The organism is Streptococcus dysgalactiae subsp. dysgalactiae (assembly GCF_900459225.1).
Lineage (GTDB): Bacteria > Bacillota > Bacilli > Lactobacillales > Streptococcaceae > Streptococcus > Streptococcus dysgalactiae.
On the sequence record NZ_UHFH01000003.1, the window covers coordinates 1,890,686 to 1,948,160 of the forward strand.

Below are 57,475 nucleotides of genomic sequence, written 5' to 3' on the forward strand. Positions count from 1 at the left end.
AAATCAGGAATGACCTTAGTTGATCATTTAGTCAGTCAAGGCCTCTTGCCGATGGATAACCAGTACCACTATTTCAATGGTAAATCTCTGGCAACTTTTAATACCAATGACTTGATCCGGGAAGTCGTCTATGTCGAAACCCCTGTTGATACTGATGAGGATGGCAAACTAGACTTAATCAAGGTCAATATTATCCGCCCTAAAACCAGCCAGCCATTGCCAACTGTTATGACAGCCAGTCCTTATCATGAGGGGGTGAACGAAGTTGCCAATGATAAGAGATTATATCAGATGGAAGCTGAGTTGAAGGTGAAAGAACCTCACACCATTTCTGTTTCACGCGTCGATTTCATGCCTTTTAAAACACAACCAGCTGATGTCCCTGTAACAGAGAGCCAAGAGAGTTTTAGCTATATTAGTTCCTATACCCTCAACGACTACTTCCTTGCCCGTGGATTTGCTAATATCTACGTTTCGGGTATTGGAACAGCTGGATCAGCCGGCTTTATGACCAGTGGGGATTACAATCAAATTGCGAGTTTCAAAGCTGTTATTGACTGGTTGAATGGCAGAGCAAATGGGTTCACAAACCACAAGAGAGAGGCCCAAGTTAAGGCTGATTGGGCGAATGGACTTGCTGCTACAACTGGAAAATCTTATCTTGGAACCATGTCAACAGGTCTTGCCACAACAGGTGTTGATGGTCTAGCCGTTATTATTGCTGAAGCAGCCATCTCTTCTTGGTATGACTATTACCGTGAAAATGGCTTGGTTTGCAGCCCTGGCGGTTATCCTGGCGAAGACTTAGACGTTCTGACTGAATTAACCTATTCTCGTAACTTGCTAGCAGGTGATTATCTCAATCATAATAGTTATTATGAAATTTTATTACGAAACCAAACACGGGCCCTCAAACGTGAGTCTGGAGACTACAATCAATTCTGGCACGATCGCAATTACCTTCAGAAAGCAAAACACATTAACTGTGAAGTGGTTTATACCCATGGCCTTCAAGACTGGAATGTCAAACCAAGGCAAGTCTATAACATTTTCAACCAGCTTCCTGAAGCTGTTGGCAAACACCTATTCTTGCACCATGGACAGCACGTCTATATGCACAATTGGCAATCTATTGATTTCCGCGAAAGCATGAATGCCTTGCTTTGTCAAAAAATGTTAGGCCTTGACAATCATTTCCACCTAGGGGAGATCCTTTGGCAAGACAATCAAACAGAGCAAAACTGGAAAGCGCTCAAACAATTCGGAAGTTCAAAGAAACAAGAGCTTCCACTTGGTAACGATCGTGTTCTCATTGATAACCATTATTGCGAGGACGACTTCACTCGCTATGGTAAGTCTTTCCAAACCTTCAAAGAAGATCTCTTTGAAGTCAAGGCAAATCAAGCTCATGTGGATATTATTTTAGAAGATGATCTCCCGCTTAATGGAGAGATGACCTTACAACTAAGGCTTAAATCCAGTGAAAATAAAGGCATCCTCTCTGCTCAGGTACTTGATTATGGCAAGAAAAAACGCTTCGGCGATACCCCACAATATATGGACCTCACTAGCATCGACAATGGGCAAAATTTCTCTCGAGAAGGACTCAAAGAACTCCCGTTTAAAGAGAGCCCTTATCGCGTCATCACCAAAGGGGTAATGAACTTGCAAAACCGTAATGAACTGCTCACCGTCGAAGCCATCCCTAATGATGAATGGATGACGGTTACTTTCCCACTTCAACCAAGTATCTACCACTTAGAAAAAGGAGATACTCTCAGAATCCTTCTTTACACCACAGATTTTGAACACACGATTCGTGACAATAGCAATTACGCTCTGACCGTTGACCTCAGCCAGTCTCAACTCCTTGTTCCAGTTGATGAAGGCTAACTAACAAAAAGTGCTCACCTGATAGGCACTGAATCCCTAAAATGAGACAAAAGAAAAACACTCCTGTTGAAATCTAGTAAACTAGAAACAGGAGTGTTTTATTATGGTTAAAAAAGCATATTCATGGGAAACTAAGCTGGCTTGCATCGAGAAGAAGAAAGCAGGCAAGTCTAACAGAGTGATTATGGAGACTTTAGGTATCAAAAATGATAGTCAAATCTATACTTGGATGAAATGGCACGAAAACGAGGAGCTTTATCGTTCTCATCAAGGTGTTGGCAAGCAATATACCTATGGTAAAGGCTTGGAACATCTGTCTGAAGTGGAACAATTACCATTATAGGTTGACCTCTTAAAAAAGTATCGAGGCTTGATAAGGAAATCGATAAAGTAAGTCTTATCAAGCTTGTGGAAGACTATAAAAACAACTACCCGATAGCTTTCATTCTAGACTGTTTCAAGGTCAAACGGTCAACCTATTACCGTTGGAAACAGGAGTATGAGAAGCCGTAAAAAAAAGATGACGTCATTGAATTAATTGAACAGCTCTGCATGGAGAATCACTTTATTTATGGCTATCATACCATTACACGATTGCTCAAAAAGATCCACGGATTGACTGTTAATACAAAGAAAGTCTATCGTATCATGAAAAATAATGGCTAGCTTTGTCGGACACGCAACAAGAAAGTTCCCAATTTGGGTAAAGCTTATGATTTAACAGATAACAAATTGAGTCGGGATTTCCATTCCGATAAGCCTATGGAAAAGCTTGTAACAGATATTACCTACCTATATTATTTCGGTAACTGTAAATTGTATCTCTCATCAATTATGGATCTCTATAACCGAGAAATGATAGCTTACACTATTTCAGAGTGTCAGGACACGGATTTTTTACTAGACACCCTTAATCAGTTAAAATTGCCTAAAGGAGCACTCTTACACAGTGGCCAAGGCTCAGTGTATACTTCTATGGCTTACTACCAGGCTTACACGGAAAAAGGCATTATCTGCTCAATGTCTCGAAAAGGAACACCTGCAGATAATGCCTGTATTGAATGGTTTCACTCCGTCCTAAAGACTGAAACCTTTTATCTCCATAACTGGAGACACTTAGCCAAAGATAGTGTAACAGATATTGTTAAAAATGACCTTACATTTTATAATGAAACTAGACTTAAACAGAGATTAAACGACCAGTCGCCTGTACAGCACAGAAAACTGATCGCCTAAAAGTGTTTTTCTTACGTCCCACCATTAGGGTGCAGTGTCATTATCCGGTGAGCATTTTTTGAATGTCAAACTAGTCATTACTACAACAAGCTTATTGACTAACCTTTTGACCTGCTTCTTTTCCTGAATGTAAACTATAAATGGTATCAATATGGATCACACCAGCTGCCTTTGGCACTCCCATTTTACCTTCCGCCCAAGCTTTAGCCTCGTCATAAAGAGGACCTTGGTCTACCATCTCTGCTTGTCCACAAAAACGATAGCCTCGTAAACAATCACGATTCACATAAGCCACCTCAATCTTACCATTATCCTGAATATTAGCTTGCGTTTGACCGCCTGTATTTTCATTAAAAATGAGGGTGTGATCATCTAGCAAACGCATGGAACGTTTAGGTCCAATATTGGGATTCCCCTCGTTATCGACCGTTGCCACCATCGCTAATTGAGTAGCGATCATTTCTTTCATTTCTTCTGTAAACATATTCTAACTCCTTTTATCAAATACTTTAGTCAACTGACCACTCTTTGATTATAACACGATAAAAGGATAAAATGCAAAATAAAGTAACTATGCTTAATAAAACAATTAACCATATTTAATTTTTGTGGTTAACACAATTATAAATAAACCAGTAAGACTCTTTTAATTCATAAAATCCGAATCAAGTTCTAAAAAAATATCATCAACAGAAACTGCTAATGCTAAAGCAATACTCTTTAACGTTTCATATTTTGCTCGTCTTAACATATGAACATCTTTTTCGTATCTAGCTAATGTCCTGATAGAAATTCCAGTTAAAGTTGCCAATTCTTGCTGGGTCATTTTTTGGGCTATTCTTAATTCTTTCAAGGTCGACTTAGTCACAACTTTCCCTCCACGCTAAAATAAGATTAGTTACTTATGTTAAGTTTATTATAAACTTCGGTTTTTATGAAGTCAAGTTTTAAAATGAATTTTACCTTCTTTTAGTAAATCTTTTTCTTTATCTTCTTTTGTGGTATCATATTTTATATAAGAAAAAGGAGGCTACTATGTCCGTAAAGAAAACTTTTTTTGCAAGTAATTTAAAATACCTTAGATTAAAAAAGAACATGGAACAATTAGAACTTGCGAACCTCTTAGGACGAAAAAGTTCTTCTTCGATTAGTGAGTGGGAAAAGGGCAAGTACACTCCAAAGTCTGGTCTACTAAGCGATATTGCTGCTATTTTTGACGTTACCTTAACAGATTTAATGGAAAAAGATTTGTCCCTAGAAGAAAAAGGAGTAGCTTATCATCTTCCTCAACGTGATTTGGTTCTCATCTCTGAGCAATTATCTGAAAATAACTATAATAAATGGCTCAATTTTGCCCAAGATCTTTTGAAACAACAGGCTAAAGAAGACAAGGAACCTGATAGCCACTGATAGATTATCTTAATAACTTTTATTGCGCTATAAGCTGTAAAGCTAAACTTGACATACTCAAACAGGCACCAGTTTAGAGAAAATCCTAAAGAAGGAGTAATGACTCCTCCCGATTAGGGTAATATATCAGAAAATATTTTCAATAATTGCTTAAAAATGAAGAAATACCAGTCTAACAAGAGTGTAAAAGACAATCTAAACGTTCACACTGTTTTAGTGATTATTACAAAATATTTTTTAAAAAAAGAGCTTGTCAACGATACTGACCCAGTAATCATTGAACAAGCTCAAGCACTATCTATCAATTTTTTCTTTTCTAATGACGGCTAGGCTGGTAAAAGCAAGGTGAAGGAGCTTCCTTTACCAACTTGACTCTCAACTACAATATCCCCACTCAGTTGATGTGCTAACTGTTTGGCAATATAGAGTCCTAGACCATGACCACCCGTTTTCATGTTCCGAGACGCTTCAACTCGGTAGAGACGTTTAAAAATCAGAGGTAAATCCTCTTTTTTTATGCCTTGCCCTTTGTCCCTAACATCAATGCAAATGGACTGGTCTTGTCGATACGCATGAATAGTTAAAGGCGTGCTGGCTTCTGAATACTTGAGGGCATTGCTCACAAGGTTCAGAATAATTCGAGACAAAGCATCGTACTGACTATTGATTTTAACCACTTCTGGAGCTACTTTGATATCAACAGAGCGGTTTTCCTGTTCAAGGGTCAGTTGAAATTCGGATAAAATATCAATCAGCAACTTTTCAAGGTAAATGACTTGACGATGCTGTTTCTCTTTTTGTTTTTGGTCATTCAAACTCACCACATGAAGCTCCTCAACCAACTGATTGAGACGGTTGGTCTGACGTGAAATGGTGTTGAGGTAATGCCGTTCTTCTTCCTTTGGAATCACACCATCTAAAATCCCCTCAACTGTTGCTTGAATTGAAGTTAACGGGGTTTTGATATCATGCGATAGTTGTGCAATCATCATGGATTTCTCATGCTCACTCTCATTGAGCGATTCAAAACTAGCTTCTAAATCCAAAGACATTTGGTTAACAGCCCCTTCCAAATCTTTAAACTCTAAAGGTGAAATGATTAGTTGGTCGTGGTCAAACTGTCGTTGAGAAATAGCTTGCATTTTTTCTTTGAGTTTTCTAAGCGATGAGAAAACACTTGTTAACAGAATCATGTTCACAATCCCTCCGGCCAACGAGGCAATCAGAGCGATTAATAAAATATAAGAAATGTCTTTGGTCGCGATGAGCATTCGGTTCAAACCGACAATTAGCCCCGCAATGGTAATCACCATCGACACAAGATAGCCGATGACAATGTAGGTTCTTAGTCTCATATTACCCCTCTAATTTGTAACCTAGACCCCAAACGGTTTTAATGGTTGGTGTCTGGTCCGTACTGTATTTTGCTAAATCATTACGCAATGAATGAATATGAACGTTCAGAGTATTGGTATCGTCTAGGTACTCCTCTTCCCACACGCGTTCATAAAGTTCCGTTTTGGAAAAAACATGGTTCAAATGATTGGCTAAAATCCACAACAGGTCAAAGGCCTTATTGGTCAAATTAAGGTCTTGATTAGCAATAGTGACCACTCGCGTGCTGTAATCCATAACCAAATCACCAATAACTAAGCGATTTGTCTGTGTCGTTTTACCATAGATTCGATTAAGGATATTTTTAACCCGCAGGACCAATTCTCTTGGACTAAAGGGTTTCGAAATAAAATCGTCTGCTCCTAAGCTTAATGAATAAATTTTATCTGGTTCTGATAGTTTGGCAGTGATAAATAAAAATGGCTGCTCAGGCTTTTCAAGTAGGACTTCCCCAATAAAATCATAACCATCCATATTGGGCATCATGATGTCACTGATAATCAAGTGATAATGATCCTTACGAAAAACGTCTAAGGCTTGCGCCCCATCACTAGCAACAGTTATCTGATATCCAGCCTGTTGCAGATAACGTTTGTTGATATCTGTGATTTCCAATTCATCGTCGACTAATAAGATTTTGTAGGCCATGCTGTCTCCTTGATTAAAAAATTAGTGTTATACTTTTTCAAGTATAACACTAACTCTTACGTAAGCCAAACATCTCTTCAAATAAACCGATGCATAGATCACTGACTTTATTCCTTTAGACTATTTAATAATCCTCTGGATAAGTTACTGTGGAATGTTGATTAAGAATACCTTTGAGTGAACCACCAATATATTTTGGTAAGTCTTGTTTTTTCGCACGTTCATAAATCTCTTCGTCGGTTAAGCGCTGAGCTAACTTAGGGATTTCTGCTTCAGATTCCACCAAGCCATCTCTGTCTTCTGGATAAGTCACTGTAGAATGCTGATTAAGAATACCTTTGAGTGAACCATTAATATATTTTGGTAAGTCCAGTTTTTGAGCACGTTCGTAAATTTCTTGGTCACTTAATCCTTGAGCAGAAATGGGTGGTGCTGAAACAATGACTAGAAATGCTCCCGCTGAAACAAGTCCAAGTTTAACGTATTTAGCAACTAAAGTAGTGTTTTTGTGTGTGTTTGTCATAATGATTACCTCTTTCTTTTTTAGGTGTTTTATTTTATGAACTAAGTATAGCAAGAGGTTTTAAAGTAAGTTTAAGCTAAATATAAAATAATTCTTAAGTCATTCTTAGGAAATCATAAAATCATCACTTTTTGTAGAATTATTGACAAATACATCACTCAAAACACGACGTAATTCACCAAAATAGGGACTCTAGTTTATTCCAAAAGCCTTATCATACCTCATAACGCCATGAATAGGCGAAGTATTTTCTACTAATGGATAGGCTATGACATTTTCTCTTGGTGCATCAAACGGAATCCTAATGCCGACAGTATCTGCTAGTACATAACCATGCCGTGGATAGTAAGTGTCACTTCCCAAAACAATAGCATAAGGATAACCCAACTGTCTAGCAATATGATGACCTTCACTGATTAGTGCTGCTCCAACACCTCGCCTTTGATATTCTGGAAGAACAGAAAGTGGGGCCAATGCTAAAACCTCTGTCGTCCCCACTTTAGCTTTGGTAAACATAATATGACCTATAATATCGCCGTCTTCTTCAGCTAACAGAGATAATTCAGGAATAAAGGACCGACTAGCTGTCAGAGCCATTACCAAGTCTGCTTCATTACCATCTGTATGTTCAACACCTGCAAAAGCAGCCGTTACAACTGCATAAATAGCCTTAGCATCCTGGACTTCTGCTTTTCTGATTTTCATAAGAGTCTCTCGTTCCCCTTTCATCTTCCTCACTTATATATGGTTTAGGTTTTCCCTGTCATTTTTCGTTACTAGTTTACCGTATCTCACTCCCCTGGCCAAGTAGAGAATAACTTTCTCTAACTCTTTTTTGAAGTTTACACTTATATGTTATAATAGATAAGTAATCAAACTTAGGAGAACGTAATCTTATGATGAATATGCAAAATATGATGAAGCAGGCGCAAAAGCTTCAGAAACAAATGGAACAAAAACAAGCAGATTTAGCTGCTATGCAATTTACTGGAAAATCAGCTCAAGACCTTGTCACTGCCACTTTCACGGGTGATAAAAAATTGGTTGGGATTGACTTCAAAGAAGCTATTGTGGATCCTGAAGATATGGAAACCCTTCAAGACATGACCACACAAGCCATTAATGATGCCCTCGCGCAAATTGATGAAGCGACTAAGAAAACATTGGGCGCTTTTGCTGGTAAATTACCATTCTAAAAAACAAAAACTAGCTTGAGAAGGATCTCAGGCTAGTTTTTTTATGAGTTAGTGCTTATCCTCTTGAGACAGTGTCCTCTTTTGCCAGTTCCAAGCAATACGATTTTTGGTGGCAATGGGGGCAGGTTAACTTTCTAGTTCGTGGCGTATGACCTGCTAGGGCAAATTCTGTCCACTTTGCTTCAAATATTTGATGACAAGAAGGACAAAGATAAGAGATATTTTGATAATACCAGTATAAGGTTCCTAATAAAAATAAGAAGAAAACTGGGATTAAGAAATATTTCCAGATTGTCAATTGGAGAAGATAAGCTCCTGCCACAAAAAGTAGAGTTTCCACTGTCAAACAGACAATTAAAGTAACAAAGCGTTTTTTCCAAGCTTTTTGATTTTTCATGCTAAGCGAAACGTCCATCAGAAAATCTAGTGACTGGGGGTCTTGTTTTCGAAGTCTGTCAAGTATCTTGACAGCTATGTCAACTTGTTGCTCTTTTGCGGCCAAGTCTTCCTTGGCAGTCGCAATATGATCAACCAGAAGCAATTCCAGCACCTGGGCTGCATTTTCCTCTGCTAAGACTTTGCGAATCTGCTCAATGGAAAATCCCAAATCGCGCAGAAAGCAGATCATGCGTAATTGTTCTAAATCAGAATCTGTATAGAGTCGCCGTCCACCTTCTGTCAATGCTGTCGGAGTCAAAATCCCACGTTGGTCGTAGTATTGGACGGTTCGAATAGAAACCCCAGCTAAGTTGGCCAATTCTCCAGTCGAATAGAATTGAGACATTTCCACACCTTCTTTCTATCATTTAGTCATCAAAAACGATTCGTGTGCACCCGACTCCCTCTTGATATGCCCCTATCTTATCAAATGACCTAGCGTTACAAGCAAGGGCTAACCCTAGGGGATTTTTTTATTCTTTAGAAATAGCAGAGCCCTCAGTCAAAAAAGCCTCCCAAAGCTGCGAAAGGGTTATCGGTAATCACTTCTTCTTGGTGACTGAGATAGGCTTTGTTCGTATCTGTTTCTAAAAAAGACTCATAAATACCTGCTGTCATTCTGGCATCTTCTAAGCTATTATGACCTCGACCCTTAATGCCTAAAAAGGTTGCGACCGTTTGCAGACGTAGGTTAGCAATCCCATTTAGGTCTGCGCTACGTCTATCGTAAGCTTCATCAAAGAGGTCAATCTGGTATTGGTCCCTTAAATCTAAGCCATTTTCAGCTAGAATAGGCAAGTCAGATTTTTGAGCATTATAACCAATCAATGGTAATTCTCCGACAAAATCCTTGAAAGCAGTTATAACCTCTTCGACTTTTGGTGCCGCAGCAATCTTGTCAGACGTGATTCCTGTTAAGCCATTGATAAAGCTCTGTAAGGGAACATCTGTGTAAACATAGGTATCAAAGCTGTCAACTTCTTTATGGTTGTCATATTTAACTGCTGATAGTTGGATGAGGTGACTAATCTCGTTAACCGTGTTAAATTCTAAATCAAAAGCAATATAAGTGTCTAGGTGTTTCATGTTTTCCTCCAAAAAAAGACCCTTATCGGGCCTTAATCGTTTTTCTGATTATTTAGCAAACAAGCGGTTGAAAAAGCCTTTTTTAGAGCCAACTTCAGCTTGAACTTCTTCGACTTGTAAGCGAGCTTGGTCAGCTTCTGCTTTGGCTTCTTCTAATTCTAATTTAAGGGTTTCTTTGTCAGCCATGGCCTTAGCTGTCAATTGTTGTTGCTGATCCAATTGTTTATCTTTTTCAGCGATTTGCACGTCTTTAACACGCATTTGCTCATCTTTTGAGGCAAGTTGAGCGTCTTTGGCTTTGAGTTGTTCATAAAGTCGTGTGATTTCAGTGTTTTTCTCATCCACAAGAATTTCTAAAAGCTCACGTTGTTTGGTCTCCTCACTGATAGGCTCATCGTCAAAAATCGTTTTTTTATAGATTTCTTCCAACTTAATAAGGCCACTACGCTTAACCACAGTGACTCCCTTATCATTTTTATCAAGATCTTCCTCGGGTAAAGACTTGACACGATTATTGACCGCCTGACGGCTCACTCCCAAAATGTCAGCTAGTTCACTAACTGTCTTTTCAATTGCCATATTTTCCTCTTTATTAATCACTGAATATTCTTACTAAAAATAGTAACATAATAGGAGTATTCTGTCAATTTGACCTCATTTCAGTCGTGCTAAAGGCATCAATTATTTCTTGAAAGCATTGTTAGATGAGTAGAAAAATAGTATGACAGATTAGCTCATTTACATTACTATTAAATACCGTACCTTTATGCTAAAATAAAGCTATGACACAATACGATACGATTATTATTGGAGGGGGGCCAGCTGGTATGATGGCCGCTATCTCCAGCAGCTACTATGGCTACAAAACTCTCTTGATTGAAAAAAACCGCCGCTTAGGTAAAAAATTAGCGGGAACCGGTGGTGGACGCTGTAATGTGACCAATAGTGGCAGTCTTGACGACCTTGTGGCAGGCATTCCTGGAAATGGCCGATTTTTATATAGTGTCTTTTCCCAGTTTGACAACCATGACATCATTGCCTTTTTCGAGGAAAACGGCGTCAAACTCAAAGAAGAAGACCATGGCCGAATGTTTCCTACCACAGATAAATCTAGGACAATCATTGATGCTCTTGAAAAGAAAATTAAATCTCTTGGAGGCAAGGTACTAACTAACACTGAGGTGGTTTCCGTTAAAAAACAAGATGACCTCTTCAACCTCAAATCTGCAGATCAGACTTTTAGCTGTCATAAATTAATTGTGACCACAGGAGGCAAGTCCTATCCTTCAACTGGTTCAACAGGTTTTGGACTTGATATTGCACGACATTTTAAATTGACAGTGACTGATTTAGAAGCTGCTGAGAGTCCTCTGTTAACTGATTTTCCTCACAAAGTCTTGCAAGGTATTTCCCTAAACGACGTTACTCTTAGTTATGACAAACACGTCATCACACATGACTTACTCTTCACTCACTTTGGCCTTTCAGGACCTGCAGCTCTCCGTCTGTCTTCTTTTGTGAAAGGCGGGGAAATAGCAGAGCTAGATTTTTTACCACACTTATCAACAGATGACTTAACCGCTTATCTGAATGATCAACGTGATAAAAACATCAAAAATGCTCTTAAAAGCCTACTGCCTGAACGGGTAGCTGACTTTTTATCAGATGGCTATCCCGAAAAGGTCAAACAACTCTCTCCAAAACAAGAGCAAGAGCTAATAAGCAAACTCAAGCAGTTGCCGATTGCCATTACAGGAAAAATGTCTTTGGCTAAATCTTTTGTGACCAAAGGAGGCGTGGATTTAAAAGAAATCAATCCTAAAACTTTGGAGAGCAAGAAAGTTCCTGGGCTGTATTTTGCTGGAGAGGTCTTAGATATTAATGCTCACACCGGAGGGTTTAATATCACTTCTGCCCTTTGCTCCGGCTGGGTAGCAGGGAGTGTTCATTACGATTAAGAAGAAAAGCTTAAGATCCTTTCTTAGGCTTTTTTGGCTGACAACCACTATCAGGATGTTACAAAAAACTCATAACCAATTAAATATTTTTCTTGCATTTCTTATGAAATATTGTATAATGGACTTATATTTTCTTAACTGGTTCATTACTAGTTAAGAAAATCCAGAGTGCTGATAGGAACTCTGGGATTATTAATATTATAGAAGGAGAAAGCAATGGCAAAGAAATCAAAAATTGCTAAATACCACAAGCAGCTCCAACTGATTGAACAGTACGCTGACCTCCGTCGCGAACTTAAAGCCAATGGTGACTATGAAGCACTTCGCAAATTGCCTCGTGATTCAAACCCAAACCGCTTGAAAAACCGTGACATGATTGATGGCCGTCCACACGCTTACATGCGTAAGTTTGGTGTAAGCCGTATCAATTTCCGCAATCTAGCGCACAAAGGTCAACTACCAGGAATCACTAAAGCTAGCTGGTAAGCTTACTTCACCTAAAGCAAACGATTATTTTGCAGGTAATTGTTTGACATATTAGTAATCATAGAAGCCAATTACTTATCACCATGACAATCCGGTATGCCAAGATACCGGGTTGTTTTTTTGTGTCAATATAGAAGAAAAGCTTTCATCAACATACTTTCAACAGTCCTAGAGCTGACTTGCAGAACACAAGTCGGCTAATCATAAGATTGCTTATGTTCCAATGAGATTCTACGAAGTAATCGTCGCACTATTATCGGTTAGCACAGAAAAAGTCTGCCTCTAGGGATAGGGCAGACTATTTTCAAGATTAAACTTAAAATACCTTTATAACTAATCTTTATTGAACTGATCAAAGGTTAAGCTAGGCTTAGCATTCAAGTCCAATCTGGCAAAATGTTGCTTATCGTATTCGACAGCTGCCGCTAGGGCAATCATCCCAGCATTATCCCCACAAAGCCTTAGTGGCGGAATGACCACCTCAATGTCAGTGATTTCCTCTGCTAAGCGTTCGCGCAAGCCCTGATTAGCAGCAACACCACCTGCTACAACCAACATCTCAGCTGGGTATTTAGCCAAGGCTTTTTTAGTTTTAGCTAATAAGATATCAAGAGCGGCAGCTTGGAAAGAAGCACATAAATCTTCCAAGACCAATTCTTCTCCTTTTTGATCCGCATTGTGATGAAGGTTAATGAAAGCTGACTTAAGCCCAGAAAAGGAAAACTCCAAATGATCTTCCTTAATCATGGCACGAGGGAAATGATAAGTATCTTGCCCCTTGTGAGCCAGTTGATCAATTTCACGACCAGCAGGATAGGTCAAGCCCATGACACGTCCCACCTTATCATAAGCTTCCCCAACAGCATCATCGCGCGTTTCACCGACAATATGATAGGCACCAGGTTCTGTGACATAAACCAATTCGGTGTGGCCTCCTGATACCAATAAGGCTAACAAAGGATAAACCAAGGGTTTTTGTTCACGCGCAGCCATGAGGTGTCCTGCCATATGATTGACTGGAATCAAGGGAAGGTCATTGGCCCAAGCAAAGGCCTTGGCTGCTGCTAAACCAACTAGGAGTGCTCCAACAAGTCCAGGACCATAGGTCACGGCAACTGCTGAAAGGTCCGAGGCCTGAATACCAGCTTCTTGCAAAGCATCCTCAACGCAGGTGGTAATGACTTCTACATGGTGCCTGCTAGCTACTTCTGGCACAACACCTCCAAAGCGTTTATGGCTCTCAACCTGACTTGCAATGATGTTACTCAATAAAATGTTATCGTTTTTTAAAATAGCAACGCTGGTCTCATCACAAGAACTCTCGACTGCTAAAATATACCTATCTGTCATGTTTTCCTTCCCGTTTCATCACCAAGGCCGCTTCAATAGGATCATGGTAATACGCTTGTCTTTTGCCGACAAGCTCAAAACCAAATTTCCGATACAGGCCTTGGGCTTTACGATTTGATTCCCTCACTTCTAAAAAAATATCGCCAATAATCTCATCTAAATGTCTCATCAACTGAGAAGCTAGTCCCCGACCTTGATGACTGGATAAAACTGCGATATTAGTGATTTCTGTCTCTCCAATTAAGGATTGAATAGCTAAAAAAGCCAGTAACTTTCCTTGCTCTTCAATCAGAAAATAATCTGTTTGATCTTGTTGTATATCCGCCAAGACTTGCTCCAAAGTCCAAGGCGACTTTTCATAAGTCATTTCGAGGAGCTGGTGAATGGCTCTCGCTTTTTCCTCAAGTGTTTTCATCTTACACCCGCTTAATGTATTGGCTGTCACCACTCGCTTGATGATCCTTCAACCAATTTTCTTCAGCCTCTACCCTCTTTAGGTATTGAGGAACAAAGGCATCTACATTTTCTGGTGCCAATCTTTGCCCCAAAAGACCGCATTCGTAGGCTGAAGGGAGGGTTGGCACGATTCTGGCTTGATGTAGTTCCTCTTGAATGCGCTCAGCAAAAGGAGCCGTTTCTCCAACAAAAGTGAGATTAGCCTCTCCTTCTAATTGAGTCAAAATAGCCTCTAAAGACGAATGACTTTCTGGCAGAACTAGTTCCCCTTGTCGGTAGTAACCCACATAAGCATTTTGGCGTCTGGCATCAACTAAGGGCACTACCAAACTGTCTGGGTATTGCTGACAGGTTTGTGCTGCCAAGGCATATAAACTCGAGACGCCAACTAAATCGATGCCTAAGCTGTAAGCTAGCATCTTGGCCGTCGCAACTGCTACTCGCAACCCTGTATAAGATCCAGGTCCTTGCGCCACCACAATCCTGTCCAAATCCTTGGGTTTGAGATCTACAGAAGCCATCAAAAAATCAATAGCCGGCATAAGGCTAATGCTATGATTTTTCTTGATATTAAGTGTCATGTCCGCCAAAAGCTGTTCATTCTCTAGGATGGCAAGGGAGAGGGTTATATTTGAGGTATCAAATGCAAGTATCTTCATGTTTTGTCTTTCTAGTGCAATTTCTAGTTTCAATTATAACACAAATGAAGGGATAACATCAAAAAGGCTCTCCTAATAAGTGCTAGAGGGACTAATAAATTTGTCGAAACTTTTTACTAAAGGGTGACTTTATGGTATAATTCTAGTAATTGCACAGAATCAGGAATTAATCTACTACACAATAATGACATCATACTAAAACCGTCAAAACGATACATTCCTAGCGTTTTGACCTATTTGTTATTGTTTGGATAATTGATTCACAACGAAAGGACTATTGACTAAATGATTTATAAAATTTTCTATCAAGAAACAAAAGACCAAAGCCCACGTCGCGAGAATACCAAGGCCCTATACCTTGATATTGACGCTACTGACGAACTTGAGGGCCGTATTAAAGCACGTAAACTCGTTGAAGAACACACTGGCTACAACGTTGAGTTTATCGAGTTACTTTCTGACAAACACCTCGATTACGAAAAAGAGACTGGTGTTTTTGAATTAACGGAGTTCTAAGATGACAAATATCAGTTTAAAACCTAATGAAGTTGGGGTTTTTGCCATCGGTGGTCTCGGGGAAATCGGAAAAAACACTTACGGGATTGAATACCAAGACGAAATCATCATCGTTGATGCTGGTATTAAATTTCCAGAAGACGACTTATTGGGAATTGACTACGTTATTCCAGACTATTCTTATATTGTTGATAATTTGGATCGGGTTAAGGCCCTTGTCATCACACACGGTCACGAGGACCATATCGGTGGCATTCCTTTCCTCCTCAAACAGGCTAATATCCCTATCTATGCAGGACCTTTAACCCTCGCCCTCATCCGTGGGAAATTGGAAGAACACGGTCTCTGGCGTGATGCTACGGTTCACGAAATCAATCATAACACTGAACTAACCTTCAAAAACATGAGTGTAACCTTCTTTAGGACGACTCACTCCATCCCAGAACCCCTTGGTATTGTGATTCATACCCCACAAGGAAAAATCATCTGTACAGGGGACTTTAAGTTTGACTTTACCCCAGTAGGAGACCCAGCTGACTTGCACCGCATGGCTGCCCTTGGTGAAGAGGGCGTTCTTTGCCTACTCTCTGATTCAACCAATGCGGAGGTCCCAACCTTTACCAATTCTGAAAAAGTCGTTGGTCAATCCATCTTGAAGATTATCGAAGGCATTCATGGACGCATTATCTTTGCTTCCTTCGCTTCAAACATCTACCGTTTGCAACAGGCTGCTGAAGCTGCTGTCAAAACTGGACGTAAAATTGCTGTCTTTGGACGATCAATGGAAAAAGCGATTGTTAACGGGATTGAACTTGGCTACATCAAGGTTCCAAGAGGCACCTTTATTGAAGCAAATGAACTTAAAAACTACCATGCTAATGAAGTATTGATTATGTGTACAGGTAGTCAGGGAGAGTCAATGGCTGCGCTTGCTCGTATTGCCAACGGGACGCATCGCCAAGTTAGCTTACAACCAGGCGACACGGTTATTTTCTCATCTAGCCCAATTCCAGGAAACACCACAAGTGTCAACAAACTGATCAATACCATCCAAGAAGCCGGCGTTGAAGTTATCCACGGAAAAGTGAATAATATCCACACGTCAGGGCACGGTGGCCAGCAAGAGCAAAAACTCATGCTGCGCTTGATTAAACCAAAATATTTCATGCCTGTTCATGGGGAATACCGTATGCAAAAAGTCCACGCAGGACTCGCTATGGATACCGGTATCCCAAAGGAAAATATCTTTATCATGGAAAACGGCGACGTCCTTGCCTTGACAAGTGATAGTGCTCGTATTGCAGGTCATTTCAACGCACAAGACATTTACGTTGACGGAAATGGTATTGGTGATATTGGTACAGCTGTCTTGAGAGACCGTCGTGATTTATCAGAAGATGGTGTTGTTTTAGCTGTTGCTACTGTTGATTTTGAGACTCAAATGATTCTAGCTGGACCAGATATTCTAAGCCGTGGCTTCATTTACATGCGTGAGTCAGGCGACTTGATTCGCGAAAGCCAACGGGTGTTATTCAATGCCATCCGTATTGCCTTGAAAAACAAGGATGCCAGCATCCAATCAGTCAACGGGGCCATTGTCAACGCCCTTCGTCCGTTCCTATATGAAAAAACCGAACGTGAACCTATAATTATTCCGATGGTATTGACACCGGACAAAGACTAATATCTTAACACGAGTTTAACCACTCGTGTTTTTTGTTGTCCTCTCATCAAGCGATACACGGTCCTAACTTATTCAATGAAATCGAAATATTTTTCCCATCAAAAAAAGGATTAACGACAAAACCAAATGCAAGGTTTTTAGTAATCCTTTTTCTAATGTATTAATTATTCTGTGACTGCTTAACGATACTCCCGTCGATATTGACCTGCTTCTTCTTGGGTAGCTAAGACAAAATGGCCTGGAGTAATCTCATGCATCTGACGTTCTTGGCCGTCCAATTCTTGACTTGGATCATACACATCAGCCACCCGCTGACGTTCTTTGTCTGGATCTGGCTCAGGAATAGCTGAGAGTAGGCTCTTGGTATAAGGATGAATAGGATGATTATAGACATCATCTGAGGTCCCAATCTCCAACATTTTACCCCAGTGCATGACTCCGATACGGTCAGAAATGTATTTGACCATTGACAAGTCATGGGCAATAAAAAGATAGGTCAATCCACGTTTGTACTGAAGCTTTTGCATCAAGTTAACCACCTGGGCCTGAATCGACACATCAAGAGCTGAGATAGGTTCATCAGCAATGATAAATTTAGGTTTCACCGCCAAAGCACGGGCAATCCCAATCCGTTGACGTTGACCACCAGAAAATTCATGGGGGTAACGTGTCAAATGATCCTTATTCAACCCAACCAAATCAAGGAGTTCTTGCACGCGTTCTTCTCGTTCTGCTTTTGAAGCTGTTAGTCCATGAATATCTAGCCCTTCTGCCACAATATCTCTGATTTTCATACGGCCGTTAAGACTAGCCTGAGGATCTTGGAAAATCATCTGAGCATCCTTACGAAAGGTCCGCAAGTCTTTCCCTTTCAAATGAGAAACAGTTTCACCATTAAAAATAATTTCCCCTTCATTAATATCATAAAGCTTTAAAATGGCACGACCAACAGTTGTTTTTCCTGATCCAGATTCCCCAACCAGTCCAAACACTTCCCCTTCATAAATATCAAAGCTCACATTATCAATGGCTTTGACTTCGTTTTTCTTTCCCTTATTGAAAGTTAAGGAGACATTTTTTAACTCTACTAATTTCTTTCGATTATCATTCATTTAGCTTGCCTCCTTCTCGTTTTTGCCATTTTGCCCATCGTTTTTGAATTTGAACTGGCGGAGTGACTTTGGGCGCTCGCTCATCTAATAACCAAGTTGCCGCATAATGGGTGTCGCTGACCTTAAACATCGGCGGAGCCTCCACATGATCAATATCCAAGGCAAATTCATTGCGGGCTGCAAAAGCATCTCCCTTAGGAGGATTAAGCAAGTCAGGCGGCGTTCCTGGAATAGATTCTAAACTCCCTGAGGCGGTATCTGTAGTTGGCATAGAATTAAGCAAGCCCCATGTATAAGGGTGTTGTGGGTTATAAAAGACTTCATCCACCGTTCCATACTCAACAATTTTTCCAGCATACATTACCGCGACACGATCAGCCATACCAGCCACAACTCCAAGGTCATGGGTAATGAAAATAATAGACGATTTCGTCTGTTGTTGGATTTCTTTCATTAATTTCAAGATTTGTGCCTGAATGGTAACATCAAGCGCTGTGGTCGGTTCATCAGCAATCAGGATTTCTGGATTAGCTGCAAGAGCGATAGCAATCACAGCACGCTGACGCATCCCACCTGACCACTGATGTGGATAATCATTAATATGCTCTTCAGCATTTGGAATACCTACTTGATGCATCAATTCAAGGGCGCGACTCAAGGCTTCTTGCTTACTAATATTCTCATGAATCAAAATAGCTTCAGCAATTTGCATTCCGATTTTCATCGTTGGATCGAGACTGGTCATTGGGTCTTGGAAAATCATGGCAATTTCTTTACCACGCACCTTAACCCATTCTTCTTCCTTAAGGGTATTGAGCTTTTTTCCTTTAAAATCAATTTCCCCAGAAAGGTTAGCATTTTTAGCATTTAAGCCCATCAAGGTCCTAGTGGTCACTGATTTTCCTGATCCAGATTCCCCAACAATCGCAAGCGTTTCTCCTTTTTTGAGGTCAAAACTAATATCTCGAATAGCTTTCACATCCCCTGCATAGGTTTTGAAATCAACGTGGAGGTTTTTAACACTTAAAATGGTTTCGTTTGTCATTTGTTCTCCTCCTATTCGTTACTTGATTTTGGATCAAAGGCATCGCGTAGCCCATCTCCTAAAAGAATAAATGCCAAGGAAATAAAAACTAAAGCAAGAGCTGGAAGCAAGACCTGATAAGGGTAATATTGCAAATTTTCCTGAGCATCTGTAATCAAAGAGCCAAGTGAAGCAGTTGGTGGTTTGACACCGAGGTTGATGGCAGACAAGACTGATTCATACATAATGGCACTTGGTACTGTCATCATGATTTGCACAATGATAATCCCTGAAATATTTGGCAAGACATGTTTAAAGGCAATTTTGACATTGTTTTCGCCTAATGCCCGAGAGGCTAACACAAAGTCGCGTTCACGGTAAGATAAGGTCAAATTACGCACCTGCCTAGCCATAGAAGTCCAACCCACAATCGCAATCGAAATAATAATTGAAGTTACTCCATTTCCAAGCAAGAGTCCCAACATGGTTACAATAACTAAGTTAGGGATAGAGGAAATAATCTCAATAATCCGTTGCATGACCGTATCCACCTTACCCCCAGTAAATCCAGAGACTAACCCGTAAGTGACCCCGATAATAAGGTCAATTAAGGTTGCGACGATAGCAATCAAAAGCGAAATCCGAATCCCTACCGTAATGCGTTTGCCAAGACTACGTCCCAGATTATCCGTTCCTAATAGAAATGCTTCCCCTTCTGGGACACCTTGGTCAGCATAAGCATCATTAGCCTCCGTATTTCCAGCATAGGTAATGGTTCCGTTCCAAAATGGCAAGCTACTGCTCAATTTAGGAGGTAAATTACGGTAAACGCTAACTTCCTTACTGTTAAAACTATTGGCATCTTGCCTAGAAACCACTGCATTTGACCCTACTGAAAAGACCAGTAGCACAGCCAAAAATAGCATGGCAACAACCGCTAATTTATTATGTTTTAGACGACGCCAAGCATCCTGCAGAAAAGACAGTGCTGGCTTTTGAATTTTTTCTTGTGAATCAGAGCTTCCTGCCCCCACAAGTTGAAATGACTTTCTTTCTTCTACCATAACACTCTCCTATCCCAACCGCACACGTGGGTCTGCTATACTAATGATAATATCAGTTATCAAAATAGCTACCATCAACATGAGGGCGTACACAATCGTTGTTCCCATAATCACAGGATAATCTTTTGTTGGAATGGACGATACAAATTGTTGCCCAATACCTGGAATGGAAAAAATTTGTTCAATTAAGGCCGATCCCGTTAAAATATTAGCAGCCATAGGCCCTACCAAGGTCAATACAGGAATCATAGAATTCCGATAGGCGTGTTTTCGAGTCACTTGACGTTTGGTTAATCCCTTGGCACGCGCTAATTGAATATAGTCAGAGTTCAAGGTTTCAATCATTTCACTACGGAAAAAGCGAGTGACTTGAGCAAATACAGGAATAGCTAACGCTAACGTTGGCAAGATCGTTTGCCCAAAGGTTCCCCAGCCAGAAAGTGGTAATAAAGCCCATTTGAAACCAAAGTAGTCCAACAGCAACAAACCAATAATAAAGGCTGGCACCGAAATACCAAGAGTAGAAATCACGCTTAGAATGGCGTCAATCTTATTATTTTTATTACGTGCTGAAACCGCTCCGACAAACAACCCAGAGCTAATCCCTACCACAAGAGCTTGAATACCCAAATGAACGGAAACACCTAGCCGTTGCGAAATCAATCTAGTGACTGATTGGTTAATAGATTGGTAGCTGGTACCAAAATCACCATGTAAAATATCAAATAGGTACTTCAAGTATTGTTGCCACAAGGGTTTATCCAAGCCATATTGCTTATTCATCATGGCAATCATTTCATCAGTTAATTTAGGGTTATTGTATGGTGTCCCTGGCATCACCTGCATCAAAAAGAAAGATAAGGTCACCACAACCCACAGTGTTGCTAGCAAAATAGCCACACGTTTTAAGAGATATTTTGTCATATTTTTCCTCTAACAAAAGCAAGAACTGACCGAGGCCAATTCTTGCAATATTTCGTTACCATAGACCATTACAATGAAGTGAGATAGCGTAAGCTTCTAAGAAACCTACTAATCCCATATCGTCTCGTTAGCTTGATTGTCATCATGTCTTAGCTACTTTTCTTAGTAAGTAGTACAAGAGATGCCATTACGTCATCCTAAGCGCCAACTAAACAATGGTATGATACTATCTGAGCTCATTCTTAGTCTCTTGCAGTGTTTTCTGTCTTATTTTTTATAAGCGTATGTAAAGTCAACGTTTAATCCAGTTGAATTACGGATAAGTCCTTTGATGCTTGGGTTTTGCAAACCTTTACCACTACGGAAATAAAGTGGGTTGTAAAGGGCATTGTCATAAAGCGCTTTTTCTGCTGCCTTGTAGTCATCTGCTGCTTTGTCTGTATCAAGAGCATCTGTTGTTAAGGCTTTTTCATAAGCTGAATCGTAATCTGAATTAGTGAACTTACCATAGTTGTAAGCAGAACCTGATTTAAATAAACCGTAGAAGGTTGATCCTTCTGGGTAGTCACCTCCCCAAAGGGCTACAGCTACTTCAAAGTTTTGGTTTTTGGTGTCTTCCAAACGTTGTTTAAATGGTACAAATTTTTCTTCGACGGTTAAACCAGGAAGGGCCTTCTCCCAAGTTTCTTTGATATAATCAACAGAAGCTTTGGCAACTGGGGTATCCGCATCAGCAGTGATGGTTACTTTAAGAGAATCTTTTCCAAGCTCAGCCAAACCTTCTTTGAAGAGCTTACCAGCTTCTTTTTCATCATATTTGTAACCTGGTGCGACATGTTTTGCCAAGTCTGTTCCATCGGTTAACTTCGCTAAACCAGTTGGTGCAATGCCAGTTGCTGGTTTTGAACCCGTATCAACAGCAGCGGAAACAATACCTTCACGATCAGTTGCTAAATTCAAGGCTTGGCGAATCTTAAGATTGCTGAGGGCTTCAACAGACCCTGTTTGATTGTAAACCATGTAAGCTGTGGTTGCTTCTAACACTGGGACAACATCTTTATTCTTTTTATTGGCGTTATAGATAGCAGATGTTCCTGAAATGTTAGCAAAATCAAGTTTACCTTGTTTGTACATTTGAACGGCTGTGTCTGGTTTTTTAACGGTTTGAACTTTGACCGTTTTAGTCTTAACGTTCTTAGCATCCCAGTAGTTTTTGTTTTTCACTAACTTAAAGGTGCCACTTGTACCGTTCCAATCCTTGACCGTATATGGTCCAGAGTAAAGTTGTTTTTCTGATGTAGTACCGTAGTCTTTACCCGCTTCTTTAACAAAGGATTCTTTTTGAGGAACAAAGTTAGAAAAGGATAGCAAACTCTTGAATTGTGGAGCTGGTTCTGTCAAGGTAAAGATAACTTTATTGCCATCAGCCTTAACGCCTAAACTATCCAAATCGGTATTCTTACCAGTATTGATATCTTCAGCATTTTTTAAGTGAGATTCTGTTGCCAGATAAGCATATTCAGATGCTGTGGCAGGGTCTACCATACGTTTCCAGGTATAAACAAAATCTTCTGCAGTCAAATCACTACCATCAGACCATTTCAACCCATCACGCAAGGTTGCTGTATAGGTTAAACCATCTTCTGAAACATCCACTTTTTCAGCTAGATCCGGTTGAAGCTTCCCTTTGGCATCCACACGAAGAAGATTACTACCAGAGTTACCAATGGCTAAACTTGAATACGTGTCTGTGTTTTTGGAAATATCAAGAGTGATGATTTCGGTAGGCGTGTACCAACTGATTTCATCCTTATTATCGGTAGAAGCCGCTTTATTTCCACATGCCATTAAAATCGTAGCTGACGCAAGTGTTAATGTTCCCAGTCCAATCCGTTTCCATGGATATGATTGTAATCCTTTCATCTCTAAACCTCCTAGAAAAACTGTTGTTAAAAATTATTAAGTTAAATTATATCACAATTCTGAAAAAAGGGAACACATTTATCTGAAAATTTTTGAATTTATTTTTATAATGGATTTGTACTTATATAAGCTTATATGACAGGATTTGTTAGTTTTTAAAAGAATAAATAAACATCTGATTTGAATAATAATATAAAAATCCCACTCAACCACTGAGCGGGATTCTATTTTTCTAATAATTGTGAAGGTAGTTATCAATTTCCCATTGAGACACGAAGGTAGCATAGGAAGCCCATTCAATACGTTTTGCTTCCAAGAAATTAGTGTAAATATGATCACCAAGTGCCTCTTGAACCACTTCGTCTTTTTGCAAGGCCTTCAAAGCGTTATGAAGCGTTGATGGTAAGTCAACAATACCTGCTGCATTGCGTTCTTCGACTGTCATGGTGTAAATGTTAGCTTCCACTGGCTCTGGTGCTTCAATTTTATTAATAATACCATCTAGTCCAGCTTCAAGCAAGACTGCAAGAGCTAAGTAAGGGTTTGCCGTTGGATCCACGGAACGTAACTCTAAACGAGTCCCCATGCCACGCGATGCTGGAACCCGAATCAATGGCGAACGATTGCTTCCTGCCCAAGCCACGTACACAGGCGCTTCATAGCCTGGAACCAAACGCTTATAAGAGTTAACCGTTGGGTTGGTGATGGCAGTATAATTGTAAGCATGTTTCATCAAACCGCCTAAGAAATAGTAAGCATCTTCTGATAACTTCATGCCACGCTTATCTTTTTCATCATAAAAGGCGTTGTTGCCTTGCTTGTCAAACAAGGACATGTTACAGTGCATTCCTGATCCAGCAATCCCAAATTTAGGTTTAGCCATGAAGGTGGCATAGAGTCCATGCTCACGCGCAATTGTTTTAACCACAAGTTTAAAAATTTGGATATTGTCACAAGCTTTTAGGACATCAGCGTATTTAAAATCAATTTCATGTTGCCCAACCGCTACTTCATGGTGACTAGCTTCTACTTCAAAGCCCATTTTCGTCAAGACATTGACAATTTCACGGCGCGTATTATCTGCCAAGTCAATAGGAGCCAAATCAAAATAGCCACCATTATCGTTAACTTCAAGAGTTGGGTTCCCCTTGTCATCCATTTTAAAGAGGAAAAATTCTGGTTCTGGCCCAAGGTTGAAGGATTGATAACCAACCTCGTCCATATGTTTCAAGGCTTTTTTCAAATTGCCACGTGGGTCTCCTGCGAAAGGTTTTCCTTCAGCAGTATAAATGTCACAAATCAACCCTGCGACTGCCCCATTCTCATCTCCCCAAGGGAAAACAATCCAAGTATCTAGGTCAGGGTAAAGGTACATATCAGACTCATTGATACGCACAAATCCTTCAATAGATGAACCATCAAACATGGCTTTATTCGATAACACTTTTTCTAATTGCTCTTCAGTTGCAGGAATTTCGACATTTTTCATAATTCCCATGATATCAGTGAACATCAAGCGAAGGAAAGTTACATTTTTCTCTTTGACTTCGCGACGAATGTCAGCTGCTGTGATTGCCATTGAATAGGTCTCCTTTATATTTCATCCGAGTCGTATCTTAGATACGAAAATTACCAATATGTTGTGAAGGGGTGGAAAAACCACTTTGAGTTAGCAATTCATCATGTAAGATCCGTCTAACATCTGCATCCGTCAAAGCTTTTTGTTTTTGCAACAGTTTATCTTGACGCTCAGTATATTCACGCTTAATCGCTGCAATATTGAGTCCTTCAGCTAAAAAGTCCTTAATCTCCAACAAACGATCCATATCATTTAAAGAAAACATGCGACGGTTGCCTTCCGTTCGCTCAGGTTTGATCAATTCTTGATCCTCATAATAGCGAATCTGTCTAGCAGAGAGGTCCGTCAATTTCATGACAGTACCGATAGGGAAAACAGCCATTGATCGTCTAAGTTCTTTTTCTTTCATGACAAACTCCTTTCACACCCCCTATTATAGGCTGAAAAAAATAGGTTGTCAAGCTTATATGTCATATTATCTAACATCATTTTACAGATTTTTTCTTGAACCACCTATTTTTAATCAGTTCCACGTCAGCATTGACCAAAATAGCCACAAAAACCCCACAGAAAGTTTCAAAGACACGCGAAATCACATAAATGAATGTTTGACCTGTTGGAATCGACAAGGTAATAATCAAAAGAGCAGCTACAGCACCAATAATCCCTGATTTATTATTGAAAGCGACGTTAAACATAATGGTCAACATCGTTAAAATTGGGACCAAAATGAGTGTCACCAAAATATGTTGCTGAAAAAGGGCATTGAAAAAATAAAAGACCAAAGCTAACAGGCCGCCAATACTATTGCCTAGTATCCTTGAAAAACCAAACGATACAGTTCTATCCAAATCTTCTCTCAAACTAAACACAGCCGTCAAGCCACCAATCTGCAACCCTTCCCAATCAAAGAGAATAAAGAGCAACAGAACAAAAAAGACCGACAAGCCTGTCTTAAATGTCCTCATGCCAATTCTAAATTTTTGAGGGTCAAATCTGTATTTCATCTTACCCGCTTTCCTTACCTTACTTTCTTTTTTTAGACACAGTTTATTCTAACATGATTACCTGACAAAGAAAACTAATTTTATATTTCCACTAAAAGAAGACGTTTTCCTTTCCAGAAAATGACATGTCACCTTTTCTTCCTCCCACACAAATAATACTTGCTCCTATAAAAACAACCTCTATATTACTTACTACCCGACGAGCTACTTAATCACATAAAAAGATGATGGTTAGCTCCCTTTACGATTTCTTGCCGGTAACCTCAAATATTCCAGAAGCAAGTCAGTCGGAGTTATCATTCTTATACAGTAGCTAAGACCAGCAAAAACGTGACTTTAGTCAGGCTAATTCCCCTTACCGATTTTAAATTCTAGGAATACTACTTCATGCACTAAAAAAGAGTTGGGTGCCCAACTCTTTTCATTCTTAAATGACAGAAGCTTCGCTTCTTCTATCTCTAGCCTCAGACTGTCTTTCAGATAGCCTGAACTGATTTGTTGTTTATTTTTCAGTAAGTGCTGCTAATCCAGGTAAAACTTTACCTTCTAGAAGTTCCATAGATGCTCCACCACCAGTAGAGATCCATGAGAATTTGTCAGCACGGCCAAGGTTGATTGCTGCAGCAGCTGAGTCACCACCACCGATGATTGATTTAACGCCTGGTTGTTTCACAATAGCGTCCATCACACCGATTGTACCAGCTTGAAAGTCAGGGTTTTCAAAGACACCCATTGGACCATTCCAAACAACCGTTTTCGCACCAGTCAAGGCTTCGTCAAATTTAGCAATTGATTTAGGACCGATGTCAAGACCAAGGAAGCCTTCTGAAACTGCTTCACCTTCTGTATCACGAACAACATCGTAACCAGCAAAGGCATTTGCTTCTTTTGAGTCAACTGGCAAGATCAATTTACCATTTGATTTTTCAAGCAATTCTTTAGCCACATCAAGTTTATCTTCTTCCACAAGTGAGTTACCGATTTCGATACCTTGCGCTTTGTAGAAGGTATAAGTCATACCACCACCGATAAGGACTTTGTCAGCTTTTTCAAGAAGGTTTTCGATAACACCGATTTTATCAGATACTTTTGAACCACCAAGGATAGCTACAAAAGGACGTTCTGGTGTTTCAACAGCCTCTTGGATATAAGCAATTTCGTTTTCAAGAAGGAAACCAGCAACAGCTTTTTCCACGTTTGCTGAGATACCAACGTTTGATGCGTGGGCACGGTGAGCAGTACCAAAAGCGTCGTTTACGAAGATACCGTCACCAAGTGAAGCCCAGTATTTACCAAGTTCAGGATCGTTTTTAGATTCTTTTTTGCCATCAACATCTTCAAAACGAGTGTTTTCAACAAGAAGAACTTGTCCATCTTCCAAAGCATCAATAGCTGCTTCTAATTCAGCACCACGTGTAGCACCAGGGAAAATAACGTCTTGTCCAAGTTTAGCAGCCAAATCAGCAGCCACTGGAGCAAGTGATTTACCAGCTTTATCCGATTCTTCTTTCACACGGCCAAGGTGAGAGAAAAGAATAGCACGTCCACCTTGTTCAATGATGTATTTGATAGTTGGAAGTGCCGCAGAAATACGGTTGTCGTTAGTGATCACGCCATCTTTCAAAGGTACGTTAAAGTCAACACGAACAAGGACTTTTTTACCTTTCAAATCAACGTCTTTAACTGTTAATTTAGCCATTTGAATAGACTCCTTAATATTTTTTGTACTCTTCTATTATACCACAATTCTCTTGATAAAGTTAAAATATGAAAACAATAAAATAATAATTTCACAAAATAGAAAATCCTTTCCAAAGAAAGGATTGATTTTCAGAAAATAGCTATAGTAAAAAAGGAGAGCCGACTGAACTGCACCCCAAAAGTTAGACAACAAATCTAACTTTTGGGGTGTTTTTCTATGAAATTAAGTTATGAAGATAAAATTGAAATCTATCGCTTACGACAATCTGGTTGGACATGGCCTAAAATCAGTCAAACATTTAATATGAGTAAGTATAACCTTCAATACATGGTCCGCCTTATTGATATACACGGATTGGAAAGTGTTTGTAAAAGGAAAAATAGGTATTATTCTCCTGAACTAAAGCAGGAAATCATAAACGAAGTTCTGATGAAAGGTAGGTCTCAGCTAGAGGTTTCTCTAGATTATGGATTACCAAACAAGGGAATGCTTCCTAATTGGATAGCGCAATACAAGAAAAACGGGTATACTATTCTTGAGAAATCAAGAGGGAGACCTGTAAAGATGGGACGCAAACCAAAGAGAAAACTTGAAGAAATGACTGAATTAGAGCGTCTTCAATATGATAATGAGTACCTTAGAGCGGAGAATGCCGTACTAAAAAAGTTGAGAGAACTCCGATTGAGGGTCGAAGCAAGGCTCAAAGAGCAACAGAAATCATTCAAGGACTAATCAATGTATTTGATTTAAGAATCCTACTTAATATTTTGAAGCTGTCTCGATCAACCTACTATTATCAGGTTAAACGTCTAACTCAGGGAGATAACAACAAAGAATTAAAAGAAGCTATTCAAGATATTTATTCTGAGAACAAAGGGAGATATGGTTACCGTAGAATTCACCTCGAACTTAAAAATCGAGGCTATAAAGTTAATCATAAGAAAGTTCAACGTTTGATGACAGAACTTGGTTTGAAAGCTAGAATCCGTGCGAAACGTCGCTATAACTCTTATAAAGGTGAGGTTGGCAAGAAAGCTGATAATCTCATTAAGCGTCAATTTAAAGCTACCCAACCACTTAAGAAGTGTTATACCGATGTCACAGAGTTTTCAATTCCTGCTAGTGATCAAAAATTGTATCTATCACCAGTTCTTGATGGCTTTAACAGTGAGATTATTGCATATCATTTATCTACCTCGCCAAACTTACAACAACTTAAAACGATGCTTTCCGAGGCTTTTCCTGAACAAACTTACCAGGGCACTATTTTACATAGTGACCAAGGATGGCAATATCAACACACTTACTACCATCATTTTCTTGAGGTGCATGGAATGAGACCGTCCATGTCGCGTAAAGGAAATAGCTTAGATAACGGCATGATGGAATCTTTTTTTGGAACATTGAAGACAGAAATGTTTTATGGGTTTGAGAAGGAATTTACTTCCCTCGAAACATTAAAAACAGCTATTTCAGAATATATCAACTACTACAACACTAAACGAATCAAACTTACATTAAAAGGACTAAGTCCTGTGCAATACAGAACTCAATCCTTAACTTAAAATATAATGTCCAACTTTTGGGGGTCACTTCAGACTCTCTCCTTTATCTGACTTACTTTTCGAAACTTTCCAGAGCCTTACGACGCTCTTTTAATTGTTGAGAAGCATCAAGTTTTTCACCTTTATAAACCGCACTTTCCCATGATCCATACATTGGATTAGGGAAAATAATAAATTGACGCCCAAACTCTTCTTGTAATTCTGATAATAATGCTGTTCTATCTTCTTCAGATTTTTTGGAGAAATCAGCAAAATCAACAAGATTATCACCAAATAACATAATCAAGTTAGTGGTCTCTTTCACTTTTTGCCGGCGAGCTTCTTTTGATTTAACGCCTTCTTCTAAGAATAAGAGGTGGTCACGACCTTGAACTGGAATGCCCTCTTTTTGGAGATTTTCCATAGTAGCATCGACTTGGCTCGCTGCACGGTCTGAGATGTAATAAATTTGAACCCCATTTTGATCTGCAAATTGCAAAAATTCTTTAGCGCCTGCGACAGGTTTAGCTTCTTTCTTTTGTACCCAAACATCCCAACTTTCCGGTGTGAAGCTTGTTCCCTCTAAGATATTCTTAGCTTGGTAGGGACTATTGTCAAGGACTGTTTCATCAATGTCTAACACAATAGAATAGGGCTTGTCCGTTGCCTGTCCCAATTGATTTTTCAAACGATCAGTCGCTAGTTGATAACCTTGTAAATATAGCGCTTTAGCTTCTGCAGCTCGCTGATACCACAATACAGACATGGTATTTTCATTAGATCGTAACTGCTCATCACTATAAGTAACCTTAGTCTGCTTAACAGTTTCCTTACTATTAACATTGGCTTTATGGTCAACCTGGGCACAGCCTGTCACTAAAAAAAGGGACAGGGAAAGAGATACGACACTAGCAACTTGTTTTGTTTTCATTGAAAAACTCCTTTTTTCTCGTTAAAAAAATTTTAACCTTATTTAATTTAAAAGTCAAGTGATATTAAATATAAAACAAAACCATTATTCTATTGAAATAAAGAGCATACTTATCTGATATAGTCTCCAATTTACATCAAAAAAGAACCTAGCAAAAGCTAGGTTCTAAGCATTAATAACTAATTATTTAGCGATTTTTGCAAAATACTCAAGTGTACGAACAAGTTGAGCAGTGTAAGACATTTCATTGTCATACCATGATACAACTTTAACCAATTGTGATCCGTCAACTTCCATAACTTTAGTTTGAGTTGCGTCAAACAATGAACCGTATGACACGCCTACGATATCTGAAGAAACAATTGGATCTTCAGTGTAACCGAAACTGTCGTTTGAAGCAGCTTTCATAGCAGCGTTGATTTCGTCAACAGAAACGTTTTTATCAAGAGTTACAACCAACTCAGTTACTGATCCAGTTGGAACAGGAACACGTTGTGCAGCACCATCAAGTTTACCATTCAATTCTGGGATAACAAGACCGATAGCTTTAGCAGCACCAGTTGAGTTAGGAACAATGTTTGCAGCACCAGCACGAGCACGACGAAGGTCACCACCACGGTGTGGTCCGTCAAGGATCATTTGGTCACCAGTATAAGCGTGGATTGTAGTCATAAGACCTTTTTGGATACCAAATGCATCGTGAAGAGCTTTAGCCATAGGAGCTAAACAGTTTGTAGTACATGAAGCACCTGAGATAACTGTTTCAGTACCGTCAAGAATGTCGTGGTTAGTGTTGAAAACAACTGTTTTAACGTCGTTTCCACCAGGAGCTGTGATAACAACTTTTTTAGCACCGTTAGCATGTAAGTGTTTTTCAGCAGCTTCTTTTTTAGCAAAGAAACCAGTTGCTTCCAGAACGATTTCAACACCGTCAGTTGCCCAGTCGATGTTTTCTGGATCACGTTCAGCAGAAACTTTGATGAAGTTTCCGTTTACTTCAAATCCACCTTCTTTAACTTCAACAGTTCCGTCAAAACGTCCTTGAGTTGTATCGTATTTCAACAAGTGTGCAAGCATGTTTGGATCTGTAAGGTCGTTGATACGAGTTACTTCAACACCTTCAACATTTTGAATACGACGGAATGCAAGACGTCCGATACGACCGAAACCGTTAATACCAACTTTAACTACCATTAGTGATTTCCTCCTTATGAAAATCAAAAGAATATTATTAAAGGGAATACTCCCTACCTATTGTGAAAAGATTAACTTACAGCTATCTGTAATAACCTTTCAACAGGACTATTATATAACTATTTCAGAAAAAATGCAAATAAATTAGCCATTTTCATAAAGGACACTTTCCTCGTTTGTCCCATAAAATAGCCTAAAACTAGGAAACCCCTTTCTTAAATCTTTGCTAAGGCTTCTTAACGTTTAAAAGAAATCACGCCTTTTAGGCTAGACTCTACTATAAAGTTGGCTGACCTAAAAAAGAGGTTAGGATAGCTATCCTTAACCTCTTAGTGGTGATTATTCACCTTTGTTTTTCTTAATGATTTCTTCTTGAACTGACTTAGGAACATCTTCATAGTGGTCAAATACCATCATGAATGTACCACGTCCTTGAGTTGCAGAACGAAGAACTGTTGCATAACCGAACATTTCAGCAAGTGGTACATAAGCACGAACGATTTGGCTGTTACCATGTGCTTCCATACCATCAACACGTCCACGACGAGCTGTAACGTGTCCCATAACATCTCCAAGGTTATCTTCTGGAGCTGTAATCGTTACAAGCATCATTGGCTCAAGGATAGCTGGTTGTGCAGATTTAGCTGCTTCTTTAAGTGCAAGTGATGCAGCGATCTTGAAGGCAGTTTCAGATGAGTCGACATCGTGGTATGAACCATCGTAAAGTTTAGCTTTAACGTCAACCATTGGGTAACCAGCAAGAACACCGTTTGCCATAGATTCGATCAACCCTTTTTCAACAGCAGGGATAAATTCACGAGGAACCACACCACCGACGATAGCGTTTTCGAATTCGAAACCTTTACCTTCTTCGTTTGGTGTAAATTCAATCCAAACATCACCAAATTGACCTTTACCACCAGATTGGCGTTTGAAGAATCCACGAGCTTGTGTAGAAGCACGGAATGTTTCACGGTAAGATACTTGAGGAGCACCTACGTTTGCTTCAACTTTGAACTCACGACGCATACGGTCAACAAGGACATCAAGGTGAAGCTCACCCATACCAGCGATAACTGTTTCACCAGTTTCAACGTTTGTTTCAACGCGGAATGTTGGATCTTCTTCAGCAAGTTTTTGAAGGGCAACCCCCATCTTGTCTTGGTCTGCTTTAGATTTTGGTTCAACCATCAATTGGATAACTGGTTCTGGAACTTCGATTGACTCAAGAATAACTTTTGCTTTTTCATCAGTCAATGAGTCACCTGTTGTTGTGTCTTTCAAACCAACAGCGGCAGCGATATCACCAGCGTAAACTGTTTCAATTTCTTGACGGCTGTTCGCGTGCATTTGAAGGATACGTCCGATACGCTCACGTTTTCCTTTTGATGTGTTCATCACGTATGAACCTGAGTTAAGAACACCAGAGTAAACACGGAAGAAAGTCAAACGACCTACGAATGGGTCAGTCATGATTTTGAAGGCAAGAGCTGCAAATGGCTCTTCATCAGATGCTGGACGCTCTTCTTCAGCGTCTGTATCTGGGTTGATACCTTTGATCGCAGGGATATCAAGTGGGCTTGGAAGGTATGCGATAACCGCATCAAGCATCAATTGAACACCTTTGTTTTTGAAGGCAGATCCACAAAGAACTGGGAAGAATTCAACGTTGATTGTTGCTTTACGGATACCAGCAATCAATTCTTCGTTAGTGATTTCTTCACCTTCAAGGTATTTCATCATCAAGTCTTCATCAGTTTCAGCTACTGCTTCAACCAATTTTTCACGGTATTCTTGAGCTTGTTCTAAGTATTCTTCTGGAATATCTTCTTCAAGGATATCTGTACCAAGGTCGTTAGTATAGATTTCAGCTTTCATTTTGATCAAGTCAATGATACCACGGAAATCATCCTCAGCACCGATTGGCAATTGGATTGGGTGTGCATTTGCTTGAAGACGGTCATGAAGGGTTTGTACTGAGTAAAGGAAGTCAGCACCGATTTTGTCCATTTTGTTGGCAAAAACGATACGTGGAACACCGTATTCAGTAGCTTGACGCCAAACTGTTTCAGTTTGAGGTTCAACACCTGATTGTGAGTCAAGAACGGTTACAGCACCGTCAAGAACACGGAGGGAACGTTGTACTTCGATAGTGAAGTCCACGTGTCCTGGTGTGTCGATGATGTTAACGCGGTGTCCGTCCCATTGAGCTGTTGTAGCGGCAGAAGTGATTGTGATACCACGTTCTTGCTCTTGCTCCATCCAGTCCATTTGTGATGCACCTTCGTGTGTTTCACCGATTTTATGGATTTTACCAGTGTAGTAAAGGATACGCTCTGTTGTTGTTGTTTTACCAGCATCAACGTGAGCCATGATACCGATATTACGAGTTTTTGCAAGTGAAAATTCGCGAGCCATGTGTTTCTCCTATTTTTTTAGTTTACTCTTTATTATAGCATTATTTAGAAAAAACGGATAGGCAGGACCTACCCGTTTTTTCTTCTTATTTTTGATAATAAGAGTTCATTAGTTCGATTTGAGTAATTCAAACAGTTATCGTTAAGTTGTTACATCTTATAATTGAACACGAGTTACAGACCTTCAGTGAACAAAGATAGACTCCCTGATGCACAAGCACACAGTGTCACTTCTCTATTTTTCACTGATATGCTAACTCTTCGTATCTTATTAATTGAGTTCGAGCTACAAGCCACTGACAAAAAGATAATAGTTCCTAGAAACTGAAGTTTCTGCGTCACTATTCCTATTTTGTCTTGGACTTGCTTAACGCTCTCACATCTTATGTTAGTTGAATTTTAGCTACAAATGTCTGCCAAAAAGATAAAATTGCCTAGAAACTGAAGTTTCTGCGTCAATTTCCCTATTTTGGCTAGTATTTGTTTGACGCTAAAACATCCTATATTACCAACGGAAGTGTGCAAATGCTCGGTTAGCTTCAGCCATTTTGTGAGTATCTTCACGTTTCTTAACTGATGCACCTGTGTTGTTTGCAGCATCCATGATTTCTTTTGCAAGACGATCTTTCATAGTGTGCTCACCACGTGCACGTGATGCGTTTACCAACCAACGAAGTCCAAGTGTAGTACGACGTTCTGGACGAACTTCAACTGGAACTTGGTAGTTAGAACCACCAACACGGCGTGCGCGTACTTCAAGTACAGGCATGATGTTGTCCATTGCTGTTTCAAATACTTCAAGAGCATCGTTTCCTGTTGCTTCTTTGATAGCGTTGAAAGCATCGTAAACGATGGTAGCAGCTGTACCACGTTTACCGTCAAGCATAACACGGTTGATAAGACGTGTTACGATTTTCGAGTTATATAATGGATCTGGTAATACTTCGCGTTTAGGCGCTTGATTTTTACGACTCATTCTTTCTTATCCCCCTTCTATTATCCTTTTGGACGTTTAGCACCGTATTTAGAACGGCCTTGCTTACGGTCAGCAACACCTGCTGTATCAAGTGCGCCACGAACGATATGGTAACGTACCCCTGGAAGGTCTTTTACACGTCCACCACGAATAAGAACTACGCTGTGCTCTTGCAAGTTGTGTCCGATACCTGGGATGTAGGCAGTTACTTCGATAAGGTTGCTCAAACGTACACGAGCGAATTTACGAAGGGCTGAGTTAGGTTTTTTAGGGGTCATTGTTCCAACACGAGTTGCAACTCCACGTTTTTGTGGGGCAGCCATTTTAGTTTGAACTTTTTTGTGACTGTTGTAACCAATGTTCAAAGCTGGTGAATCTGATTTTTCAACTTTAGATTTACGTGGTTTACGTACCAACTGGTTAATTGTAGGCATCTACATTCTCCTGTGTTTTTTATTTTTGGTTGATATGGCACCTGGTGACAGTCCATATCCGGTGCACTTTTTGCAACAATTGTCAGCACGTCTCTGTACACTTTTGAGAGACCAAAAGTAAAAAGTACCGTCTAACATAATAACACAGACGATACTTTATGTCAAATAGATTTTCTGCTTTTTTAGCTTATCTTATTGCTGTTTTGCAACTCTTATTAAAATAGAATGATAGCCTGACTAGATGGTAAACACAACCTCTTACTTAGTGGTCTTACGGAGTTTAACTCCTGCTAAACCAACTGCTGCTAACATCACCACGCCTGCTTTGAGAGCACGTTGCGTACTTTCATCAAATTCTGAAGTCATATTGCTTGTGGTAGATGAACCTGCACCATATGATTTCTTGGTTGAGGTTTGCGTAACAGAAGAGGCTACTTTAGAAACAATAGCGTTTGTAGCAACCATTTCAGAGACTTGACCCACGAGGGCTTCCGCTACAAGGCTTGTGCTTTCAGCTGCCATTTTAGCCGACGCATCGAGTAGCTCTTTTCTTTCTTTAACCACTTCTTTCACAATAGAAGTTTTGTCCTCTTGGTCTGGAAGAAGAAATTCACGAGCATCCAAAATAGGAAGTCTTGGCGAGTCTGTCAATTCAGTGATTCTCTCTTCTACCCAACGATCTTCTTTTTCCTGAACTAAAGTTCTTAGAAGAGTCAATTGATGCTCTGCTGTTGCAATAACTGCTGTTAAGCTAGCTTTCTGTGTTTGTAAACTTGAGAGATTTTCTTGAGCATTTGCCAAAGCTACTGATGTGGCTTCCAACTCCTGTTTAGTTTGGTCGATTTGTTTCAGCGCCAATTGAAGACGGTTTGGATTTGCTTTGAAATCACGCAAGGCTTCCAGGTTGGCTTTTTTTGTCATTAAAGCAGCAACTTTTGCTGAAGCTTTTGCTGCTGCTTCCTCCATATGATGAAGAGTGACTTTCGAAGCCGCCAATTGCGCCAATGACTGATCAAGTTTTGTTTGCAACGCCTCTAATTCTGTTTTTGCAGCCAACAATTTAGTTCGTAACGCACCCTTACTGTTACTCAATTGTTGCGTCATTTGGTGATTCAAGAGAGCTGAGCGATTCGTTGACTGTTCTACTTGCTCTTGCAACTGCATGATTTTTGCTTGCGCTGCAATGATTTCAGCTTCCTGATCAACAGCCTTTAAGCGGTTTTCTAATGATGCGATTTTCTCTTTAATTGTTGCAATGCCAGCGGACACTGTCGCTACTCTAGTTGAATAGTCGTGAGTGTCACCTGAAGCTGCAATTTGAGATTTGCTGAAGCGATTGTGGTCTACAATATTTGATTCTGGAAAAATGACAAAATGTTCATTTAATGATTCTACATTACTTGTTGAAAAACCAAGATAAACAGGCGCTTCCGGACGATGCTTATCCACACGTAAGAAATTGACCGCATGGCCATAAGTATTCCCATGTAGATTATCAGTAAAGAGCATATACTTAATGCTATCATAGATGCCACGTTTAATTCCATTAACCGTATGCACATCATTAAAAGCCCCTACGTTTTCGTACATATTATCGTCTCGTTGCACTAGACCCGTAGCAACAGCAGAGGCTTCGATAAGCGTTTTATCATGAGGACCTACACCGTAGTGGCCCGCAGCGCCAGGTTGCCCATAAACGAACCAAGGCCTAACATTGCCGTGTGTTTGCTTGTAGCTAGTACTGAGTAAACGAGCAAATTCTTGGGAACCGACTGTCACAACGACTGGAACTAAACCAAGTTGTTGACGCACACCATTAATCATGTGTGCTGCAAATTGGGCCAGTTCATTTTGAACTTCTAGCGTGAGATTATCTGGATCAACAAAACGAGTGCGGTCAGCCGGAATGTCTACATACTGGTTTTGCCGGTCTCCTGGCGTTGCCTTAGCAATGATGGTATCTGCATGTTTACGGTAATAACTGTTGTAACTAGCAGAACCAATGTAACCACTCGCAGCTAACTTTTTAATCTCTTCAAAAGGATAGCTTTGCGGCGCTTGCATCTTATTTTGTCCAACAATGCTACTTTGCGCTGTTGGCGCTGTTATCTTTAGACCACTTAATTCCGCTTCCTTGTTTGCTAAGGCTGCTTTATTGATTGCTAAATCCTCAGTTATTTGTTGAGTCACTAACGTTTTCTGACTCGCTAAATCAGCTTTAGCTTTTTCCAACTCAGCCACAACCTTTTGAGTGCCATCACTTGCCGCTTGTGCTGCTGCAGAAATGGCTTGTGGTTTGCTAATCATGTCATTGAGCTTTGCCACTTCTTGCTCTGAATCAACGACCTGTTTCGTTAAGTTTTTCGCCTCTTCACTCTGACTTGCAATAGTAGCTTTTTGAGAAGCTAAAGCAGCAGCTTCAGCTTCTTGGCCTGTTTGTACCTCAGCAAGTTCTGCTTCAGTAGCTATGAGCTGGTCTTGATACGCTTGCGCTTCGGCAAGAAGGTTCTCTTCGCTGCTAGCAATGGTCTCGGTATAAACTGTCTGTGCCGTTGTCATGGCCGCTTCTTGTTCAGTCTTTTGGGCTTGTAGTTGTTCAACCTCTTTTTCTTTATCAGCAAGGCTAGCATTCACTTGCGCAAGTTCTGCTTTTTGTTGATTTAGATTAGTTTCAACGGCTTCAACAGTTGCCTTTGCCTCTTCAAAAGTTTCTGGTTTTGGAAGACTCTCTTCACTAGTATTACTTGCTTGAGCTCCCTCTGATGCCAAATCGTCTGCCTTAACCTGGTGGGACACACCGACACTGGCACCTAATAAAGCGATAGTCGATGTTAAGGCAATTTTTTGCTTAACTTGATTTGGCTTTGATTGTTCTAGGTCCATGCTCTCTCCTTTTCCCCTTTGTCTCGTTTATCAAAGATATTCCCAACTTCTACAACTACGTTATTGTTTTTGACATCAATCTCAGACACCTTTAGCAATGATTTAAATGCCATTTGTTCCCGCTCAGATTGGGCATTTTCTGCAAAAACAGCTACACCAACCAAGGTACTATCAAATTCTGCTAGCAAACTAATCATCCCCGTAATCGTCCCGCCGCCTTTCAAAAAGTCATCCACAATCAACACACGACTATTTGGTTTCAAGCTCCGTTTGGACAAAAACATTTTTTCGATACGGTCACTCGAAGCACTGGCATAGTTGACAGAGACGGTAGAACCTTCTGTGATTTTCAAATCGCGTCTCACAATGACAAAAGGAACATTCAAAATATTAGCAACAGCATTCGCCAGAGGCACTCCTTTAGTTGCAACTGTCATGACAGCGTCAATCTTTTGCCCTTTAAAGGCATTGGCAATAATACGGCCTATGTTCTGTAAAATCTTAGGGGTGCTCAAAAGATCTGATAGGTAGATATAACCACCTGGTAAAATACGGTCGCTTTCTGATAACCGTTGGCACAAATTTTCAACAATTGTGCGAGCTTCCACCTCTGAAATACTTGGCGTAAAAATCACACCACCACTAGCACCTGTTAGCGTATCAATCTCTCCAATATTGGCCTCTTCAAAGGCTTTTTTTATGATAGCAATGTCTTCTGAAATAGAAGATTTAGCTGCTTCATATTTGGTAGCAAAGGTGTTTAAACTGGTTAATTTATAAGGGTTGTTAATCAAGTAATTTGAAATTACAACCATACGTTCACTTCGTCTTAATTTCATATTTTCCCCATTTTCGTGTACTTTATCATATTATACCATATTCTTCATAAAAAACGAACATTCGATTAAGGAAATGTCCGCTTTTCTTCTTATTTAAAATTAGTATTTAGGTTTATAGAAAGAACGATTATCCATAGCAAAGATACGATTGGTCATTTCCCCCTCGCTAACGCGGTTAAGTGCCGTGGTCATCATCATCATGTTGGCATCAATGTTATCAATCATGTGAATAATTTCAGCTTCCATAATACGAGGACGAACGGGACTACCGTATTCTAATTGGCCGTGGTGACTCAAAATAACATGACGAAGAACAATCACTTCCTCCTTGCTGTCATCAATGTTGAGCTCAGCAATCACTTTAGTAATTTCCTCGTTAATCAAAGCAATGTGGCCAATCAGGTTACCACGAACCGTGTATTCTGTATTATCTGGTCCTGTCAATTCCAATACTTTTGCAAGATCATGGAGCATAATACCCGCAAAAAGTAAACTTTTATCTAATTCAGGATAAATGTCACCGATACTATCCGCCAATCTTATCATTGTCGCGGTATGATAGGCAAGCCCCGATTCAAAGGCATGATGATTGGTTTTAGCCGCTGGGTAAGTGTAAAATTCTTTATCATATTTACGGTAGAGGGCTCTAACAATTCGTTGCCACGTTGCATTTTCAATTTTAAAGAGCATCTGTTCCAAATAGTCACGTACTTCTGTCACACTGACGGGTGCCTTTTCTTTGAAGTCTTTTGGATTATTGGGCTCCCCTGGGCGAACATTCCTCAATGTGATTTGATTGACTTGGGGAGTACCATTATAAACCTCTCGGCGCCCTTTCATAAAGACAATTTTACCAGCAGTGAATTCTTCCACATTATAAGGTTGGGCATCCCAAAGATTTCCTGAAATTTCGCCAGTGTCATCCTGAAAGGTAAGGTTAATAAAATCTTTCCCAGCTCTTGTTTTACGAACTTCCGCCGACTTAATGAGGTAAAAACCTTCAAAAAGCTGGTCTTTTTTCATTTGGTTAATTTTCATTGTTTTCCTCTTCTAATAGGGGCATGTTTAAGAGAGATGCTGTTGCTTGGTCTTGATAGGTTTCAATCGTATTTAGAGCACGAACAATAGCATTTGTCCTTGTTGAAATGAGTTGTTCCAGGGTATTATTAGCGGTATTCATTTGTTTTTGGGCTTTAACTAATAAACCTCCAAATTTATCGAATTCCAATTTGACATTTCCCAAGATTTTACTGATATCATCAGCATTTTTTTGAATATTGAGGGTTTTGAAGCCAACAGACAAGGAATTCAACAGAGCAGACAAGGTTGATGGGCCTGCAACCACGATATTTTCTTCCCGACGAAGGCTATCAAAGAAAGCAGCATTTCTGACCACTTCTGAATACAGACCTTCGGTTGGTAAAAACATAATACCAAAATTGGTGGTCTCTGGAGGATTCAGATACTTTTTACGAATATCTTTGGCAAAACGCTTAATGGCTGCTAACAAAGCTTTTCGGCTATTTTCAATAGCTAATTTGTCTCCAAGTTCGTAAGCATCTTCTAAACGGTAATAATCTTCAAGAGGGAATTTGGAATCAATTGGGAGGTAAATGTAATCTCCCTGACCATTTCCAGGTAGCTTAATCGCATATTCTACTCGTTCAGTAGAGCCACTAATCGTCACAAATTCTCTTTCATACTGGTGAGACGTCATAATATCCTCAATAATTTGACCCAGTTGAAGTTCACCAAGGATTCCTCGAGTTTTGGTATTGGACAAGACTTTATTGAGGGTGCCTACATCTTGAGCCACAGTACGCATTTCTCCTAATCCTTTATTCACACTTTCTAGTTGCTTGGAAACCGAATCAAAGGAGGCATGCAGACGATTCTTTAGGGTCTCTTCTAATTTTTCTTCGACTGTTTGACGCATCTCTTCCAAACGTTTTTCGTTGGATTCTTGCATATTTTTGAGCGACTGGTTAACTTGCTGGTTAATCACTTCTAAGCGTTGGTCAGACCGGTCCCTACTGTCAGACAAACTACGGTGCAAGACGTCACGAATCTCTGTGAATTGTTGATAAAGATCGGTTTGCTGTCTGGTCATCAGACTGGTTACTTCCAATAACTGTTGCTTATTGGCAGTGTCCAACTGATAAGTCATTTGGTCAGACAAATTATCCGCATTGCTCTCTAAGGTTTGAGAAAGGTGGTCTTGAAGACGATTTAGCTTTATCAGTAAATAGATGCCTAAGCCCACAAGAACCAGCACCAAAACAAACATTATCAGGTCCATATTAACTCCGATCTTTACTTTGAATGATAATAAGGTAGCCACTTGGCAAGTAGACCGTAATGGGTCGTTGGGTAAAAGCATTGCTTGAATAGATTTTCTTTTTGAAAAAGTTGGCCTGAGTTAACTCAAACTTGGCACCTGTAATGGTCAAATCTGCTTCCCCTTCTGCCATGAACGCAACATAGGTCATTCCTTCCTCTTGATGAATGAGGTGTCGACCTGCCGGGCGATACGTCAGAAGATTTTGCTGATCCCGCAGAGTGACTTGGCTCATAAAAGAAGCAATATCAGGGTCACTTGGTAAAAAAATATTAGATAAGAGGTGGTCCATTCTCCCACCAAACGCACCAAAAATGGTCACTTCCGCCTCAGGAAAACGAGCAAAGACCGCTTTAAGAGCTAATTCAGTATCGGTATCATTTTTTTCTGGATTAGCAGTGATGAGAAGCCCTGCCTTCTCTTTTATATCCGTAAATGCTTCTTGGGAAACCGAATCAAAATCACCAACAGCCATATTCAAAGGAAGCCCATTTTCCAATAAAAACAGGCTCCCACTATCAATACCGACAAAATAATCAAACTCGCGGGTGAAATAAGAAAGATCTCCCCCAGAAAAGAGGGCTACTTTAGTCATGTAGGGCCGTCCTTAGAGTCTGCACTTGGCTCACCAAGTCACTAGCTTTGAAAAGATAAGACCCAGCTACAAAAACATTAGCTCCTGCTTCATAACAAGCACGAATGGTCTTATTGTCTACTCCTCCATCAACCTCAATGTCAAAAGCTAAACCTTTTTCATCACGCCATTTAGCCAACGTAGCAACTTTTTCCAAGCACTCTGGGATAAAGGCCTGTCCACCAAATCCTGGGTTTACTGTCATAATGAGGACTTGATCAACTAGGTCAAGCAGAGGTTCTAGGGCAGTTATTGGAGTTCCGGGATTAATCACCACCCCCGCTTTCATGCCAGCTGCTTTGATTTTTTGAAGGGCTCCATGAATATGACGAGTACTTTCTGTGTGAATGGTCATGATATCAGCACCAGCTTGTGCAAAAGCCTCAACATAGCGTTCAGGATCAACCACCATTAGATGGCAATCAAAAACCAATTTACTGTGCTTTCTCATACTTGCCACAACATCTGCACCAAAACTGATATTAGGAACAAATTGACCGTCCATAATGTCAATGTGAACGTATTCGGCATCTGTTTCTTCAATACGAGCTAGCTCAGAAGCAAAATTAGCATAATCAGCCGCTAGAATAGATGGGGCAATTTTTAGAGTTGACATGGAAAATTCCTACTTTCTTTTGATAACTTTTTTATATGTTTCACGACGGTTTTCAATTTCACTGAGAAATTGCAGGTAATGCTCATAACGAACCGGCCACAACTCTCCCGTTTCAAGCGCTACCTTGACAGCACACCTGGGTTCGTGGGTATGGGTACAGGATCTAAACTTACACTCATGGCTCAGCCGGCGCAGCTCTGGAAAGGATTCGTTCAAATCTTCAGCATTATCAATATCATAGTCTAATGATGAGAAACCTGGCGTATCCGCAATTTTTCCACCATGGGTATTGTAAAAGCTAACAGCTCGGGTGGTGTGACGACCACGCCCTAGACTATCTGAGATTTCTCCTGTTTCAAGAGCCAATTCGGGGGCGATTCGATTGAGAAGGGTTGATTTTCCAACACCTGTTTGTCCCATAAAGACGGTAATTTTATCAGCTAGCAAAGACAACAATTCCTCAAGACTGGTCACAAAATCGTAGCCGATTGCCTGATACTGTCGACCAATAGCTTCAATCTCCTCGGGACTATCTAATAAGTCCATCTTAGAGATATAAATCACCGGATGAATGGCTTTGTGTTCAAGCAAGATGAGAAAGCGGTCTAGGAGATTGCTGTTAAATTCTGGTTCTTTAGCAGACATAATAACCACCGCTTGGTCAATATTGACAATAGGTGGTCGGACCAAACTGTTTTTACGAGGATGAATCGCTAAAATATAACCTTCAGAGTTATCCTCTGCTGAGAAATCTACGATATCTCCAACATAAGGTGTCTCACCGCGCTTCCTAAAATTACCACGCGCTCGCGTCTGATATACCTGTCCTTCTGACTCCACGTAATAAAAACCAGCCAGAGATTTAATGATTTTGCCTTGCAACTGTGCTCCTTTGCCCTACTATAATATCTCTATTATATCAGAAAAACGCTCCCAAATCAGCATTTGACTCTAAGTTTCGCTTGTCTTAAAGACTTTACAATGTTCTCTCTCCACTCGCAATCGTTTTAGCTTTTTCAGAGCCCATCACTTCAAGACAAAGATTTTGCTCTTCCTTTGCTTTTGTGTTATAGTTCTCTAGGTAACTATTTTGTTTTCTGAAAATACAATGTTTCACCAAATCAGGTTTAAGCCATGAAAAAGCTTGAAATAGCATTGGCCAATAAAAATCCCCCTTGCAGTACATCTCTGATATGTACTGCAAGGGGTTTTCTTATGATTTCAACTAACTGAGAGGTTTTTATAATCCAACTTCTTTTAACGCATCAGCTAATTTGCCAAAATCTTGAATCGACAAGGCCTCACCACGAATAGAAGGCTTGATATTTGCTAGTGCCAGACCTTTTTCAAGTTTGGCCTTGATGTCTTCAGACTTGCCAAAATGGCTAGTCAAGTTATTCCACAAAGTCTTGCGACGATGGACAAAACTGAGACGAGACACTCTGAAAAAGAAATCTTCGTTCTTAACCTCAATCAAAGGCTGGTCGCGACGTACCATTTTGAGGATAGCACTATCGACGTTTGGCGCAGGTACAAAGACGGTTCGCGGCACGATGAAGGCAACCTTGGCAGCCATGTAATACTGCACCGCAATGGACAAGGACCCGTAAGCTTTAGTGTTTGGCTCCGCGGAAATACGATCTGCCACTTCACGCTGCATCATGACTACAAACTCTTGGAATGGAATTTTGCTCTCAATCAAGTGCATGAGAATAGGCGTTGTGATGTAGTAAGGCAGGTTAGCCACCACCTTGATGGGCAAATCAGGATTTTTAAACTGCTTGATTTGGGTCTGCAAATCAGCTTTCAAAATATCTTGATTGACCACCTGCACATTATCAAAATCGCGCAAGGTATCTGCCAAAATAGGCACCAAACGGTCATCAATTTCAAAAGCCATCACTTCGGCAGCATTTTCTGCCAAAAATTCCGTCAAAGCCCCAATTCCAGGACCAATTTCGATAACGTTGACATTCTGATCAATCTCAGCCGTATCAACGATTTTCTGTAAAATATTGGTATCGGTCAAAAAGTTCTGACCGAAAGATTTCTTAAAGGTAAATCCGTGACGGTCAAGGACAGCCTTGGTCACGCTATAATCTGCAATTCTCATATATTCTCTTCTTTTTATGATCACTTTCTTTTTGACATTCGAACCACTAGCCTAGACTTTATTGCCAAGACACGCCATTCAGTTAATGGAGCTATTATATTCCGTAGTACTCTTTATCCCTCATACGTCTCCATCACTTCTTCCACTTCTACTAGGGTAATGCCAAATAATTCGAGGCGTTTGATCAATTGTTTGCCGTTGGCATAACCGATGCGGAGCTTTTCACCCAAGTATTCCCTGCGTTTGCGGCTATCTGCCGTCATTAAAAGACCTAGACGAATCAGGTCTGTTTGACGAATGTCAAAATAAGACTCATCATCATATTGCTGAGTGACTTTCGCAAGTGCCTTTTGAAGAGCCTCAAAGCTGGCATGTTCAACACCTAAAGAACGGCCCTTACTCTTAGAACTTGGAACCGTCTCGTTTCGGTTTAAAAAGGCGTGACGAGCTGTTGGCACAGCTGCCATAATGAGCTTACGAATGCGCTCACCATTATAATCTGGGTCTGTCAAAACGATGACACCACGCAAATCGTTTAGGCGATTGATTCGTTCTAAATCTTCCTCGGTGATAGCAGAGCCTCTGGTCTCGTAGGTGTCCACATTGTAAAAACGACGTAGGTTAGCCGTGTCGTCCTTGCCTTCTACAACAAGAACCTCTTGAATATTAATTTTTTCAGTCAAGCTTGAATACCCTCTTTGCATTAGCAGTCGTTGCTGCGGCAACTTCTTCCACAGTCATTCCACGTAGCTCTGCGATTTTATCAACCACATAACGGGTATAAGCTGTACGGTTTTGCTTGCCGCGTTTTGGCACAGGAGCAAGATAAGGGGCATCTGTTTCCACCAAAATCTTATCCAAAGGCAAGTGCTGCGCTGCCTCTTGAATATCAAGAGCCTTTTTGAAAGTCACTACCCCTGAAAAGGAAATCATCATGCCAAGTTCAATGAAACGTTCAGCCATCTCAAGCGAGCCTGAGTAAGAATGCATGATGCCTCCTCGAGGGCCAACACCAGCTGCTTTGATGACCTCATAGGTATCTTCCAAAGCATCGCGGGTGTGTACTACAAAAGGCAAATCGTGCTCTTTCGCTAACTGGATTTGGCGGTTAAAAACCTCAACTTGAACCTCTTTTGGGTCCTCCATCCAATAATAGTCTAAACCAATTTCACCTAAGGCAATGACTTTAGGGTGTGCTAACTGGGAGACGATAAACTCCTCAACTGCTTCAGAATAAGAGCCCGCTTCTGTCGGGTGCCATCCAATAGTAGCATACACATTAGGATACTGGTCTGCGAGAGCAAGTGCTCCCTCAATAGTAGCCTGATCAAAGCCAACCACATTGTGATAGGCTACGCCCTTTTCTTGAGCCAAAGCCAATTCTTCAGCTTCATGTCCTTGAAATTCTGCTACATTCAAATGGGTATGGGTATCAAAAATAGCTAGATGTTCGATGTTATTTGTCATGACTTTATTATAACATAAAGATATGACTCCTATAATAAAACTTGCCAGCTTTTAATAAGCAAAAAAGCCTCCAAAGAGGCTTTTTGAAACCATTAGTGTTTTCGAGGGAGACTCAAAGCTAAGAAAAACCCAAGGGATGCAAGTCCTGCAATAGCTTGATAGGTAAATTGAAAACCCTGTTCTAAACTTGCTTTTGCCCCCATAAGACTGACAAAAATCGCTGTCCCAATGGCTGCAAAGAGTTGTCGTGTAGCACTGTTCATAGCACTACCATGAGGGATTAAAGAGAGAGGTAAAGCATTCATGGCACTAGTCGTTAACGGGGTTAAAATCAAAGCATTTCCTGTCATAAGCATCGAAAACAAGAAGCTAATGGTCAAGGAAATAGATTGGGTATCTAGACATGATAAAAACAAACTGCTAACCACAATCAGGAGCATTCCCAGGACCGCAAAAGGCTTACCACCTATTTTATCAAAGAGACGGCCTGTAATAGGAGCTAATATTCCCATTAAAAGTACTCCAGGCAGGAGCAATCAGCCGCTTTGCAAGGCAGTCAACCCTCTAATATTTTGAATGTAAATGGGCATCAAGGTCATTGAGGCGTTGAAAATCATAAACATAACCATAATAATTAAACAAGCATAAACAAAAGCTTTCACCCGTAGCACGCTGGTATTTAACTTTGGAGTTGGTAACTGTTTTTACCTTTTAAAATAAGCAGTGAGAGCAACAAATGAAGCTATTAAAAGAAGAACAATCGTTGGGCTAGTAAATCCCATTCGACTTGCTTTGCTAAAGCCATACAAAAGTACTCGAAGGCAAAGGTTGATAACATCATTGAAAGGAGGTCTAAATCTGCTGGTCCAGCAGTTGTTACATTTTCACTACTGCGATGCTAATAACGATATTAATCAGCATAGCTACCAAAACAATCACAAAGATATCCTGCCATGAGTAATAACTCAAAATCCATCCTGCTATAGCTGGTGAAAAGCCAGTTACCAAGCCAAAAATCCCCATAGCTGCCCCTCTTTCTTCAAACGGAAAAGCTACCAATAGCACTACTTGTATCAATCGAATCAAAATCCCTGCTCCAATAGCTTGTACGGCTCTACTCAGCAAAAGCAGCCAGAAGTAAGGTGCCACAAGACATAATAAGGTTCCCAAAATGAAAAGACCTATGGCTGTCAAATAAAGACTCTTACTGGCAAAATAGGTTGTGTAATAGGCTGATATGGGAATCATGATGCCGTTAACCAACATAAAAATCGTGGTAAGCCATTGTGCGCTATCAAGAGAAAGATTGAAAGACGTCATGATGCCAGGAAGTGCCGTTATTAGTAACGTTTGATTTAACAAGGCAATGAATGCTCCTAACATCATCACCATCACTGTCGCATAACGCTGTGCTTTACTTCATTCCATAACGAGCCCCTCCGAAACATTTTACTTGAACAGAAAACAAGTTTCATTTACAACACTCTCGTTATATATAACTATATAGTGTTATTTTAATTCTTTTGCCTCGATAACTGATTGTGGGCAATCAGTACTCTTTTCACTATAAAAAGATACCACGAAAAATAGAAATGGAGATCAGCTTATGATTGATTTTTAAAAACAGTCCTCGTCCTCATCGACCTGCAAAAAGGCATTTTAGAGATGCCTACAGCACCTCATCTCAAGACACGATTATGTCAAATGCTAAAGCCATGATTGATCTTTTCCGTCAAGAGGGAGCATTTATTAACTTTGTCCGCGTTAAATTTCACGATGGGAAAGATAAACTCAATCCTAACGCCATGGTTCAACTTCTTGGAAAAAGACCTGAAGCTGCCTTCTCTGACTTTGCTGATGAACTTGGAGTGACTGACACAGATTATGTGGTAAACAAACGCAATTTCAGTGCTTTCTTTGGTACTGACTTAGATTTGTCGTGGCATTAACATCATCGTTTTAGGGGGAATTTCTACCCATGCAGGTGGGGATACAACAGCTTGTGACGCCTATCAATACGGCTATGACCAATACTTCCTAACTGACATGATGAGAGCTGCCAGAGCTGACCTACATGAATTTCCTATTAAGAATCTCTTCCCTCTGATGGGACAAACAATAACTACTCAAGAATTTTTGGAGTCAGTAAAAGACGAATCAAACACTACTCGATTGAAAAGAATTGTTCATCATCCTTTTCTAATCTATGTTATACTAGTAGGTAATTAGTCCTTTAAGGAGCGTGCCTGTATCATGTCTAAAAACCACCGACTTATTACCAAAATCGAAGCCGCCTTGGATCATATGACCAGTTTGGAGAAGAGCATCGCACAATTTTTCATCACCACTGATTTAACTCCAGAGGAATTAACGGCCTCCCAAATGACGAAACGGTTACACGTTTCTCAAGCTGCCCTTACTCGTTTTGCTAAGAAATGTGGTTTCACTGGTTACCGTGCTTTTGCTTTTGACTATATTCATGGCTTACAAGAAGCTCAAGATACCTTTCAGTCGATAAGTCTGGAATTAACCAAGAGGGTCTTGATGGACTATGATGCTTTGATTAACAAGACTTATGATTTGGTTGATGAAGACAAGTTATTACGTCTAGCTAGCTTGATAGATCGGTCTGAACGCGTTTATTTTTTTGGAAAAGGGTTCTCTGGCCTTGTTGCGCAGGAAATGAAACTACGCTTTATGCGACTTGGTTTTATCTGTGATGCTTATTCCGATACCGATGGCTTTACTTGGGCTAATAGCTTGGTCAATGATAACTGCCTTGTTTTTGGTTTTTCATTATCTGGTAAAACACGTTCGGTTATTAAGGCCTTGCACCAAGCCAGCCAACGTGGTGCGAAGACTATTTTATTAACCACAGCTACTGATATGGACTTCGGTGACATCTTTGATGTAATTCATGTCTCATCAACCCATCAATTGAATTATGGAAATCGCGTGTCTCCACAATTTCCTCTCCTTATAATGATGGATGTCATCTACGCTTACGTCTCAGCCATTGACAAACCTCATAAGGATAAAATTTTCAAAGATACTATTATTACCGAAGACAACAAACACCTTTAGGCAAAGACTAAACCTAAAGGTGTTTTTTATAGAACAGAGACTGAAATAAACGGTGACACTTGTCTTTGGTCACCAAACAGTTAAGAGAATAGAGAAAGCGTTAACCTTCCAATCTTTACCTTTCTTGTTTCTGCGTAAAATGATAGTAAGCCCCAAAAATGCCAGCATTATTTCCATGACTAGCAAATTGCAGTTGGGTATTCTCCGCAAGGCTAGGAACCAAGTAGCTGTCAAGGGCTCTCTTTAATTTATCAGCTAAATAGTCTTGTTGTGCCATGATACCTCCACCAAGCACCACCACATTTGGATTAACCACATAGCAAATATTGGCAATGCCCTGCCCTAAATAATCCACCTGTCTATCAATGGCAGTGATGCAAACCTCATCCCCTGCCTTAGCTTGGTCAAAAATACGACGGCCATCCCATTGGCTGACGTCATCACCATAAGCTTCGGCTACTTCTTGAACAAGGGCTGTCGTAGACGCTAAATCCTGAAATTCCCCATCTGATAAATGAAGGTAACCAACCTCACAAGCTGCATAACTGCTACCATGAAAAACTTGGGAATTAAGCAATAAACAACCGCCAATCCCTGTTCCGATGGTCAAGCAAAGAGCCACAGGATAATCCTTGGCATTACCGGAAATAGCTTCGGCTAGACCAGCACAGTTAACATCGTTTTCCACTTCACAGGGCAGTCCAAAGGTTTCTTCAATTTCCTTTTTAAACTGAGTTCCAGCATAATTAGGAATCTGGGGACCGGCATAAAAGATTTCTCCCTTATCAGGATTAACCATTCCTGCAGAAGAAATAGCCACTCCAGCCAAAGCCACTTGGTCTTGATAAGTCTTTACCAAGCCCTTGACCTTTTCCAAAATAGAGGGACCTCCTTTATAAGCCTCAGTAGCCATTTCCTCTTTTTCCATCAGGTCTCCTGTTTCGGAAATCAAGCCATACTTGATAGCAGTACCACCAATATCAATTGCTAAATAGTATTTCATCTCCTTTACCCCCTCGCGTTTTAACAAAAGGTTTCCTTAGCTTGACTAATAAGGGCAGCGGCCCGTTGGCAAATGACCATGTCTTCCTCAACTAACTCAGATAATGGGGAACGAACAGATCCAATATCAAGACCTTCATTAATGCGAAGAACTTCCTTAATTACACCATACATATTGCCATGAGCAGAAACAAGGACACCTATAATCTCATTAATAGTATATTGGAGGGCCTTGGCCTTTTCTAAATCCTTGTCAGCAATAAGTTGGTTCAGCCTTAAAAATAATTCTGGCATAGCCCCGTAGGTGCCACCAATGCCTGCAGCAGCCCCCATCAAGCGCCCTCCTAGAAATTGTTCATCTGGACCATTAAAAACAATATGATTGTCCCCACCAATCGCACAGAAGGTTTGAATATCCTGCACTGGCATGGATGAATTTTTAACCCCAATCACGCGCCTATTAGCCAACATAGTCTTATAAAGGCTTGGAGTCAAGGCAACCCCTGCCAGTTGAGGAATATTATAGATGATAAAATCTGTGTGAGGAGCTGCCGCCGAAATAGTATTCCAATAATCAGCAACTGAATATTCTGGCAACCGGAAATAAATAGGCGGAATAGCTGCAATAGCATCCACGCCCAAACGTTCTGAATGAGCTGCCAATTCAATACTATCTTTAGTGTTGTTGCAGGCAACATGATTAATAATCGTTAGCTTGCCCTTAGCGACTGCCATGACATTTTCTAACACCAATTGACGGTCAGCAACGCTCTGGTAAATACACTCTCCAGAAGAACCATTAATGTAAAGCCCCTGAACCCCTTTGTCAATATAGTACTGGGTCAAGGCACGCACACGTTCAGGGCTGATGTTACCCTGGTCATCATAACAAGCATAAAAGGCAGGAATAATGCCTTGGTATTTCGTAAGATCTGTCATAGTAATGTCCTTTATTCAATGTCATTATTAAGTGGGAATCGCCTAAGAAGAGATTCCATGATAATCAAGTAGAGGTAAGTTAGGCAACTGATGCCGATGATAGCTAGCAAAGACACGCCTCCAAATAACGTTAACAGAGACAATTGTAGGCTAAATATCATGAGACAAATAAAAGTCAAGAAAGCAAAACTCCATGGAAAAAAGAGTCCTGCTAGTAAAAAGCTTCGCTTAAACAGCGTAGATAGGGAAAGGTCTCTTTTAACGGCCTGAGGATAAGCGTACAAAAAAAGTATAACCACCAGAAATAAAACAGCAATGCAAAGTACTTTAAACCCTTGAAAAACTAGGCCTAATTGGTTTTGAATTAAGAAAAGATCTAAGAGACAAATGCTCATTATCCCAAGCTCAATAAGACCAAGGCGCAGCCCACTTTTAAAATAATATTTAAAATGAGAACTATAAGTAGTAAAAAGTTGACTAACTTGACCTTCTCGCCAATCCAACAAACTCGCATACAAAGCCATTTTAGCAACCCCAATTGTCAGAAGGGGAAGGCAGGACAAGACAAATAAGAGATTAAACACGAGCAAATCAAATAGTGCCGCGCTACTCCTCATCCATTTACTATCAAGATTAAAAAGAGAATGTAAAAGTCCCTGTTTTTTCGACGTCACCCCATCACTTCCTTTCCATCAATTGGTTCACTGCCAAATCAACCTAATCTGCCATTAACACTTTGATTAAGCATTTCGTAACTGCTTCCCCTGCTTGGTTAAAATTATTGGGTTGATGAGGCTCATTAGGGAAAAAGTAAGCAAAGCTATCATCAACCAAATCTAGGTCATAGGTTCGATCACAGGTTACAAAGCCAATATCAGCTTCTTGTTCAAAAGGCACTGCTTCAGCTTGATTACCTATACCATAACGAATGCACTCATTCCCAACTAGCAAAAGGTGGCAATCTGCATACCGTTTGTGGTATTCCAATAATGGATTATCCGCCTTACTCAATTGATTTCTTTGAATAACCGCAAATACTTTCTCCCCTAAAATAGGATATTTCCCTTCAGCTAGTTGCCTCAGATCTGTGGTTTGTAAATCTGTGGTTTGTAAAAAGGTAATCGCCGCATCCAAATGAGGATGAATCCCTCGGTAACGGCTAATATTTTTTAAACGATCATAAAGCATGTTAGAAACCTTTCTTGATTTAACCTTTCACAGCACCCATAGTAATGCCTTGGGTAAATGATTTTTGGAAGACAAGAAAGACCGTTACAATAGGCACTGCAGCCATGGCAGCCCCTGCCATAATCAAGCCATAATTAGTAGCCATTTCAGCTTGCATAGTGGCAACACCAAGTGAAATCGTTAAATTTTCCCGAGAGGTTAACATCACCAACTGCATAAAATAATCATTCCAAGTATTGATAAAGGTAAAAATCGCTAGCGCTGCAAAGCCTGGTTTGACAATAGGGAAAGCCACATTAAAAAAGGTACGAATCTCGCCACAACCATCAATCTTGGCGGATTCCAATAACTCAGTTGGAATATTTTCTGAGAACTGTTTCATGAGGAAAACGCCAAATGGCCAGCCGACAAGAGGCAAAATAACAGCCGCCAAAGTGTCATGGATTCCCATAAAATTAACAATCCGCACAAGAGGGACAAGAACAACCTGTTTTGGCAAGGCCATGGCAGCAATAAAAATCGAAAACAAAATCTGCTGTCCATAAAACCGCTTTTTGGCCAAAGCATAACCTGCCAATGAGGAGGTTCCGCAAACCAAAAACATGGTCATCACTGAAATAAAGACACTATTCCATAACCATTTTAAGGCCGGATTTTGAATGACCAAGGCCTTAAAATTTTCAATAGTAGGTGCCTTTGGCCACCATTGCGGTGGAATCATAATGGTATCGGCTTGAGCCTTAAATGCTCCTGTCATAATCCAATAAAATGGGAAAATAAACAAAATGGTCAAGATGCATAGAATAACAGTAGTCAGAATATCCGATGCGGTTAGTTTCTTTTTCTTCATCTTAGTATCCTCCTAATATTCCACATCATTGCCTAAAATTTTAAATTGAGCAAAGCTGATAATTGCAATCATGACTGCCAAGAATACACCCATTGTATTGGCATAGCCGTATTCAGAGAGCTCAAAGGCTTTTTCATACAAATAGTACATGAGGGTACTGGTTGAATAATTTGGCCCTCCAGACGTCAGGAGTTGAATCAAAGCAAAACATTGGAAGGAATTAATTGTTGTTATGACAGCAATATATAAGGTTGTTGGCAGGAGACTTGGCCACTTGATATTCCAAAACACCTGAAATTCTGTGGCGCCGTCTACACGTGCAGCTTCTACCAAAGAGTTATCAATATTTCCCATAGCTGCAATATATAGAATAATAGGCTGCCCAACAGATGTGGTTAACAAAATAACAATAATAGCTAACAAAGCCCAATGCTTATCTCCTAGCCAACTAATATTTTGTTCGATCACATGAGCATATTTTAAAACATAATTCAAAATCCCTGACATCGGATCATAAATCCATTTCCAAACCACCGTTACGGCAACACTTCCGGTAACAACAGGTAGAAAGAAAACTGCCCGATAAAACGAACGTGCCACCACATTTTTGTCATAAGTCTTAGCAGCCACAAAGAGAGAAAAGAAAACCACAACTGGTACTGAACCAATTACGATAATCAACGTATTGATAAGAGATTTCATAAAGATAGGATCTTGAAACATCCTAGCATAATTGGCAAAACCAACAAAGGTAAACTCTGTCATGGAATAATTGAAAAAGCTCGTCACAAAGCCCATAATCATCGGTATCAAGACAAAAATTACAAAGAAAACCAAGACCGGAGCTAAGAAAGCGTATGAGATGAGCGTCTCTCGCATTTTTAATTTATTGACGTTCACTTGAAATACCTCTTTTTTCTGTTCAACTTTTCTAAAAAGAAAAGCTTCTTTCCAGTGACCATTTGACATGTGCATTGAAAAGAAGCCACTTGTTAGGAACACTTATTGTGTTTTTTTGATTGTCTTGTTTGCTTTTTCAGTGAAGGCTTTCAAGGCATCTTCTGGTTTTTCATCGCCATTAGATACGGCTTGAACCATTGGGAACCAAAGGGTTCTCATTTCCGCAAACCCATCAATCGTGTTGTAGTATGGTGAGTAGAAGCTTGTCCATTCAGCAATTTTTTCCATTCGTTTGTCTTTGTAAAGATCCCCGTAAGAAGTTCTCACAGGAAAGGCACCTGTACGGACAACATTTTTAGGTCCCCATTCTTTATCATCAGCGATAAATTGGATAAATTTCTTAGAGGCAGCGACTTTTTGATCATCCTTGTTATTAAAGACCGCAAAACCATTTACCAAATATTCTAACTCAGGCTTGCCATCTTCTGATGGGAATGGGATTTCAAGGTAATCAACTTTACTAGCTTCCAATAATTTAGCTTGGATGCCTGGCTGTGCAGGCGCCCAAAGAATGGTAAAGGAAGTTTGGCCATTCGCAAAGTTTTGAATATCAGCTGAACCGTCGTATTGAGAGCCATTCATCATTAAACCATCTTTAATCCAATTGGAAATCTTGGTCATGGCTTTAATAGAGTTTGCATCATCTGTGGTGTATTTGGTTACTTTATCATCGGTAATATGACTGCTATAAAGGTTAGCAAAGAAGGCGCGCGGTCCTTGGTCACCACCTTGACCATTAGCAAAGAAAGAACCTGGATTATATCCTTTGTCCTTCAATGCTTTCAAGACTTTTTCAAAATCGTCAGTTGTCCAACCTTCTTTCACAAGGTCAAGGACACCAGCATCTTTGAGCATTTTTTTATTCAACGCCATGTAGAATGGAGCAGAGCTGATAGGATACATGTAAGCTGTATCTCCTGCTTTTGAGGCTTGAATCAATTTGTCATTGTTAACATCTTTGGTAAATTCTTCGGTAAACAAGTCATTCAAGTCAGCCAATTTCCCATTTTTACCATATTGAATGATACGGCCTGGAGCATCAAAGAGAACATCAGGAGCTGTGCCAGCTTCAATAGCTGTTGTGATTTTCTCAGGACCAGACGTGAAGTCAATCGTTTCCAGTTTTACTTTGATCTCTGGATTAGCTTTTTCAAAGGCAGCAATTAATTTCTTTTCATAGGTTCCCACACCATCTTCTGATTTTTCTTGTGTAAAAACCGGGAAAGCCCACCATGTGATTTCAGTCTTAGTACTATCAGATTTGCTTGTATTTGCCTCTTTCTGGCCACTTCCGCCACAAGCTGCTAATCCTAAAACAGATGCGCCAAGCATCGCTAATGAAGCTAACTTCTTCATATTCATCGTAAAATCTCCTTTTTGATGTGTTTTCTATTTTTGACAATCATTACTAGCATTTAAGCGCTTTAATAAAACGCTCTGCAATTTCCTTAGGCCTTGTAATGGCCCCTCCAACAACAATACCTGCCGCCCCTAAGTCATTAATTTTTTTGGCTTCTTCTGGGGAATGAATCTTCCCTTCGGCAATGACAGCAACACCTTCTTTACAAAGAGCCTCTATCAATGCTATATCAGGACCTGCTTCCTGACGGCTATACGGGGTGTAGCCTGATAGAGTGGTTCCAACAAAATCAACGCCAGCCTCATAGGCTGTTATGCCTTCATCAAGGGTACTAATATCTGCCATCAAGAGTTGATTGGGGTATTTTTCCTTAACTTTTCGAATAAAACTGGCAATATCTAAGCCATCATGACGGTCACGTTTGGTACAATCCATAGCAATCACTGCAATATTTAAGGCTGCTAATTGGTCCACTTCAGCCATAGTTGCCGTAATAAAAGGCTCTTGCGGCGGGTAATCTTTTTTGATGATACCGATAATTGGTAGGTCTGTTATGGCTTGAATTTCTTTAATATCCCTAATGGAATTGGCTCTGATGCCGACAGCACCAGCTTCTTGAGCAGCTTTTGCCATCAGCGGCATAATGCCTCCAGTCTCTGAATAAAGAGGCTCACCTGGCAAAGCCTGACAAGAAACAATAATCCCACCCTTTAACTGCTCCATGAGCTTTTCTTTGGTTGGTTTATCAGGCATAATGTCTACTCCTTGTGTTTCTTAGTTTTAATAAAGAGAACGTTCACAAATTTATTATAACAAGAAATAAAACGTTTTCAATACTTGTTAGACGTTTAGAAACTACTTTCATTTTTAACCTAAATTTCTCTTTTTTTGAATTTGCTTTCAGATAAGGAGAAACCGTTGGTAAGGCTGCTAGTGATTAGAGACCATCCACTACTTTCTTTTCTAATGAATGGTTGCCAGAAGACCGTTTTATAGCGATTGTTTTCAAAGGCACTTTGACAAACCACAAAAAAACCAAGAGCCTCGAGCACTCTTGGTTTACTTTAGTTGTATTTTTTGCAATTAAGCTGATAATACTTTACGTCCTTTACGACGTCGTGCAGCAAGCACGCGACGTCCGTTTTTAGTTGACATACGGTGACGGAATCCGTGTTTACGTTGACGACGGATTTTACTTGGTTGATAAGTACGTTTCACAGTGAATACCTCCTCATAGATTTTGTATTCGTTTAGCCGGCTATTTGTGATATCAGTTACTAAACATACTATAATATTCTATCTTAAAGAGGGTCTACTGTCAAGATTTATTTTCGTTTTTCAACAGTTTCTCTCTCATTTAAGAGGCCGCTCATTTCATAAAGTGTGTCTTCTTTGACACTGTTCCTTTGCCTTACCGTGGAAACCTTATCAATGGCAACCATAATCAACGAGATCAGTAAAACAAACACTTAAGCTGGTCATACAAAAATCTTCGATAGTTGAACTAACTACCGAAGATTCTTTTTAGGATCTAACGTTGAAGACTGACTACCACATAACGGTTAGGATCATTGCCTTCAGAATAACTTTCAACCCCTTTAATGGTTGAAACGGTTTTATGAACGATTTTACGTTCACTGTTACTCATAGGATCCATGGTGTAGTCCTGACCAGACTCCAAAACACGCTTCGCAATCTTTTGTGTAAAGTCAATCAGGGTTTCTGTTCGATGTTCCACATAATCATGGACATTCAAAGTCACTGAGAAATTTTTTGAATAGCGGTCGTGCAAGAAATTTTGAGCTAACAACTGCAAGGATTTCAAGACCTTACCATGGTAACCAATCACACGCCCCGCCTCTGGTGTTTCGATTTGCAAATTGATTTGGCGACGGTTGTTACTTGTTTCAACAGTGGCTTCGATATCCATTTCATAGATGATTTTAGTCACATAATCGGACACTTCCTGAGCAGCTTTTTCAATATCTTTACTTAAACCATTGTCACCAGCATCTTGGATCACTGCTGATTCTTCGACTGAGCTTGAGGGTTGTTCTACTTCCGTTTCAGTGACTGTATCAGCAAGATTTGCAGGGGGTTGCGCTGGACTTTCTTCAGGCATGAGAGGAACCACTTTAGTATCTTCTGCTTCTAACTCTTGAGTGGCTTTCATTTCTTCAAGTTCTACACCAACAGGATTAACTACGGGAGCATTTTGACGATTAATATCCTCTGGAACACCTCGAGTGGCTTTTTTATCAGCCTTATAAACCGTCTTGTCGCTAATACCTTCAATATCAACTTGGGCTGGCTTTTTACCGAACCCGAGGAAACCTTTTTTCTCTTTTGAAATAACTTTGATATGCGCTTTAAGACGTGATAACCCTAACTCTTGAAGTCCTGTTTCGATAGCCTCTTCGACTGTTTTTCCTGTAAA

59 protein-coding genes and 1 pseudogene (2 of these 60 cut by a window edge) are annotated in these 57,475 nt (G+C 40.1%); 12 read left to right on the forward strand and 48 right to left on the reverse strand.

Annotation, left to right across the window (positions count from 1 at the left end):
- Positions 1-1,893, forward strand: partial view of a Xaa-Pro dipeptidyl-peptidase gene (locus DYD17_RS09665; protein WP_003052727.1) — the 3' portion only. It extends 390 nt beyond the left edge of the window; the window shows 1,893 of its 2,283 coding nt (coding positions 391-2,283); its start codon lies off the left edge, out of view; its stop codon occupies positions 1,891-1,893.
- Positions 1,894-1,993: 100 nt separating this feature from the next.
- Positions 1,994-3,129 (forward strand): annotated as a pseudogene (locus DYD17_RS09670) (IS3 family transposase).
- A gap of 91 nt (positions 3,130-3,220) precedes the next feature.
- On the opposite strand, the gene DYD17_RS09675 reads toward DYD17_RS09670, so the two are convergent.
- Both DYD17_RS09675 and DYD17_RS09680 read right to left on the reverse strand, forming a co-directional pair.
- A complete protein-coding gene (locus DYD17_RS09675; protein ID WP_003052737.1) occupies positions 3,221-3,613 on the reverse strand; it encodes a pyridoxamine 5'-phosphate oxidase family protein in 393 nt (130 codons plus the stop codon).
- A gap of 162 nt (positions 3,614-3,775) precedes the next feature.
- Positions 3,776-3,997, reverse strand: a complete 222-nt coding sequence (locus DYD17_RS09680; protein WP_003052740.1) for a helix-turn-helix domain-containing protein — start codon at positions 3,995-3,997, stop codon at positions 3,776-3,778.
- 167 nt (positions 3,998-4,164) lie between these two features.
- Here DYD17_RS09680 and DYD17_RS09685 point away from each other — a divergent pair, with 167 nt between their 5' ends.
- Entirely contained in the window at positions 4,165-4,539 is a 375-nt protein-coding gene (locus DYD17_RS09685) for a helix-turn-helix domain-containing protein (RefSeq protein WP_003052743.1), read from the forward strand.
- Between the two features lie 326 nt (positions 4,540-4,865).
- Here DYD17_RS09685 and DYD17_RS09690 read toward each other — a convergent pair whose 3' ends face one another.
- The 4 genes from DYD17_RS09690 to DYD17_RS09705 all read right to left on the reverse strand — a co-directional run bounded on the left by DYD17_RS09690 (position 4,866) and on the right by DYD17_RS09705 (position 7,810).
- The gene (locus tag DYD17_RS09690) at positions 4,866-5,894 is read right to left on the reverse strand and encodes a sensor histidine kinase (protein WP_003052746.1); all 1,029 of its coding nucleotides are present in this window, start codon (positions 5,892-5,894) and stop codon (positions 4,866-4,868) included.
- A gap of 1 nt (position 5,895) precedes the next feature.
- Positions 5,896-6,582 carry a response regulator transcription factor gene (locus tag DYD17_RS09695; RefSeq protein WP_003052749.1) on the reverse strand — a complete coding sequence of 229 codons (687 nt, stop codon included), beginning with the start codon at positions 6,580-6,582 and terminating at the stop codon, positions 5,896-5,898.
- A 124-nt stretch (positions 6,583-6,706) separates the two neighbouring features.
- The gene (locus tag DYD17_RS09700) at positions 6,707-7,105 is read right to left on the reverse strand and encodes a hypothetical protein (RefSeq protein ID WP_115253131.1); all 399 of its coding nucleotides are present in this window, start codon (positions 7,103-7,105) and stop codon (positions 6,707-6,709) included.
- Positions 7,106-7,297: 192 nt separating this feature from the next.
- On the reverse strand, positions 7,298-7,810 hold the full coding sequence (locus DYD17_RS09705) for a GNAT family N-acetyltransferase (protein ID WP_115253268.1): 513 nt from the start codon (positions 7,808-7,810) through the stop codon (positions 7,298-7,300).
- A 191-nt stretch (positions 7,811-8,001) separates the two neighbouring features.
- Here DYD17_RS09705 and DYD17_RS09710 point away from each other — a divergent pair, with 191 nt between their 5' ends.
- A complete protein-coding gene (locus DYD17_RS09710) occupies positions 8,002-8,301 on the forward strand; it encodes a YbaB/EbfC family nucleoid-associated protein (RefSeq protein WP_003052755.1) in 300 nt (99 codons plus the stop codon).
- 55 nt (positions 8,302-8,356) lie between these two features.
- On the opposite strand, the gene DYD17_RS09715 is transcribed toward DYD17_RS09710, so the two are convergent.
- The 3 genes from DYD17_RS09715 to DYD17_RS09725 form a co-directional block, all read right to left on the reverse strand.
- Positions 8,357-9,085, reverse strand: a complete 729-nt coding sequence (locus DYD17_RS09715; RefSeq protein WP_003052758.1) for a MerR family transcriptional regulator — start codon at positions 9,083-9,085, stop codon at positions 8,357-8,359.
- A 152-nt stretch (positions 9,086-9,237) separates the two neighbouring features.
- The gene (locus tag DYD17_RS09720) at positions 9,238-9,825 is read right to left on the reverse strand and encodes a 3'-5' exonuclease (protein WP_003052762.1); all 588 of its coding nucleotides are present in this window, start codon (positions 9,823-9,825) and stop codon (positions 9,238-9,240) included.
- 48 nt (positions 9,826-9,873) lie between these two features.
- Positions 9,874-10,404, reverse strand: coding sequence for a DUF536 domain-containing protein (locus DYD17_RS09725; RefSeq protein WP_115253132.1), 531 nt, complete (start codon positions 10,402-10,404; stop codon positions 9,874-9,876).
- Between the two features lie 203 nt (positions 10,405-10,607).
- Between DYD17_RS09725 and DYD17_RS09730 the strand changes: the two genes are divergently transcribed.
- Both DYD17_RS09730 and rpsN read left to right on the forward strand, forming a co-directional pair.
- Positions 10,608-11,783: a BaiN/RdsA family NAD(P)/FAD-dependent oxidoreductase gene (locus tag DYD17_RS09730; RefSeq protein WP_115253133.1), complete on the forward strand. Its 1,176-nt coding sequence runs from the start codon at positions 10,608-10,610 to the stop codon at positions 11,781-11,783.
- Positions 11,784-11,999: 216 nt separating this feature from the next.
- Positions 12,000-12,269 (forward strand): 30S ribosomal protein S14, encoded by a 270-nt coding sequence (gene rpsN, locus DYD17_RS09735; protein ID WP_003052772.1) that lies wholly within the window; start codon positions 12,000-12,002, stop codon positions 12,267-12,269.
- Between the two features lie 333 nt (positions 12,270-12,602).
- On the opposite strand, the gene tsaD is transcribed toward rpsN, so the two are convergent.
- From tsaD to tsaB, 3 genes are read right to left on the reverse strand one after another with little or no spacing between them, the layout of a single operon-like run.
- Positions 12,603-13,619, reverse strand: coding sequence for a tRNA (adenosine(37)-N6)-threonylcarbamoyltransferase complex transferase subunit TsaD (tsaD, locus tag DYD17_RS09740; protein ID WP_003052775.1), 1,017 nt, complete (start codon positions 13,617-13,619; stop codon positions 12,603-12,605).
- Complete coding sequence (gene rimI / locus DYD17_RS09745; protein ID WP_003052778.1) at positions 13,609-14,034, reverse strand: ribosomal protein S18-alanine N-acetyltransferase; 426 nt, start codon at positions 14,032-14,034, stop codon at positions 13,609-13,611. Before rimI ends, tsaD begins: the two co-directional genes overlap by 11 nt.
- A gap of 1 nt (position 14,035) precedes the next feature.
- Positions 14,036-14,734, reverse strand: a complete 699-nt coding sequence (gene tsaB / locus DYD17_RS09750) for a tRNA (adenosine(37)-N6)-threonylcarbamoyltransferase complex dimerization subunit type 1 TsaB (protein ID WP_003052781.1) — start codon at positions 14,732-14,734, stop codon at positions 14,036-14,038.
- A 285-nt stretch (positions 14,735-15,019) separates the two neighbouring features.
- Here tsaB and DYD17_RS09755 point away from each other — a divergent pair, with 285 nt between their 5' ends.
- Positions 15,020-15,250: a DNA-dependent RNA polymerase subunit epsilon gene (locus DYD17_RS09755; RefSeq protein WP_003052784.1), complete on the forward strand. Its 231-nt coding sequence runs from the start codon at positions 15,020-15,022 to the stop codon at positions 15,248-15,250.
- Position 15,251: 1 nt separating this feature from the next.
- Positions 15,252-16,934 (forward strand): ribonuclease J1, encoded by a 1,683-nt coding sequence (rnjA, locus tag DYD17_RS09760; RefSeq protein ID WP_003052786.1) that lies wholly within the window; start codon positions 15,252-15,254, stop codon positions 16,932-16,934.
- Positions 16,935-17,113: 179 nt separating this feature from the next.
- Here rnjA and DYD17_RS09765 read toward each other — a convergent pair whose 3' ends face one another.
- The 9 genes from DYD17_RS09765 to DYD17_RS09805 all read right to left on the reverse strand — a co-directional run bounded on the left by DYD17_RS09765 (position 17,114) and on the right by DYD17_RS09805 (position 27,266).
- Entirely contained in the window at positions 17,114-18,046 is a 933-nt protein-coding gene (locus DYD17_RS09765; protein WP_115253134.1) for an ABC transporter ATP-binding protein, read from the reverse strand.
- Entirely contained in the window at positions 18,039-19,091 is a 1,053-nt protein-coding gene (locus DYD17_RS09770) for an ABC transporter ATP-binding protein (RefSeq protein WP_003052788.1), read from the reverse strand. Before DYD17_RS09770 ends, DYD17_RS09765 begins: the two co-directional genes overlap by 8 nt.
- An 11-nt stretch (positions 19,092-19,102) precedes the next feature.
- Positions 19,103-20,134, reverse strand: coding sequence for an ABC transporter permease (locus tag DYD17_RS09775; protein WP_115253135.1), 1,032 nt, complete (start codon positions 20,132-20,134; stop codon positions 19,103-19,105).
- Between the two features lie 9 nt (positions 20,135-20,143).
- Positions 20,144-21,058: an ABC transporter permease gene (locus DYD17_RS09780; protein ID WP_003052794.1), complete on the reverse strand. Its 915-nt coding sequence runs from the start codon at positions 21,056-21,058 to the stop codon at positions 20,144-20,146.
- A 267-nt stretch (positions 21,059-21,325) separates the two neighbouring features.
- Positions 21,326-22,981, reverse strand: a complete 1,656-nt coding sequence (locus DYD17_RS09785; protein ID WP_003052797.1) for a peptide ABC transporter substrate-binding protein — start codon at positions 22,979-22,981, stop codon at positions 21,326-21,328.
- A 232-nt stretch (positions 22,982-23,213) separates the two neighbouring features.
- Positions 23,214-24,560, reverse strand: coding sequence for a type I glutamate--ammonia ligase (gene glnA / locus DYD17_RS09790; protein ID WP_003052799.1), 1,347 nt, complete (start codon positions 24,558-24,560; stop codon positions 23,214-23,216).
- Between the two features lie 37 nt (positions 24,561-24,597).
- Positions 24,598-24,969 (reverse strand): MerR family transcriptional regulator, encoded by a 372-nt coding sequence (locus DYD17_RS09795; RefSeq protein ID WP_003052801.1) that lies wholly within the window; start codon positions 24,967-24,969, stop codon positions 24,598-24,600.
- A 76-nt stretch (positions 24,970-25,045) separates the two neighbouring features.
- The gene (locus DYD17_RS09800; RefSeq protein WP_115253136.1) at positions 25,046-25,567 is read right to left on the reverse strand and encodes an FUSC family protein; all 522 of its coding nucleotides are present in this window, start codon (positions 25,565-25,567) and stop codon (positions 25,046-25,048) included.
- Between the two features lie 502 nt (positions 25,568-26,069).
- Positions 26,070-27,266 (reverse strand): phosphoglycerate kinase, encoded by a 1,197-nt coding sequence (locus DYD17_RS09805; RefSeq protein ID WP_003052807.1) that lies wholly within the window; start codon positions 27,264-27,266, stop codon positions 26,070-26,072.
- Positions 27,267-27,485: 219 nt separating this feature from the next.
- On the opposite strand from DYD17_RS09805, the gene DYD17_RS09810 reads away from it, so the two are divergent.
- A protein-coding gene (locus DYD17_RS09810) for an IS3 family transposase (protein ID WP_115252561.1) occupies positions 27,486-28,834 on the forward strand; the annotation gives its coding sequence in 2 pieces (ribosomal slippage) (positions 27,486-27,927 and positions 27,927-28,834; 1,350 coding nt in all).
- Positions 28,835-28,886: 52 nt separating this feature from the next.
- On the opposite strand, the gene DYD17_RS09815 is transcribed toward DYD17_RS09810, so the two are convergent.
- The 17 genes from DYD17_RS09815 to DYD17_RS11280 all read right to left on the reverse strand — a co-directional run bounded on the left by DYD17_RS09815 (position 28,887) and on the right by DYD17_RS11280 (position 47,047).
- Positions 28,887-29,744, reverse strand: a complete 858-nt coding sequence (locus tag DYD17_RS09815) for a 5'-nucleotidase, lipoprotein e(P4) family (RefSeq protein WP_003052813.1) — start codon at positions 29,742-29,744, stop codon at positions 28,887-28,889.
- 183 nt (positions 29,745-29,927) lie between these two features.
- Positions 29,928-30,938: a type I glyceraldehyde-3-phosphate dehydrogenase gene (gap, locus tag DYD17_RS09820; RefSeq protein ID WP_003052840.1), complete on the reverse strand. Its 1,011-nt coding sequence runs from the start codon at positions 30,936-30,938 to the stop codon at positions 29,928-29,930.
- 339 nt (positions 30,939-31,277) lie between these two features.
- Positions 31,278-33,356 carry an elongation factor G gene (fusA, locus tag DYD17_RS09825; RefSeq protein ID WP_111717603.1) on the reverse strand — a complete coding sequence of 693 codons (2,079 nt, stop codon included), beginning with the start codon at positions 33,354-33,356 and terminating at the stop codon, positions 31,278-31,280.
- 504 nt (positions 33,357-33,860) lie between these two features.
- The gene (gene rpsG, locus DYD17_RS09830; RefSeq protein ID WP_002992078.1) at positions 33,861-34,331 is read right to left on the reverse strand and encodes a 30S ribosomal protein S7; all 471 of its coding nucleotides are present in this window, start codon (positions 34,329-34,331) and stop codon (positions 33,861-33,863) included.
- Positions 34,332-34,351: 20 nt separating this feature from the next.
- Complete coding sequence (rpsL, locus tag DYD17_RS09835; RefSeq protein WP_003052844.1) at positions 34,352-34,765, reverse strand: 30S ribosomal protein S12; 414 nt, start codon at positions 34,763-34,765, stop codon at positions 34,352-34,354.
- Between the two features lie 258 nt (positions 34,766-35,023).
- A complete protein-coding gene (locus tag DYD17_RS09840) occupies positions 35,024-37,648 on the reverse strand; it encodes an SEC10/PgrA surface exclusion domain-containing protein (RefSeq protein WP_115253137.1) in 2,625 nt (874 codons plus the stop codon).
- On the reverse strand, positions 37,639-38,487 hold the full coding sequence (gene purR, locus DYD17_RS09845) for a pur operon repressor (protein WP_003052849.1): 849 nt from the start codon (positions 38,485-38,487) through the stop codon (positions 37,639-37,641). The genes DYD17_RS09840 and purR overlap by 10 nt, the downstream gene beginning before the upstream one ends.
- A 99-nt stretch (positions 38,488-38,586) precedes the next feature.
- Complete coding sequence (locus DYD17_RS09850; protein WP_003052851.1) at positions 38,587-39,525, reverse strand: 3'-5' exoribonuclease YhaM family protein; 939 nt, start codon at positions 39,523-39,525, stop codon at positions 38,587-38,589.
- Positions 39,515-40,786, reverse strand: a complete 1,272-nt coding sequence (rmuC, locus tag DYD17_RS09855; protein WP_115253138.1) for a DNA recombination protein RmuC — start codon at positions 40,784-40,786, stop codon at positions 39,515-39,517. Before rmuC ends, DYD17_RS09850 begins: the two co-directional genes overlap by 11 nt.
- 1 nt (position 40,787) lies before the next feature.
- The gene (locus DYD17_RS09860; protein ID WP_003052853.1) at positions 40,788-41,420 is read right to left on the reverse strand and encodes a thiamine diphosphokinase; all 633 of its coding nucleotides are present in this window, start codon (positions 41,418-41,420) and stop codon (positions 40,788-40,790) included.
- Positions 41,413-42,075: a ribulose-phosphate 3-epimerase gene (gene rpe, locus DYD17_RS09865; RefSeq protein WP_003052855.1), complete on the reverse strand. Its 663-nt coding sequence runs from the start codon at positions 42,073-42,075 to the stop codon at positions 41,413-41,415. Before rpe ends, DYD17_RS09860 begins: the two co-directional genes overlap by 8 nt.
- Before the next feature lie 9 nt (positions 42,076-42,084).
- Entirely contained in the window at positions 42,085-42,957 is an 873-nt protein-coding gene (rsgA, locus tag DYD17_RS09870; protein WP_003052857.1) for a ribosome small subunit-dependent GTPase A, read from the reverse strand.
- A 358-nt stretch (positions 42,958-43,315) separates the two neighbouring features.
- The gene (gene rsmA, locus DYD17_RS09880) at positions 43,316-44,188 is read right to left on the reverse strand and encodes a 16S rRNA (adenine(1518)-N(6)/adenine(1519)-N(6))-dimethyltransferase RsmA (protein WP_003052861.1); all 873 of its coding nucleotides are present in this window, start codon (positions 44,186-44,188) and stop codon (positions 43,316-43,318) included.
- A 113-nt stretch (positions 44,189-44,301) separates the two neighbouring features.
- Positions 44,302-44,892 (reverse strand): ribonuclease M5, encoded by a 591-nt coding sequence (rnmV, locus tag DYD17_RS09885; protein ID WP_174221699.1) that lies wholly within the window; start codon positions 44,890-44,892, stop codon positions 44,302-44,304.
- Positions 44,864-45,655, reverse strand: coding sequence for a TatD family hydrolase (locus DYD17_RS09890; protein ID WP_174221700.1), 792 nt, complete (start codon positions 45,653-45,655; stop codon positions 44,864-44,866). Before DYD17_RS09890 ends, rnmV begins: the two co-directional genes overlap by 29 nt.
- 92 nt (positions 45,656-45,747) lie before the next feature.
- A complete protein-coding gene (locus DYD17_RS11275) occupies positions 45,748-46,167 on the reverse strand; it encodes an MFS transporter (RefSeq protein ID WP_232009585.1) in 420 nt (139 codons plus the stop codon).
- Between the two features lie 364 nt (positions 46,168-46,531).
- The gene (locus DYD17_RS11280) at positions 46,532-47,047 is read right to left on the reverse strand and encodes an MFS transporter (RefSeq protein WP_226317180.1); all 516 of its coding nucleotides are present in this window, start codon (positions 47,045-47,047) and stop codon (positions 46,532-46,534) included.
- Positions 47,048-47,352: 305 nt separating this feature from the next.
- Here DYD17_RS11280 and DYD17_RS11285 point away from each other — a divergent pair, with 305 nt between their 5' ends.
- The 3 genes from DYD17_RS11285 to DYD17_RS09905 are packed head-to-tail and all read left to right on the forward strand — an operon-like array spanning position 47,353 to position 48,739.
- Positions 47,353-47,604: an isochorismatase family protein gene (locus DYD17_RS11285; protein WP_255312513.1), complete on the forward strand. Its 252-nt coding sequence runs from the start codon at positions 47,353-47,355 to the stop codon at positions 47,602-47,604.
- 19 nt (positions 47,605-47,623) lie between these two features.
- Positions 47,624-47,884 (forward strand): cysteine hydrolase family protein, encoded by a 261-nt coding sequence (locus DYD17_RS11290; protein WP_255312529.1) that lies wholly within the window; start codon positions 47,624-47,626, stop codon positions 47,882-47,884.
- Between the two features lie 24 nt (positions 47,885-47,908).
- Positions 47,909-48,739: a MurR/RpiR family transcriptional regulator gene (locus tag DYD17_RS09905; RefSeq protein WP_115253140.1), complete on the forward strand. Its 831-nt coding sequence runs from the start codon at positions 47,909-47,911 to the stop codon at positions 48,737-48,739.
- 115 nt (positions 48,740-48,854) lie between these two features.
- Here the strand turns inward: DYD17_RS09905 and DYD17_RS09910 are convergent, their stop codons facing one another.
- The 10 genes from DYD17_RS09910 to jag all read right to left on the reverse strand — a co-directional run.
- Positions 48,855-49,742, reverse strand: coding sequence for an ROK family protein (locus tag DYD17_RS09910; protein WP_115253269.1), 888 nt, complete (start codon positions 49,740-49,742; stop codon positions 48,855-48,857).
- Between the two features lie 20 nt (positions 49,743-49,762).
- Positions 49,763-50,680: a dihydrodipicolinate synthase family protein gene (locus DYD17_RS09915; protein ID WP_115253141.1), complete on the reverse strand. Its 918-nt coding sequence runs from the start codon at positions 50,678-50,680 to the stop codon at positions 49,763-49,765.
- An 11-nt stretch (positions 50,681-50,691) separates the two neighbouring features.
- The gene (locus tag DYD17_RS09920; protein WP_003052873.1) at positions 50,692-51,354 is read right to left on the reverse strand and encodes a DUF624 domain-containing protein; all 663 of its coding nucleotides are present in this window, start codon (positions 51,352-51,354) and stop codon (positions 50,692-50,694) included.
- A 43-nt stretch (positions 51,355-51,397) separates the two neighbouring features.
- The gene (locus DYD17_RS09925; protein ID WP_115253142.1) at positions 51,398-51,868 is read right to left on the reverse strand and encodes a YhcH/YjgK/YiaL family protein; all 471 of its coding nucleotides are present in this window, start codon (positions 51,866-51,868) and stop codon (positions 51,398-51,400) included.
- A gap of 19 nt (positions 51,869-51,887) precedes the next feature.
- Positions 51,888-52,718, reverse strand: a complete 831-nt coding sequence (locus DYD17_RS09930; protein WP_003052877.1) for a carbohydrate ABC transporter permease — start codon at positions 52,716-52,718, stop codon at positions 51,888-51,890.
- A 12-nt stretch (positions 52,719-52,730) separates the two neighbouring features.
- Complete coding sequence (locus DYD17_RS09935) at positions 52,731-53,618, reverse strand: carbohydrate ABC transporter permease (protein ID WP_115276484.1); 888 nt, start codon at positions 53,616-53,618, stop codon at positions 52,731-52,733.
- A gap of 102 nt (positions 53,619-53,720) precedes the next feature.
- Positions 53,721-55,040, reverse strand: coding sequence for an ABC transporter substrate-binding protein (locus DYD17_RS09940; protein ID WP_115253143.1), 1,320 nt, complete (start codon positions 55,038-55,040; stop codon positions 53,721-53,723).
- Positions 55,041-55,086: 46 nt separating this feature from the next.
- A complete protein-coding gene (locus DYD17_RS09945; protein ID WP_003052885.1) occupies positions 55,087-55,791 on the reverse strand; it encodes an N-acetylmannosamine-6-phosphate 2-epimerase in 705 nt (234 codons plus the stop codon).
- A gap of 330 nt (positions 55,792-56,121) precedes the next feature.
- Positions 56,122-56,256, reverse strand: coding sequence for a 50S ribosomal protein L34 (rpmH, locus tag DYD17_RS09955; protein ID WP_002885866.1), 135 nt, complete (start codon positions 56,254-56,256; stop codon positions 56,122-56,124).
- Positions 56,257-56,569: 313 nt separating this feature from the next.
- Positions 56,570-57,475 carry the 3' portion of an RNA-binding cell elongation regulator Jag/EloR gene (gene jag, locus DYD17_RS09960; RefSeq protein ID WP_115276470.1) on the reverse strand. It continues 9 nt past the right edge of the window, so only the last 906 of its 915 coding nucleotides appear in the window; its start codon lies off the right edge, out of view; its stop codon occupies positions 56,570-56,572.

Excerpts from the sequence above, each read along its gene's own strand:
- DYD17_RS09675 (WP_003052737.1), bottom strand. The coding sequence starts at position 3,613 with ATGTTTACAGAAGAAATGAAAGAAATGATCGCTACTCAATTAGCGATG.
- DYD17_RS09685 (WP_003052743.1), top strand. The coding sequence starts at position 4,165 with ATGTCCGTAAAGAAAACTTTTTTTGCAAGTAATTTAAAATACCTTAGA.
- DYD17_RS09690 (WP_003052746.1), bottom strand. The coding sequence starts at position 5,894 with ATGAGACTAAGAACCTACATTGTCATCGGCTATCTTGTGTCGATGGTG.
- DYD17_RS09695 (WP_003052749.1), bottom strand. The coding sequence starts at position 6,582 with ATGGCCTACAAAATCTTATTAGTCGACGATGAATTGGAAATCACAGAT.
- DYD17_RS09700 (WP_115253131.1), bottom strand. The coding sequence starts at position 7,105 with ATGACAAACACACACAAAAACACTACTTTAGTTGCTAAATACGTTAAA.
- DYD17_RS09705 (WP_115253268.1), bottom strand. The coding sequence starts at position 7,810 with ATGAAAATCAGAAAAGCAGAAGTCCAGGATGCTAAGGCTATTTATGCA.
- DYD17_RS09710 (WP_003052755.1), top strand. The coding sequence starts at position 8,002 with ATGATGAATATGCAAAATATGATGAAGCAGGCGCAAAAGCTTCAGAAA.
- DYD17_RS09715 (WP_003052758.1), bottom strand. The coding sequence starts at position 9,085 with ATGTCTCAATTCTATTCGACTGGAGAATTGGCCAACTTAGCTGGGGTT.
- DYD17_RS09720 (WP_003052762.1), bottom strand. The coding sequence starts at position 9,825 with ATGAAACACCTAGACACTTATATTGCTTTTGATTTAGAATTTAACACG.
- DYD17_RS09725 (WP_115253132.1), bottom strand. The coding sequence starts at position 10,404 with ATGGCAATTGAAAAGACAGTTAGTGAACTAGCTGACATTTTGGGAGTG.
- DYD17_RS09730 (WP_115253133.1), top strand. The coding sequence starts at position 10,608 with ATGACACAATACGATACGATTATTATTGGAGGGGGGCCAGCTGGTATG.
- rpsN (WP_003052772.1), top strand. The coding sequence starts at position 12,000 with ATGGCAAAGAAATCAAAAATTGCTAAATACCACAAGCAGCTCCAACTG.
- tsaD (WP_003052775.1), bottom strand. The coding sequence starts at position 13,619 with ATGACAGATAGGTATATTTTAGCAGTCGAGAGTTCTTGTGATGAGACC.
- rimI (WP_003052778.1), bottom strand. The coding sequence starts at position 14,034 with ATGAAAACACTTGAGGAAAAAGCGAGAGCCATTCACCAGCTCCTCGAA.
- tsaB (WP_003052781.1), bottom strand. The coding sequence starts at position 14,734 with ATGAAGATACTTGCATTTGATACCTCAAATATAACCCTCTCCCTTGCC.
- DYD17_RS09755 (WP_003052784.1), top strand. The coding sequence starts at position 15,020 with ATGATTTATAAAATTTTCTATCAAGAAACAAAAGACCAAAGCCCACGT.
- rnjA (WP_003052786.1), top strand. The coding sequence starts at position 15,252 with ATGACAAATATCAGTTTAAAACCTAATGAAGTTGGGGTTTTTGCCATC.
- DYD17_RS09765 (WP_115253134.1), bottom strand. The coding sequence starts at position 18,046 with ATGAATGATAATCGAAAGAAATTAGTAGAGTTAAAAAATGTCTCCTTA.
- DYD17_RS09770 (WP_003052788.1), bottom strand. The coding sequence starts at position 19,091 with ATGACAAACGAAACCATTTTAAGTGTTAAAAACCTCCACGTTGATTTC.
- DYD17_RS09775 (WP_115253135.1), bottom strand. The coding sequence starts at position 20,134 with ATGGTAGAAGAAAGAAAGTCATTTCAACTTGTGGGGGCAGGAAGCTCT.
- DYD17_RS09780 (WP_003052794.1), bottom strand. The coding sequence starts at position 21,058 with ATGACAAAATATCTCTTAAAACGTGTGGCTATTTTGCTAGCAACACTG.
- DYD17_RS09785 (WP_003052797.1), bottom strand. The coding sequence starts at position 22,981 with ATGAAAGGATTACAATCATATCCATGGAAACGGATTGGACTGGGAACA.
- glnA (WP_003052799.1), bottom strand. The coding sequence starts at position 24,560 with ATGGCAATCACAGCAGCTGACATTCGTCGCGAAGTCAAAGAGAAAAAT.
- DYD17_RS09795 (WP_003052801.1), bottom strand. The coding sequence starts at position 24,969 with ATGAAAGAAAAAGAACTTAGACGATCAATGGCTGTTTTCCCTATCGGT.
- DYD17_RS09800 (WP_115253136.1), bottom strand. The coding sequence starts at position 25,567 with ATGAAATACAGATTTGACCCTCAAAAATTTAGAATTGGCATGAGGACA.
- DYD17_RS09805 (WP_003052807.1), bottom strand. The coding sequence starts at position 27,266 with ATGGCTAAATTAACAGTTAAAGACGTTGATTTGAAAGGTAAAAAAGTC.
- DYD17_RS09815 (WP_003052813.1), bottom strand. The coding sequence starts at position 29,744 with ATGAAAACAAAACAAGTTGCTAGTGTCGTATCTCTTTCCCTGTCCCTT.
- gap (WP_003052840.1), bottom strand. The coding sequence starts at position 30,938 with ATGGTAGTTAAAGTTGGTATTAACGGTTTCGGTCGTATCGGACGTCTT.
- fusA (WP_111717603.1), bottom strand. The coding sequence starts at position 33,356 with ATGGCTCGCGAATTTTCACTTGCAAAAACTCGTAATATCGGTATCATG.
- rpsG (WP_002992078.1), bottom strand. The coding sequence starts at position 34,331 with ATGAGTCGTAAAAATCAAGCGCCTAAACGCGAAGTATTACCAGATCCA.
- rpsL (WP_003052844.1), bottom strand. The coding sequence starts at position 34,765 with ATGCCTACAATTAACCAGTTGGTACGTAAACCACGTAAATCTAAAGTT.
- DYD17_RS09840 (WP_115253137.1), bottom strand. The coding sequence starts at position 37,648 with ATGGACCTAGAACAATCAAAGCCAAATCAAGTTAAGCAAAAAATTGCC.
- purR (WP_003052849.1), bottom strand. The coding sequence starts at position 38,487 with ATGAAATTAAGACGAAGTGAACGTATGGTTGTAATTTCAAATTACTTG.
- DYD17_RS09850 (WP_003052851.1), bottom strand. The coding sequence starts at position 39,525 with ATGAAAATTAACCAAATGAAAAAAGACCAGCTTTTTGAAGGTTTTTAC.
- rmuC (WP_115253138.1), bottom strand. The coding sequence starts at position 40,786 with ATGGACCTGATAATGTTTGTTTTGGTGCTGGTTCTTGTGGGCTTAGGC.
- DYD17_RS09860 (WP_003052853.1), bottom strand. The coding sequence starts at position 41,420 with ATGACTAAAGTAGCCCTCTTTTCTGGGGGAGATCTTTCTTATTTCACC.
- rpe (WP_003052855.1), bottom strand. The coding sequence starts at position 42,075 with ATGTCAACTCTAAAAATTGCCCCATCTATTCTAGCGGCTGATTATGCT.
- rsmA (WP_003052861.1), bottom strand. The coding sequence starts at position 44,188 with ATGAGAATTGCAGATTATAGCGTGACCAAGGCTGTCCTTGACCGTCAC.
- rnmV (WP_174221699.1), bottom strand. The coding sequence starts at position 44,892 with ATGCAAAGAGGGTATTCAAGCTTGACTGAAAAAATTAATATTCAAGAG.
- DYD17_RS09890 (WP_174221700.1), bottom strand. The coding sequence starts at position 45,655 with ATGACAAATAACATCGAACATCTAGCTATTTTTGATACCCATACCCAT.
- DYD17_RS11275 (WP_232009585.1), bottom strand. The coding sequence starts at position 46,167 with ATGGGAATATTAGCTCCTATTACAGGCCGTCTCTTTGATAAAATAGGT.
- DYD17_RS11280 (WP_226317180.1), bottom strand. The coding sequence starts at position 47,047 with ATGGTGATGATGTTAGGAGCATTCATTGCCTTGTTAAATCAAACGTTA.
- DYD17_RS11285 (WP_255312513.1), top strand. The coding sequence starts at position 47,353 with ATGTCAAATGCTAAAGCCATGATTGATCTTTTCCGTCAAGAGGGAGCA.
- DYD17_RS09905 (WP_115253140.1), top strand. The coding sequence starts at position 47,909 with ATGTCTAAAAACCACCGACTTATTACCAAAATCGAAGCCGCCTTGGAT.
- DYD17_RS09910 (WP_115253269.1), bottom strand. The coding sequence starts at position 49,742 with ATGAAATACTATTTAGCAATTGATATTGGTGGTACTGCTATCAAGTAT.
- DYD17_RS09915 (WP_115253141.1), bottom strand. The coding sequence starts at position 50,680 with ATGACAGATCTTACGAAATACCAAGGCATTATTCCTGCCTTTTATGCT.
- DYD17_RS09925 (WP_115253142.1), bottom strand. The coding sequence starts at position 51,868 with ATGCTTTATGATCGTTTAAAAAATATTAGCCGTTACCGAGGGATTCAT.
- DYD17_RS09930 (WP_003052877.1), bottom strand. The coding sequence starts at position 52,718 with ATGAAGAAAAAGAAACTAACCGCATCGGATATTCTGACTACTGTTATT.
- DYD17_RS09940 (WP_115253143.1), bottom strand. The coding sequence starts at position 55,040 with ATGAATATGAAGAAGTTAGCTTCATTAGCGATGCTTGGCGCATCTGTT.
- DYD17_RS09945 (WP_003052885.1), bottom strand. The coding sequence starts at position 55,791 with ATGCCTGATAAACCAACCAAAGAAAAGCTCATGGAGCAGTTAAAGGGT.